The organism is Streptomyces sp. NPDC085866 (assembly GCF_044541035.1).
Lineage (GTDB): Bacteria > Actinomycetota > Actinomycetes > Streptomycetales > Streptomycetaceae > Streptomyces.
The window spans coordinates 403,201-460,871 of sequence record NZ_JBITSQ010000006.1; the positions used below are offsets into that span (position 1 = coordinate 403,201).

The following is a 57,671-nucleotide window of genomic DNA, read 5'->3' on the forward strand; positions in this document are numbered from 1 at the left end:
CCGTCGCCGCCGGCGGCCGCCTGTTCGCCTTCGGCGCCGGACACTCCTCCCTGGCCGCCCAGGACGTCGTATACCGCGCCGGCGGACTCGCCCTGATGAACCTGCTCGCCGTTCCCGGAGTCGTCGGCGTCGACGTCACCCCGGCCACCCTCGGCTCCGCCCTGGAACGCGTCGACGGACTCGCGAGCGCCGTCCTGGACTCCTCCCCGCTCCGCGCCGGCGACGCCCTCGTGGTCATCTCCCTGTCCGGCCGCAACGCCCTGCCCGTCGAGATGGCCCAGCGCGCCCGCGCCCTCGGCGTGCAGGTCATCGGCGTCACCTCCGTGGCCTACGCCACACAGACCACGTCCCAGCACAGCTCCGGCACCTTCCTCAAGGACCACTGCGACATCGTCCTGGACTCGAAGATCGCCGTCGGAGACGCCGAACTCACCCTCGACACCATCCCGGCCCCCTTCGCCCCCGCCTCCACCGTGGTCACCGCCGCCCTGATGCAGGCCGTCGTGGCCACCACGGCCGCCACCCTCGCCGACCGCGGCATCGAACCCCCGCTGCTGCGCTCTGGCAACGTCGACGGCGGCCACGACTGGAACAGGCGCGTCATGACGGAGTACGGGGACCGGATCTTCTACCGGCACTGAGCACCGCCCACTGCCCCCTGTACCGGCACCGGGCACCGGCTACTGCTCCGCCGGCTTCACCCGCACCGCCTCCGCCAGATCCAGCGCCGCCGCGATCCGTACGGCCACGTCCTCCGCGTAGGCCGCGTCCGCACGCTCGAAACGGCTGCGGCCGGCCCCACGCAGGAACGTGACCACGCCCAGCGTGCGCCCTCTGCTGCGCAGCACCACGCACAGCGCGTGCACCGCGTCCTCGGGCCACTGCCGAGCCAGCGCCCACTCGCGCGCCCGCTCGGCCGGAATCGACCCGGCATCCGCACGCACGGTCCCGGCCCGCTCGACACAGGTCAACGCCGGATGCCCCTCCTCGTACCGCAGCGGCAGCCCGGCCGCCCCCGAGAGCAGACTCGGCCCCGGTGCACCCGCGGGCGTGGCCGCGAGCCGCACCAGCCGTACCGGAACCGCCTCGTCCCCCTCCGCGCGCGGGGCACCCGCCACCCGGTCGAGCAGCGCATGGTCGGCGAAACCGGCGAGCGCGAAATCGAGATGGACGGTGGCCGCCTCTGCCGGGTCCTCGCACTCGGCCGCGGCACGGGCCGCCCGGTGCAGCTGATTGCTGCGGAACCGCAGCAGGGCCGACTCCTGCTCGCCCTGCTTGGCCTCCGTGACGTCCTGGAACAGCCAGCCGACACCGAGCGGCACGGGCTCCTCCGCGAGCGGCGAGGCCAACCGTACGAACCCACTGCGCCAGCAGCGCCGCTTCTCGCCCTCCGGCACCCGCACGGTCACCCACATCTCGGCGGGCGCGGGCGGCGCGCCCTCGGCCAGGACATGGGTCAGCGCGCTCTCCAGTTCCTCCACGCCCTGCGCCAGCAACTCGCCCAGCGGCCGCCCGAGCGCGGACGTCCGCCCGATACCGAGCGCGCGAGCCGCATGCGCGTTGACGACAGCGGGCCGCAGATCGGCGTCGACCAGCACCACGCCCCAGGACGCGTCCTCGAACAGCGCCTCGCTCAACGCGATGGACCGCTCCAGATCGATCTGCGCGTGCACCTCGCTGAACGCGCAGTACAGACCCGCCGGCTTCCCGTCCGGCCCCCGGACGGCAGCGGACTGAGTCCGCACGAGAACCCGCCCGCCGTCCTTCGTGACCAGGGCGAACTCATGAACCTGCCGGCCAGGCGCGTGCATGGCCGACATCAGACGCGCCTGCACGTCCTCGGCGTCCGCGCTGCGCACCGCCCAGCCGGCGAACCCGTGCCGCCCGACCGCCTCCGCCGCGGTCCAGCCCAGGATCCGCTCGGCCTCCCGGTTCCAGTGCGTGACCACCCCGTCCGCGTCGAAGGCACACAGCGCCGCGTCCATGCCGTCCAACAGCGCGGCGAGCAGATCGGAACCCCCGGAGTCATCCGGCCCGTCGGGCCCGTCATGGCTCTGCGGACCATCCCGCTCGGGCTCGTCCGGCCCCAGCTCGTCGGTGGTCCCACTCCGCCGGGAAGCACTCACCTGGACCCCCTGGAGGCTGCGTCGGCGCACCTGCGGCGCTCGGTTCGCTCACTGGCCTTCATTCAACTGGAACGTGACGCAGCCCACATCCTGTTCCCGCAGATTGAAGGAATCAATGCCCGGCACCGGGCTCCGGCTCCAGCCGCAGATCGACCCACTCGTCGGTCTCCCCGTCCAGCACGTACCGGTCGGTCTCCACGAACCCGTGCCGCTCGGCGAACCGCAGCCCGTCCTCGTTCACGGCCAGCACACACGTCTCGACCCCCGCCGCACCCAGCACGCGCGCGCGGGCGAGCCCGTTCTCGTACAGCGCCGTGCCGAAGCCACGCCGCCGGAACTCGGGCAGCACACGCGCGATGACCGTCGCGACGCCCTCCTCCCCGGCCGGTGGCCGCACGGTGGAACACCCGACGAGCACGTCACCCAGATACGCGTTCTCCAGCCGGTACCGGTCACGGCGCGCCCGGGCGTCGTCCAGGGACATGGCGGCGGGCGGCACGATGACGTTGTGGACGTGGCGCCATTGTTCGAGCTCGCGGTCGTCGGACACGGGCTCGATTCGAAGATCGGTCATGCACGGAACCGTAGGAGGGGGAACAGGGCAGCGTCCATCGCGAAAGAGTCCGACGCGAAAAAAACAGTTGAGTCCCGCCCGACCGCTTCTTAGTGTGTGCGGTACATGAGAAGGGAGGTGGTTCGGCAGATGTATGAGAACCGGACGCGTGAGGTGGCTGCGGGCTAGCGGCCCGTCACCACACCGAGTGCGGTGCCGGACCAGCACGTGACAGACGCGTGCAGCCGGCCCAATCCCAGCAGTCACCCGACCCGCGAGCTCGCCGGTACGTCCGGCCGGCCCCCGCCGTCAGGCGGAGGACCAGAGCTCGCGGGTCGTCTGCGTTCTGCGGGGCCGGACGGGGCCTCAGTGGGCGATGTCCGCGTACCCCTCGATCTCCTGCGGGCTGCGCGCCGCAGGGCCGACATACCGGGCGGACGGCCGTACGAGCCGACCGGTCCGCTTCTGCTCCAGGATGTGCGCCGACCAGCCGGCGGTCCGCGCGCACGTGAACATCGACGTGAACATGTGCGCCGGCACCTCCGCGAAGTCCAGCATGATCGCGGCCCAGAACTCGACGTTGGTGGCCAGCACCCGGTCCGGCCGGCGGTTGTGCAGCTCCTCCAGGGCCGCCTTCTCCAGCGCCTCCGCGATCTCGAAGCGCGGCGCGCCCAGTTCCTTGGCGGTACGGCGCAGCACGCGCGCGCGGGGGTCCTCGGCCCGGTACACCCGGTGGCCGAAGCCCATCAGCCGCTCTCCGCGGTCCAGGGCCTGCTTGACGTAGGCCTCGGCGTCACCCGTCCGCTCGATCTCCTCGATCATGCCGAGCACCCGGGAGGGGGCGCCGCCGTGCAGCGGTCCGGACATGGCGCCGACCGCCCCCGAGAGGGCCGCGGCGACGTCCGCGCCGGTCGAGGCGATGACGCGCGCGGTGAAGGTGGAGGCGTTCATGCCGTGTTCGGCGGCGGACGTCCAGTAGGCGTCGACGGCCGCGACGTGCTTGGGGTCCGGCTCGCCACGCCAGCGGATCATGAAGCGCTCGACGACCGAGTGCGCCCTGTCGATCTCTCGCTGCGGCACCATCGGCAGGCCCTGCCCGCGCGCGGACTGGGCGACGTACGACAGCGCCATGACGGCGGCGCGCGCGAGGTCGTCGCGGGCCTGGTCGGCGTCGATGTCGAGGAGGGGTTTCAGGCCCCAGACCGGGGCGAGCATGGCCAGCGCGGACTGTACGTCCACACGGATGTCACCGGAGTGGACCGGGATCGGGAACGGCTCGGCGGGCGGCAGTCCCGGGTTGAAGGCGCCGTCGACCAGCAGCCCCCACACGTTCCCGAAGGAGACGTGACCGACCAGGTCCTCGATGTCGACGCCGCGGTAGCGCAGGGCGCCGCCCTCCTTGTCGGGTTCGGCGATCTCCGTCTCGAACGCGACGACTCCTTCGAGCCCGGGTACGAAATCGGACATCAGGCGGCTCCTCGTGAAAGTGTCGGCGGCGGTCACCCCGGTGATGCCCCGATCAGCCGGTGGTCACCCAACCGCAAGGGGAACCAGCACGATAACCCCGGGTGCCATAGTTGGGGAGCCCACACGACACTGAGTGCCACGCGCGTTCGATACGGCAGGATGACCGGGTGACCGACAGCGACCTCAGCCCCGACCCCCTCGTCGATCCCGCCGCCATGCGCAAGCAGTACCGGGCCGCGGGCCTCGACGAGAAGGATCTCGCCGCGCACCCCATGGACCAGTTCTCCCGCTGGTTCGAGGACGCAGCCCGGGCCGCCCTGCACGGGACGCTGTACGAGCCCAACGCGATGGTGGTCTCCACGGCGGACGCGGCGGGCCGGCCCAGTTCCCGCACGGTCCTGATGAAGGGGTACGACACCGACGGCTTCGTCTTCTACACGAACTACGACTCCCGCAAGGCGCGGGAGCTGGCCGACAACCCGTACGTCTCGTTGCTCTTTCCGTGGCATCCGATCGCCCGCCAGGTGATCGTCACGGGTGTCGCGCGCCGCACCGGTCGGGACGAGACCGAGGCGTACTTCCGTACCCGCCCGCACGGCTCGCAGCTGGGTGCCTGGGCCAGTGTGCAGTCCTCGGTGATCCCGTCCCGGGACGAGCTGGACGCCACGTACGAGGAGTTGGGCGCGCGCTACCCGGAGGGGGAGCAGGTGCCGGTTCCGCCGCACTGGGGCGGGTTCCGGATCGCGCCGGAGACGGTCGAGTTCTGGCAGGGGCGCGAGAGTCGGCTGCACGACCGGCTGCGGTATGTGGCTCGGCCGGACGGGGCGTGGGATGTGGAGCGGCTCAGCCCCTGACGCTCCCGGGTGCGGCGCGCGTGAGCGTCAGGGGAGTTGATCACGCCGGAGTCAGAAGGCTCCCGTGGTGCCGTTCCGCCACCAGCGGATGCGCCCTCAGCTTGCCCTTCAGTTCGTTGTAGCCGTACTCGGCGAACAGGGGGTTGGCCGGGTCGGTGGTGATGCCGGGGGCCGTCGACGCGTGGGGGAAGGGCAGGGGCTCGACCCTGGCGTCCAGGCGGGGGTTGTAGAAGAACGGGACCGAGAAGCGTTCCGTTGCTCCGGGTGGGCTGATCACTCGGTGGTTGGTGGCGATCAGGTAGCCGTTGGTGGCCACCTCCAGGAGTTCGCCGAGGTTGACGACGAAGGCGCCCTCGAGTGGGGGTACGTCGTGGAAGAGGCCGTCCTCGCGATGGACCTGGAGGCCGCCGACCGTGTCCTGCAGGAGCAGGGTGAGGAAGCCGTAGTCCTTGTGGGCTCCGACGCCCTGCTCGGTGCCGTCGCCCGCGCTGCCGGGGTAGCGGACGAGCTTGAGGTGCGGGTGGGCGTGGTCGCCGAAGATCGGGTCGTAGAAGTCGGCGGGGGCGCCGATGGCGGTGAGGAGTTCGTGCAGGAGGCGCTGGGCCACCCCGCTCAGCTTGTCGATCCAGGTCAGGGCCGCCGTGCGCAGGGCGGGGAGGGCGGTCGGCCACTGGTTGGGGCCCTGCAGCCACCAGTACGGGGGCTCGCCGGGGCCGGGGACGTGGGCGGGTCGTTCGGCGCCTATGTCGAGCTGATCGCGCCAGTCGCGGGCGCCGCCGGTGCGCTCGTCGCCGGTGCGGGTGTAGCCGCGGAAGTGCGGGGAGTTGACGTTGTCGAGGGCGAGCCGGTCGGCCTCGGGGAGGTCGAAGAAGGCGCGCATGGCGGTGAGCAGGGCGTCGGTCTCGGCCCGGGTCACGCCGTGTCCGACGAGCTGGAAGAAGCCGACGTCGTGGGCGGCGCTGTGCAGCTGGGCGTGGAGGAGGGCGCGGGCCTGGGGGCCGCGGTCGGCGGCGGACAGGTCGATGATCGGGAGCTGGTCGTACGACGGGGTCGTCGCGGAATGCGTCGTCATGGGAGCGTCCACAGGGTGTGTGGGCCACGGGCAGGGCCGCCGAGGGTAGGGCGGCGCCCGGAATGCCGTAAAGAGGAAGAAAAAGGGGCTGGGTCAGGCAGAAGGCCGACAGCCCATGCTCGTGACGCGCACGTAGTCCACGTGGCGACGGCGAACGAGCATCGGAAGCATGGGCCCAAGAGTAACGCGCTCCCGCCGTAAGCCCCTCAGCCCGGTGTCTCCTCAGCCCAGGGATTCCTCCAGCAGCAGCGCCCACTGGGCGACGACGCGCTCACGGCGGGCGGTGTCGTCGGTGAGGAGGTTGGCGAGGCCCAGGCCGCGGGCCATGTCGAGCAGACCCTGGACGGTCTCCCGGACGCCGGGGCGGGACTCGTCGGCGCCGAGCAGGTCGACGGCGATGCGGTGGGTCTCGCGGCCCACGCGGGCCTCCAGCTCGGTCACGCGCGGGCGCAGCTGCTCCTCGTCGCAGGCGGCGACCCACAGGTGGAGGGCGGCGCGGAAGAGGGGGCCGGTGTAGAGGTCGACGAGGGCGAAGACGACGGCGCGGCGGTCTGCGGCGCCGTCCGGGAAGAGCGCGCGCAGGGCGGTGGAGCGTTCTTCGGCCACGTACTCGACGGCGGCCGTGAACAGGTCCTCGCGGGTCGGGAAGTGGTGTTGGGCGGCGCCCCGGGAGACGCCGGCGCGTTCGGCGACGACGGCGACGGTGGAGCCTGCCCAGCCGTGCTCGGCCAGGCAGGCCACGGCGGCCTCCAGGAGCCGCTGCCGGGTGGCCCGGCTGCGGTCCTGCTTGGGTACGCGGTCGCGTTCCGCCGTACTCACACCACCCATGCCGCATCCCGTCTTTCCAGGAAGGCCGTCATCCCCTCCCGGGCATGGGCGGTGGAGAACAGCCGGGCCGAGAGCGCGGTCAGCTGGGCCGCGTCCCGGTCGAACGTCTCCAGCACCCTAGCCGTGAGCAGCTGTTTCGTCTCGGCCAGGGCCTGCGGGGAGGAGCGGCGCAGACCGTCCAGGACGGGGGCGAGGGCTTCGTCGACGTCGTCGGCGGTGGTGGTGAGCAGGCCCAGGCGTACCGCCTCGGCGGGGGCGAAGCGTTCGCCGGTGAGGTAGTAGCGGGCGAGGGCACGGGGGTCGGTGCGCGGGATCACCGGGAGGGAGATCACCGCGGGGGCGACACCGATGCGGACCTCCGTGAAGGCGAAGGTGGCCTCGGTGGCGGCGGCGGCGATGTCGCAGGCGGCGAGGAGGCCGAGGCCGCCCGCGCGAACGTGTCCGGTGATCCGGGCGAGCACGGGTTTGGGCAGCTCCACGATCTGCCGGAGCAGGCCTACCAGTGCGTCCGGGTCGGGCGGGTTGCGCAGGTCGGCGCCGGCACAGAAGGTGGTGCCGGTGTGGGTGAGGACGACCGCCCGGACGTCCGGGTCCTTGCCGCAGTCGGTCAGGGCCTCGGCGAGTTCGGCGACGAGGGGGGCCGAGAGGGCGTTGCGGGTGTCGGTCGAGTCCAGGCTGAGGGTTTCGACGCCGCGCGTGCGCGTGCGTCCGATCAGTGCGCTCACGTGTGCTCCCTGAGCTGTCGGCGCAGGATCTTCCCGGAGGCCGCGCGGGGGACGGTGTCGATGAAGGTGATCCGGCGGACGCGTTTGTAGGGGGCGACGCGTTCGGCGACGTAGAGCATGATCTCGTTCTCGCTGAGGTCGGCGGCGGTGGGCTGGCGGACGACGAAGGCGTGCGGGATCTCGTTGCCGTCCTCGTTGTAGGCGCCGACGACGGCGGCGTCGGCGATGCCGGGGTGGGTGAGCAGGAGGGCCTCCAGTTCGGCGGGGGCCACCTGGAAGCCCTTGTACTTGATGAGTTCCTTGACGCGGTCGACGACGAAGAGCCAGCCGTCGTCGTCGACGTGCCCGATGTCGCCGGTGTGCACCCAGCCGTCGGCGTCGATCATGTCGGCGGTGGCGTCGGGGCGGCCGAGGTAGCCCTTCATCACCTGCGGGCCGCGGATGAGGATCTCGCCGGGTTCGCCGGGGCCGAGGTCCTTGCCGGGGTCGTCCAGGGAGACGATCCGCATCCCGGTGCCGGCGATGAGCTTGCCGACGGTGCCGGGAGGCGCTTGGTGCAGGGCGTCGAGCGGGACGACGTGGGTGCCGGGCGACAGTTCGGTCATGCCGTAGGCCTGGCCGATCGGGGGCAGGCCGAGGCGTTCGGCGCAGGCGACGGCGAGGGCGGCGTCCAGGGGGGCGGCGGCGCTGATGACGTACTTCAGGGACGAGAGGTCGTAGCGGGCGACCGCCGGGTGCTTGGCGAGGGCGAGGACGATCGGCGGGGCCACGTACAGGCCGGTGATGCGGTGGTTCTCGATGGCGGCGAGGAAGGTCTCGAGGTCGAAGCGGGGCAGGACGACGACCGTGGCGCCCTTGCGCAGGGGCGCGTTCATCAGGGCGGTGAGGCCGTAGATGTGGAAGAACGGCAGCACGGCGAGGATGCGGTCGCCGGGTCCGGTCGGGACGGGGGGTTCCAGCTGGGCGAGGTTGGTGGCGATCTGCCGGTGGGTGAGCATCACGCCCTTGGGGACCCCGGTGGTGCCGGAGGAGTACGGCAGCGCGGCGACGTCCTCGGCCGGGTCGAAGTCGATCTCCGGTTCGGGTGCGGCGGAGGCGAGCATGTCGATGAGCGAGCGGTGTCCGGGTGCGTTGTCGCACACGAATATCTCCCGTATGCCGCCCGCGAGTTCGGCGGCCCGGCGGGCGGACTCCAGCAGCGGGGAGACGGTGATGATCCAGCGGGCGCCGCTGTCGTCGAGCTGTTTGGCGAACTCCTCGGGTGTGGCGAGGGGGTGCACGGTGGTGACGGAGGCGCCCGCGCGCGTGGCCGCGTAGAAGGCGGTCGGGAAGGCGATCGTGTTGGGGCTGTGCAGGGCGAGGACGTCGCCCTTGCGTACGCCGGCGTCGGCGAGCGCGGCGGCCAGCCGCCGGTGGAACCGGTTCACTTGCTCGTACGTGAGGGTGGTGCCGTCCGTGCCGTCGACGAGGGCCGGCTGGTCGCCGAAGTCGGCGGCGTGGCCCAGGACGGCCTCGTGGATGGGGAGTTCTACGGGCGGGACGTCTGCGTACTCGCTGCGGAACACGGTTCCTCCAAGCGGCTGCTGCGGCTGCGGCCTAGTACGACTTGGGCAGGCCCAGGGTCTGGTGGGAGACGTAGTTGAGAATCATCTCCCGGCTCACTGGAGCAATACGAGCCACGCGCGCGGCCGTTATCAACGAGGCGAGTCCGAATTCGCGCGTGAGGCCGTTCCCGCCGAGGGTGTGCACGGCCTGGTCGACGGCCTTCACGCAGGCCTCCCCGGCGGCGTACTTGGCCATGTTGGCGGCCTCGCCCGCGCCGATGTCGTCGCCGGCGTCGTACAGATGGGCCGCCTTCTGCATCATCAGCCGGGCCAGTTCCAGGTCGATGTGCGCCTGCGCCAGGGGGTGGGCGATCGCCTGGTGGGCGCCGATGGGGGCCTTCCAGACGGTACGGTCGCGGGCGTACTCGATCGCCTTGGAGAGCGCGTAACGGCCCATGCCGATCGCGAAGGCGGCGGTCATGATGCGCTCGGGGTTGAGTCCGGCGAACAGCTGGAGCAGGCCGGCGTCCTCGTCGCCGACGAGCGCGTCGGCGGGGAGCCGTACGTCGTCCAGGACCAGCTCGAACTGCTTCTCGGCGGCGCTCAGCTCCATGTCGATGGGGTGCTTCTGGAAGCCCTCGGCGTCCGTCGGGACGATGAACAGGCAGGGCTTGAGTCGTCCGGTGCGGGCGTCCTCGGTGCGGCCGACGATGAGGACCGCGTCGGCCATGTCGACGCCGGAGATGAAGACCTTCCGGCCGGTGAGGAGCCAGTCGGTGCCGTCCCGGCGGGCGGTGGTGGTGATGCGGTGGCTGTTGGAGCCGGCGTCGGGTTCGGTGATGCCGAAGGCCATGAGGCGGGTGCCGTCGGCGAGTCCGGGCAGCCAGGTGCGCTTCTGTTCCTCCGTGCCGAAGCGGGAGATCACTGTGCCGCAGATGGCGGGTGAGACCACGAGCATGAGCAGCGGGGAGCCCGCCGCGCCCAGCTCTTCCAGGACGATGGAGAGTTCCGTGATGCCGCCACCCCCACCACCGCGTTCCTCCGGGAGGTTGACACCGAGGTAGCCCAGCTTGCCTGCCTCGGACCAGAGTTCGGTGAGGGGTTTGCCCTCGGCGACGGTGCGGGTGAGGTAGTCGCGGCCGTAGCGCTTGCCGAGGGCGGCGACGGCGGACCGGAGGGCCTTGTGCTCTTCGGACTCGATGACGGGAGTCATGGGGCTCCTAAGAAGACGTTTCCTGTACGACGGCGAGCAACATGCCCGGCTCCACCTGCTGGCCGGCCTTGGCGTGCAGGGCGCTGAGCGTTCCGGTGACGGGCGCGGCGATCTGGTGCTGCATCTTCATCGCCTCCAGCCAGATCAGGGGCTGGCCCGCCTGTACGGTCGCGCCCTCCGACAGGCCCTCGGCGATGCGTACGACCGTGCCGGGCATCGGAGCCAGCAGGGAGCCGGGGGCGAGCTGGGCGGTGGGATCGGGGAAGCGGGGCAGGGCGGTGAGGCGGGACCCGTTGACGTACACCTGGTCGCCGTAGCGTGTGACGTCGAACTTGCGCTGTACGCCGTCCACTTCGAGTACGACTCTGCGCGCGTCGGCGTGTGCGACCCGCACTCCCTCGGCCGCGAGGCCGTCCCTGGTGTGCCGGTAGTGGACCTCGTGCTCCTCGCCCGCCATCTCGTACCGCTTGGCCTGCGGCTGGGACGCCACGTTGCGCCAGCCGCCGAAGCGGGAGCGGCCGTGGGCGTCGGCGAGGGCCGCGGCGAGGGGGGCGTACGGGTCGGGTGCGGGCTCGGTCAGGTCGGTGAGGTGGCGGTCGTAGAAGCCGGTGTCCATGCGGGCGCTCACGAATTCGGCGTGGCGCAGGGAGCGCACCAGCAGGTCCCTGTTGGTGACCGGGCCGTGGAGTGCGGCCCGCTCCAGCGCGCCCGCGAGTCTGCGGATCGCCTCCGCGCGTGTGGGGGCGTGCGCGACGACCTTGGCGAGCATCGGGTCGTAGTGGACGCCGATGGTGTCGCCGTCGGTGTAGCCCGTGTCGAGCCGGACACCGGCGGGTACGGCGAGGTGGTGCAGGGTGCCGGTCTGCGGGGCCCAGTCGCGGGCGGGGTCCTCGGCGTACAGGCGGGCTTCGACGGCGTGGCCCTGCGCGCGGGGCGGTTCGGCGGGGAGGGGGTGGCCCTCGGCGACGCGAAGCTGTTCGGCGACCAGGTCGAGGCCGAAGACCGCCTCCGTGACGGGGTGTTCGACCTGGAGGCGGGTGTTCATCTCCAGGAAGTGGGCCCTGCCGTCGGCGACCAGGAACTCGACCGTTCCGGCGCCCACGTAGGACACCGAACGGGCCGCGCGCACGGCCAGCGCGTACAGCTCCTCGGTGAGTCGGGAGGCCAGACCCGGTGCCGGGGCCTCCTCGATCACCTTCTGGTGGCGGCGCTGCAGGGAGCAGTCGCGGGTGCCGAGCGTCCAGACGGTGCCGTGGGTGTCGGCGAGGATCTGCACCTCGACGTGGCGGCCGTCCTCGACGTACGGCTCGACGAAGACCTCGCCGTCACCGAAGGCGCTCGCGGCCTCGGCGTGCGCGCCCTCCAGTGCGGACTGCAGCTCCTCCAGACGGCGCACGATCCGCATCCCGCGCCCCCCGCCGCCGGCGGCCGCCTTCACGAGCACCGGCAGGTCGGCCTCGGTGACCTCGCCGAGGGGCGCGATCCCCATCAGCTCCTTGGCGCGCGTCTTGGACGCCATCGCCTCGATCGCCTCCGGCGGCGGCCCGATCCAGACCAGGCCGGCATCGAGGACGGCACGGGCGAACTCGGGGTTCTCGGAGAGGAAGCCGTACCCGGGGTGCACGGCGTCCGCGCCGGCGGCCAGTGCCGCCTTCACGATCAGGTCGCCGCGCAGATACGTCTCGGCGGGCGTCGCCCCCGGCAGCCGTACCGCCGCGTCGGCCACGCGCGCGTGCAGCGCGTTCTCGTCGGCGTCCGAGTGCACGGCGACCGTCCGGATTCCCAGCTCACCGCAGGTGCGGAAGATCCGGCAGGCGATCTCGCCCCGGTTGGCGACCAGCAGAGTCGAAATCATGAGCCTCACATCCGGAAGACGCCGAAGCCGCCGCGCGCGCCCTCGTAGGGGGCGGTGTGGATCGCGGACAGGCACAGGCCGAGGACGGTGCGGGTGTCGCGCGGGTCGATGACGCCGTCGTCGTACAACCGCCCGGACAGGAACATCGGCAGCGACTCGGACTCGATCTGCTGCTCCACCATGGCGCGCAGGGCCGCGTCCGCGTCCTCGTCGTACGGCTGCCCCTTCGCGGCCGCCGACTGCCGGGCGACGATCGACAGCACGCCCGCGAGCTGCTGCGGACCCATGACGGCCGACTTGGCGCTGGGCCAGGCGAACAGGAAGCGTGGGTCGTAGGCCCGCCCGCACATGCCGTAGTGGCCGGCGCCGTACGACGCGCCCATCAGCACCGACAGATGCGGGACCCTGCTGTTGCTGACCGCGTTGATCATCATGGCGCCGTGTTTGATGATCCCGCCCTGCTCGTACTCCCTGCCGACCATGTAGCCGGTGGTGTTGTGCAGGAACAGGAGCGGGATGTCGCGCTGGTTGGCGAGCTGGATGAACTGGGCGGCCTTCTGCGACTCCTCGCTGAACAGGACGCCCTGGGCGTTCGCCAGGATGCCGACCGGATAGCCGTGCAGGCTTGCCCAGCCGGTCGCGAGGCTCGTCCCGTACAGCGGTTTGAACTCGTCGAAGTCGGAGGCGTCGACCAGGCGGGCGATGACCTCGCGCGGGTCGAAGGGGATCTTCAGGTCGCCGGGGACGATGCCGAGCAGTTCGTCCTCGTCGTACTTGGGAGGGGCCGCCGGGCCCGGATCGCCGTGCGCCTTGCGGTGGTTGAGGCGGGCGACGACCCGGCGGGCCTGGCGCAGGGCGTCCTGCTCGTCCACGGCGAAGTAGTCGGCGAGGCCCGACACGCGCGCGTGCATCTCGGCACCGCCGAGCGACTCGTCGTCGCTCTCCTCACCGGTCGCCATCTTCACCAGCGGCGGCCCGCCGAGGAACACCTTCGCCCGCTCCTTGACCATGATCACGTGGTCGGACATGCCGGGGACGTACGCCCCGCCCGCGGTGGAGTTGCCGAAGACGACGGCGACGGTCGGGATGCCGGCGGCGGACAGCCGGGTCAGGTCCCGGAAGATGGCGCCGCCCGGAATGAAGATCTCCTTCTGGGACGGCAGATCGGCTCCCCCGGACTCCACCAGGCTGATGCAGGGCAGCCGGTTGGCGAGCGCGATGTCGTTGGCGCGCAGGGCCTTCTTCAGGCTCCAGGGGTTGCTGGCGCCGCCGCGCACGGTCGGGTCGTTGGCGGTGATCAGGCACTCCACGCCCTCGACCACGCCGATCCCGGTGACCAGGGAGGCGCCGACCGTGTAGTCGCTGCCCCAGGCGGCCAGCGGGGACAGCTCCAGGAAGGGCGTGTCCGGGTCGAGGAGCAGCTCGATGCGTTCGCGGGCGAGCAGCTTGCCCCGCTTCCGGTGCCGCTGGACGTACTTCTCACCGCCGCCCGCGAGCGCCTTGGCGTGCTCGGATTCCAGGTCGGCGAGCTTGGCGAGCATGGCCTCGCGGTTGGCCTGGTAGTCGGGGTGCTGGGTGTCCAGGGCCGTCTCGAGAACGGTCACAACAGGGCCTCCGGGATGTCCAGGTGGCGGGAGCGCAGCCATTCGCCGAGAGCCTTGGCCTGCGGGTCGAAGCGGTGCTGGGCGGCGACGCCGGCACCGAGGATGCCGGTCACGACGAAGTTGAGGGCGTGCAGGTTCGGGAGCACGTGCCGGGTGACGGGCAGCTCCCGGCTCTCGGGGATCAGCTGCCGGAACCTGTCCACGGTCAGCTCGTGGACGAGCCACCGCCAGGCCTCCTCCGACCTCGCCCACACCCCCACGTTGGCGTTCCCGCCCTTGTCCCCGCTGCGCGCCCCGGCGACCAGACCGAGAGGGGCGCGGCGGACGGGCCCGGGCGGAAGCTGCTCCGGGAGCGGCGGTTGAGGCAGGTCGTCGGTTACGAGGGTGTCCTGGGCCGGTGTCACAGCCACCCGGTGCCCGTCATAGAGGACCGCCACATGGTCGACGGCACCATGGGGGACGTACACATCCTCGAAGACCCCATAAGGTGCGCCCTTTCCGGGTGGCGCCAGCACATGGAACCCGGGGTAGCTGGCCAGCGCCAGCTCGATGGCGGCTCCGCTCAGCGCGCGCCCGACGACCTGCTGGTCCGGGTCCCGTACGACGAGCCGCAGCAGGGCGCTGGCCGTCTCCTCGGTGTCCGCGTCGGCCCGGTCGGTGCGGACGAGATCCCAACGGACCTCCATGGGCGGCGACTTGGCGAGGGCGTCACCCAGCTGCTCCCGCACAAGATCCGCCTTGGCCTCGATGTCGAGCCCGGTGAGCACGAAGACGACCTCGTTGCGGAAGCCGCCGAACCGGTTGAGCCCGGCCTTGAGCGTCGGCGGGGGCGCCTCCCCGCGCACACCCTCGATCCGTACCCGGTCCGGCCCGTCCTGGCTCAGCCGTACGGTGTCCAGCCGGGCGGTGACGTCGGGGCCGAGGTACCGCGCGCCGCCGGTCTCGTAGAGCAGCTGCGCGGTGACCGTGCCGACGTCCACGAAGCCGCCGGTGCCGGGGTGCTTGGTGACGACACTGCTGCCGTCCGCGTGGATCTCGGCGAGCGGAAAGCCGGGCCGGCGTGCGTCACCCTCGCGGAAGAAGGAGTAGTTCCCGCCGGTCGCCTGTGTCCCGCACTCCAGCACATGCCCGGCGACGACGGCCCCGGCGAGGCGGTCGTACTCCCCCGGCCGCCAGCCGAAGTGGGCGGCGGCGGGCCCGGTGACGAGCGCCGCGTCGGTCACCCGCCCGGTGATCACGATGTCGGCACCGGCCCGCAGGCACTCGGCGATCCCGAAGCCGCCGAGGTAGGCATGGGCGGCGAGGACGCCGGGATACGCGGCGGTCAGGTCATCACCCTCGACGTGGGCCACCCGTACGGGGATGCCGAGCCGGTCGGCCAACTGCCGCACGGCGGCGGCGAGTCCGGCCGGATTCAGACCGCCCGCGTTGGTGACGATCCGCACCCCGCGCTCGTGGACGAGGCCGAGGCAGTCCTCCAGCTGCCGCAGGAAGGTACGGGCGTACCCGGCGGCCGGGTCCTTCAGCCGGTCCCGGCCGAGGATCAGCATGGTCAGCTCGGCGAGATAGTCGCCGGTGAGGACGTCGACCTCGCCGCCGGTGAGCATCTCGCGCAGGGCGTCCGCGCGGTCGCCGTAGAAACCGGAGAAGTTGCCGATGCGCAACGGGTTCACCGGCTGCCCTCCTTCGGCGGGCGTCCGGTGCCGGGCGGGCCCGCGAAGGCCTGCGCGATGTCGAGCCAGCGGTCGGCGTCCGAGCCCTCGGCATGCAGGTCGAGGTCGGCTCGGTTCGCGCGCTGGGTGACCAGGAGGCAGAAGTCGAGGGCGGGGCCGGTGACGCGTTGCGGGGCGTCTTCGGGTCCGAAGGTCCACAGGGCGCCGGAGGGCGCGGTCAGTTCGACACGGAACTCCTCGGCCGGCGGGGTCAGTCCGTGCACACCGCAGGCGAAGTCACGGGTCCGCACCCCGAGCCGGGCCACATGCCGGAGCCGGTCGGACGGTGGGCGCATCACACCCAGGGCGTCGGCGACGTCCAGTGCGTGGGCCCAGGTCTCCATGAGCCGGGCGGTGGCCATGGAGGCGGCAGACATGGGTGGGCCGTACCAGGGGAAACGGGCGCCGGGCGGCGCGGCCCGCAGGGCCTGGTCGAGGGCGGCGCGCCCCTCGCGCCACGTCGACAGCAGCTCTGCGGTCGGGAGCCGAGCGCCCTCGTCCGCCCCTTCGTCGACGAACGAGTCGGGGCGGGTGAGCGCCTTCTCGACCAGAGTCTGGAAGGCGTCGGCGTCGGTGACGGCCAGCAGCGCCGAGCGGTCGGTCCAGGCGAGGTGCGCGATCTGGTGGGCGACGGTCCAGCCGGGGGCGGGAGTGGGAAGACCCCAGTGTTGGGGGCTCAACTCAGCCACTAGCAGGTCGAGTTCATCGCTCTCGGCACGCAGGTCGTCGATGACGGGCGTCGGGTCGGCCATGGCTGGGAGCATGGCAGCGGCACGAGAAACAATCAAGCGTGCTTGCATGAATTTGTTTCCGCGGCTCGAGGCCCGGCAACTCACACGGGGGTGCCTCCGAGTGGTTACGAGTGGTACAGCACCCTGACCACCATCGTCTCGGGCGGCAGGGCGTCGAGGTAGGCGTTGAACTCCCGGCGGTAGTCCGGTCCGCCGTACTCGACCCATCGGCCGTCCAGCGTAAGCAGTCCGGGGGTGGGCAGCACGTCCGCCGCGCAGTCCGCCGAGTACGCCTCCCTGTCGGGGCCGAAGTGGCGGATCGGGTCGTAAGGGAACCGATCTGCCAGCTCCGGGTCCTCGGTGATGGCCCGGATCAGCGGCTGGGAGGCGTACTCGGCCCGGGCGCGCTGCTCGGGGTAGCCCACCGGGTCGAGGTAGGCCCGGTCGAGGTAGTGGCCGGCGGGCAGGGCCGGGGGGTGGCCGGCGGCGAACCGCACCCAGTCGTCCCATCGCCGGGCTGCCTCGTGCGCGGCCGCCTGCCGGTCGGTGTCGAGGTTGAGGAGGGCCCGGGGGCCGCCGTGACAGCGGTCGCGGGGCAGGTCCTCGGACGCTGTCTTCCATTCGTCGACCCGGACCAGCCGGGGGTCACCCTCGTGACCGGGGAGAACCGCGAAGGGGCAGTTGGAGCCGGAGATGAACCAGTAGTCCCACTCGCCCACCCAGTCGGGGTGCGGGATGTCCTCACGGTCGTAGCAGTAGGGCGCCATGGCCTCCCCGATCGCCCGGCGCAGGGCGTCGGGGTCGGCGGGATCGCCGGGCGGCGGGATGCACACGGTGATGCGCTGTTTGGCCATGATCCCTGTCTACCGCAGGGCGGTGATTCCGAGAATCTTGTATCCGTGCGCATATGAATCACTACCCTCGGTGAGGGAGGTGATTGGTGTGCGAAGCCGCGAACTCGACCCGGGTGCGTCACCGTTGGACTACTACGGCTACGAGCTGCGCCGGGCGAGAGAGGCAGCGGGGCTGACACTGGCGCAACTCGGCTCGATCTCTGCACGGGGTCGCTGATCGGGCAGATCGAGACGGCGGCGAGGGTTCCGCAACGGGAGTTTTCCGAGCGGGTGGATGCGGCGCTGGGGACGGATGGGTTGTTCTCGCGGCTGGTGGGGATGGTTCTACGGAGCCAGTTGCCGAGTTGGTTTCAGCCGTATGCGGAGATGGAGGCGAAAGCGGCGAGCATCTCCACCTATCAGGCCCAAGTGGTGTACGGCCTCCTCCAAACCCCCGAGTACGCACGCGCGGTACTGGAAGCAGGCTGGGTGGCCGGGCTTGACGGGCAAGTGGCGGCCCGATTGGAGCGACAGAGGATCCTCGCACTTGAGCAGCCGCCGCTGGTGTGGGTGGTGTTGGACGAGGTCGTTCTGCACAGGCCGTTCGGCGGCCGTGGGGTCATGCGGGAGCAGCTCACGCACCTGTTGAAGTTCCAAGGCCGACGGGAGATCCGTGTGCAGGTGCTGCCGCTTGGAGTGGGCCAACACCCCGCCACGGCAGGCGGGTTCACTGTGATGCGCTTTGACGGTCACGCCGACATCTGTTCCTCCGAGAATTACGACTCGGGGTTCACCACAGCCAATCCGAGCGTCGTCAAGGACTGTGCGCATCGTTACGATCATCTTCAGGCCGCGGCCCTCTCCATCGAGGACTCGGCGAAGCTGATTACCCGCGTACGGGAGGAACGCTATGCGGAAGAGGCGGAACCTGAACGGAGCGCGGTGGCGTAAGTCGTCGTACAGCGGGGGCACCGGCGGCGAATGCGTCGAGTGCGCCCCACTCGGCGGAGCCGCCTGGCGTAAGTCCTCGTACAGCGGCGACACGGGCGGCCAGTGCATCGAGGTCGCCGATCTCACCCCCTGCACGGCCGTCCGGGACTCCAAGAACCCCCAGAGCCCAGCTCTCGTGTTCCCGGCCCGTGCCTGGTCGGCGTTCCTGGAGTCGGTGAAGGGCTGACCAGCGGCGAAGATCTCTTCGTTCAGGTCTCACTTCCCGTGGCCCGCTCCCAGGCGTCACGGACCACCGCGGGGATGCGGCCCCGGAGGGGAACGTCGTAGCCGTTGGCCCTGGCCCATGCGCGGATGTCGTCGGGGTTGGCGGGCGGACGGACGCGAGGCATGGGCGCCACTCCTTCGCTCGGAACGGAAGCCGTGAAGCCGATGCCTCCCTGAAGGAGGTCCTTCGGGAACATGGGTACGGCCGTCTCTCCGCTCAGGACGGCCACGAGGAACGCCGTCAGCGTGCCGGCGAAGGTGAACCAGCGAGGCCCTCGAGCCTCGTTGACGGCGATCTGCCAGGCATCCGGTGAGTCCGGCGGAGCGCTGGCCCAGAAGAGATACTCGCCGTTGTCGGTTACCCCCATGGGAGACAGGCGCTGCGGGTCGTACGGCACGGGATGCGTCCCCTGCTCGCAGTCCTTCTGAAGCTGTTCCCGGATACAGGCAGGCATGGGACCGGTGAGGTCGACGTACTGGGTGTATCCGAGTGGATGGTAGATGTGGATGAAATCGGCGAAGCGACCGGGACCGTAGACGGACGCAAGTCGCTTGTAGTCCGCGGGGAGTGGCATGCCGAGTCGGGCCTCCGCCGCAGCCCAGTCGACGGAAGGGGGCGCAGTCGGCGGCGGGCAGAGTCGGACGAGGTCGTCGATGGAGGAGGTCATTCGATACCCAGTCTGCGTCGGTTCTGCTGTGCGACATGATCTCTCGTCCAGCCGTCCCGGCAGGGCGTAGCCCCAGTCAACCGCCTTCCTGCACAGGCCCGTCAGACTTCGCACGCGGTCCTGCGGTGGCTTCGGAAAACCACGCGCATGGCGGGCCGTCGCCGCAGTACCGTCGGCCGGTGCTCGATGAAGACGGTTACTTCGGAGAAGCGGTCGCGGCGCGGTACGACGAGTCGTCCGCGGAGATGTTCGACCCGGAGGTCGTGGACCCGGCCGTCGACTTCCTGGCGGAGCTGACAGGTGAGGGCGGCCGGGCCCTGGAACTCGGCATCGGCACCGGACGCATCGCGCTGCCGCTGGCCCGGCGCGGGATCGAGGTGCACGGCATCGACCTGTCCCGGGCGATGGTGGAGCGGCTGCGGGACAAGCCGGGCGGTGAGGCGATCGGGGTGACGATCGGGGACTTCGCGACGACACGGGTGGACGGGAGCTTCTCCGTCGCCTACCTGGTCTTCAACACGATCATGAACCTGACGTCACAGGACGCTCAGGTGGACTGCTTCCGCAACGCGGCGAACCATCTCGAGCCCGGCGGCTGCTTCGTCGTCGAGGTCGTGGTGCCCGACCTGCGCCGGCTGCCGCCCGGGCAGAACGCGGTGCCGTTCCGCGTGGAGGAGGGACGGCTGGGCTTCGACCTGTACGACGTGGCGACGCAGTCGATGAGCTCGCACCATGTGCGGGTGGCGGACGGCCACGCCACGTACCTGTCCGTTCCGTTCCGGTACGTGTGGCCGGCGGAGCTGGACCTGATGGCCCGGCTCGCGGGGCTGCGGCTGCGTGAGCGGTGGGACGGCTGGAGCAGGGAGCCGTTCACGAGCGAGAGCCGGCAGCACGTGTCGGTGTGGGAGAAGCCGGGCGACTGAACGCGGTGCCGGAGAAGCCGGGTGGCTGAGCCCGGCAGGGGAGAAGCCGCGCGACTGGACCCGACCCGCCCGGGAGCAGCCGGGCGACTGAGCCCGGCCGCGGAGTATGTGTCAGGCCTCCGGCGTCTGCGCCCGCACCTTCCCCCGCCCCACCTGAGTCCGCACCGCGCCGATGCTCGCCGCGATGACCAGGGCGATCGCTGCGGCCTCCGTGGCGGACAGGGCCTGGCCGAGGATCAGGAAGCCGGCCGTGGCCGCGATGGCCGGTTCCAGGCTCATCAGGATGGCGAAGGTGGAGGCGGGCAGGCGGCGCAGGGCCAGGAGTTCGAGGGTGTAGGGCAGCACCGAGGAGAGCAGGGCCACCGCAGAACCGAGGGCGACGGTGGTGGGGTCGAGGAGACGGGTGCCCGCCTCGACGATGCCCAGGGGCAGGAAGAGCAGGGCGGCCACGGCCATCGCGAGGGCCAGTCCGTCCGCCTGCGGGAAGCGGCGGCCCGTACGGGCGCTGAAGACGATATAGGCCGCCCACATGGCGCCGGCGCCCAGGGCGAAGGCGACACCGGTGGGGTCGAGGTCGCTGAAGCCTCCGCCGCCGAGCAGGAAGACGCCCGCGAGGGCGAGGCCCGCCCAGACCGCGTTGATCGCGCGGCGGGAGGCGAGGACGGACAGGGCGAGCGGGCCGAGGACTTCGAGGGTGACCGCGGGGCCCAGCGGGATGCGGGCGACCGCCTCGTAGAAGAGGCCGTTCATCGCGCCCATGGTGATGCCGAAGACGACCACCGTGCCCCAGTCGGTGCGCGAGTGGCCGCGCAGCCGGGGCCGGCAGACCACCAGAAGGACCACGGCCGCCGCGAGCAGCCGCAGGGTGACGACGCCGAGCGCGCCGGCCCTCGGCATCAGGGTCACCGCGAGCGCCCCGCCGAACTGGACCGAGATCCCGCCGGCCAGCACCAGCCCGACGGGTCCGAGCGAGCCGAGGCGGCGCGGGGCACCACCCGAGGGTGCGGGCGCTTGCTGCGTCGAGGGTGCGGTGGCGCTGGGGGTGCTCACGGGCGGTCCTGGGGGCTGGCTCGGATCAGATCGTGTTCATCTCGATGTACTACCGAGTCCAGGGTAATAGACCCCGTCAGGAGTGTGAACCCCTTATGTAGCTGTCCTGGATGCTGAGATGCGTGGCGGTCAGATGCCGGACCAGGTCTGCTCCTCGTCCCGGAACAGGGGGCGGCCGTCGGGGAAGGTCGTGGGCACCGGCATGTGGGCCTCCGGCAGGTAGGCCTCGGACATATGGGGCTCATACACGGGCGGCTGGGGCCAGACGGCGGCTTCGGCAGCGGCCGCGTTGTACGGGTCGTAGCCGTACGCCACATACCCCGGCACAGCCCCCTGTGCCGGCACCGGCACGGGGGGCTGTGCCTCCTCGAACAGCGGCAGTCGCAGCTCGGCCGTGTCCATCACCGCGTTGTTCTGCGAGCGGTGCAGCCGTGCGTAGGCCCCGCCCCGTGCGAGCAGTTCCTCGTGGCGACCCGTCTCGACGATGCGGCCGCGGTCCACGACGAGGATGCGGTCGGCGTCGGGGGCCAGGTTGAGGTCGTGGGTGATCATGATCGTCGTACGGCCGGTCATCAGGCGGCGCAGCGGCTTGACCACCCGGCGGGCGGCCATCGCGTCCAGGCCGGTGGTCGGCTCGTCCAGGACCAGGACCGGGGCGTCGCGCAGGATGGCGCGGGCGATGGTCAGGCGCTGGAGCTGGCCGCCGGACAGCCGGGCCGAGTTGGGGTCGACCTTGGTGTCGTAGCCGTCGGGGAGCCGGACGATGAAGTCGTGCGCGTCGGCCGCCCGCGCCGCCTCCTCGATCGCCTGGTCACTGGCGCCGGGCCGGCCACAGGCGATGTTGGCGCGGACCGTGTCGTGCAGCACCAGGGTCTCCTGCGGGAGGAGCGTCACGTACTCGCGCAGGCGGGCCAGCGGGAAGTCGCGCAGGGGTACGCCGTCCAGCAGGACCTCGCCGGCGTCCGGATCGTAGAAGCGGAGCAGGAGCTTGGAGACCGTGGACTTTCCGGCGCCGCTCGGGCCGGTGACGATCACCAGTTCGCCGGGGCTGACCGTGAAGGACAGGCCTTCGAGGGCCGTGCGGTCGGCGCCCGGGTAGCGGAAGGAGACGTCGCGGACCTCGATCGTGCCGTCCGGGCGGCCGGTCTCCGTGCCCCGCCGGGGGTCGGTGACCGCGGGCCGCACGTCCAGGATCTCGATCAGCCGCTCGGCACCCGCCGTGGCCGCGGTGACCGTGAGCCCGAGCTGGGCCAGGCCCCGCACGGGCGGGTAGAGGTAGCCGAGGAACGCGGCGAAGGCGAGCAGCTGGCCGAGGGTCATCCGGCCGGTGGAGATCTCCCAGGCGCCGATGCCGATCACGGCGAGCACACAGACCGTCTCGATGACCTGGACGAGCTGCTCGTAGGCCTCGTTGAGCCGGGTCGAGCGGACCGAGGCGCGGAACCAGGCGTTCGCCTCCTCGCCCAGCCGCCGGCGTTCGGCGTCCCGGCGGTCGTAGGCCTGGGTGAGCACGATGTTGCCGAGGGACTCCTCGACGACGGAGGTGATCGCGCCGTCGGCGACCCGGCCCTCGCGGGACACGTCCTTGATGGAGCCGGAGAAGCGGCGGGCGGCCAGCCAGAACAGGGGCGCGAGGACGAAGGTGGCGGCGGCCAGGTCCCAGCGCAGCCAGAACGCGGCGGCCGCGTAGAAGAGGGCGGAGAAGGCGGCCGAGGCGGCACCCACCAGGCCGGACACGACCATCGTCTCGATCGCCTCGACGTCACTGGTCAGCCGGGAGAGCAGATCGCCCTGGCGGTGGCGCTGGAAGAAGTGCGGGGGCAGCTGCTGGACATGGTCGAAGACGTGCTCGCGCAGCCGCATCACGAAGCGCTCGGTCGCCCACGCGGCAAGGGAGTTGCCCGCGTACGCGACCAGCGCGCCGACCACGGCGACGCCCAGCCACTTGACGGCCGGGCTCCAGAACGCGGTCAGCGAACCCTTCTGCAGGGCGTGGTCGGTGAGGTCGCCGAAGAGCAGGATGGCCTCGGTCTCGGCGAGCGCGGCGAGCACCGTGCACACCCAGACGAGAAGCAGCCATTTCCTGAGCCCTTTTGTCAGCGGCCAGAAACGGCGGAACGCCGTCCGGGCAGGAATGACAGGCGTTTCGTACTCGAATTCTTCGCTCTCGTCAGTCACTGGAATTCCTTCCCGAATCACCTTCCCGAATGAAGACGAAAAGGGGCCGACGGTGCACCATCGACCCCTTTCGACTCAGCGTCGGATCACTGATCCCGGCCGGGCAGCGGCTTGGGAGCGTGCTTCTTGGGCCTCGGCTTCGGCGGCGGCGGGAGCTGCTTCGACTTGGGCTTCGGGGGCAGCGGGGCAAGCTTCTTGAAGCTCATTCCGACTCCTAGTGATTCGCAGTTCTATGGTCCGGGAATTCCGCGTCCGGAACCCGATGTCGAAGAACCTACACGCCGCCCGCGCCACCGAACGGCAAAAATGGTAAAGGAGCGCTGTGAGTACCTGGGAGTACCTTGGTGATTCCTGAGGAGCACCCCCGAACCTGAGAATTCTCTTATGAACCCTGTGCAGCAGCCGGTTGAGCGGGAAGTCCCACTCCCCCACGTACTCGTCATACGGACTGGGCTCCTTCGAGGTTGCCTGGTTCCGCCAGCCCACGAACCCGCCGCTACGAAACCTCGGAGGCTTGCCTGCCGTCCCTCGGCCCGAACGCCGTCAGCGCCTCCGCGTCCGTCACACGGGAGTTCAGGTAGAAGTCGGCCCACTCGGCGATCGCCGGGTACGCGCACCCGGCGGTGAGCCGGGCCACCGCCCCCGGTATGTCGTACGACGTCACGCGCAGGTCGGCTCCGGGGCCCAGGAGGCACCAGTGGGCGCCGGGACGCCCGTACGGCATGCCGATGCTGCCCGGGTTGACCACCAGACGGCCGTGGGCCAGGCGGACGTACGGCATGTGGGTGTGACCGCAGACGACCGTGCCGATGCCGGGGTCGAGGCCGGAGAGGACCTCGGCCCAGCGCTCAAGGCGGGAGTCCACCAGCACCACCTCCTCGTCGTCACGCGGAGTGGCATGGCAGAACAGCACCTTGCCCAGGCCGCGGACGCGCAGGGTGAGGGTTCTGGGCAGCGCGGCCAGGAAGTCCACCTGGTCCTCGCGGAGCGCCTGCGCCGCGAACGGGCCGATCGGATCCGGGATCTCCGTGCGCTCACCCCGCCGGTACTCCACCAGCTCCCGGTCCGCGTTCCCGCCGACCCACAGGACCCGGTCGCCCAGCGACCGCAGCAGGTCCAGCACCTCGGCCGGCTGCGGGCCCGCCGTGATGTCGCCGGTGAGGACGATCCGGTCGGCGGCGGCCACTTCGGGCTCCGCCAGGACGGCCTCCAGGGCGGGGAGTACCCCGTGGATGTCCGAGAGGACTGCCAGCCGGCCGTGTTCCTCGGTCACTCCTCACCCCCCGTTTCCTTCTCCAGGCCCTCCGCCAGCACCTCCGCCAGGTGCCGCCCCCGCACCCCGGCCAGCTGCTCCAACTGCGTACGGCACGAGAAGCCGTCCGCCAGGATCACCGTGCCCTGCGGCGCTTCCCGTACCGCCGGCAGCAGCTGCTCGTCCGCGCACGCCTTCGACACCTCGAAGTGTCCTTTCTCGAAGCCGAAGTTGCCCGCGAGTCCGCAGCAGCCGCCGCTCAGCTCGCCGGTCAGGCCCGCGGACTCGCGCAGACGGCGGTCGGCGGTGTCGCCGAGGACCGCGTGCTGGTGGCAGTGGGTCTGGCCGGCGACCGGGCGGTCGACGGCGGGCGGGGTCCAGTCGGGGGCGTGGCGTTCGAGTGCCTCGGCGAAGGTGAGGATCGATGACGCCAGCCGAGGGGCGCGTGGGTCGTCGTGCAGGAGTTCGGGGAGGTCGCCGCGGAGGGCCGCCGCACAGCTCGGTTCCAGGACGACGACCGGGGCGCCCCTGCGCAGCACCGGTTCCATCAGGTCCAGCGTGCGGCGCAGCACCGCGCGGGCGCGGTCGAGCTGGCCGGTCGAGACGTAGGTCAGGCCGCAGCAGACCCCGCCGCCGAGGGGGCGGGACGGTGGCAGGACCACCCTGAGGCCGGCGGCCTCCAGCACCCGGACGGCCGCCTGTCCGACCGAGGGCGAGAGGTGCTCGGTGAACGTGTCGGGCCACAGGACGACCAGGTCTCCCGCGGTGCGCCGCTTCCGCCGTCGCCACCAGTGGGTGAACGGCTCCTTCGCGATCCTCGGGATCCGCCGTTCCGGTGCGATTCCGCCCAGGCGTTTCCCCGCCCGGGCCAACGTCCCTACGGACGCGAGTGTGTTGAGCAGCGGGGCCGTGCGGGTTCGTGCCACCCAGCGCAGCCATACCGGCAGCCGGCCCATCGTGTAGTGGGCGGCGGGGCGGCGCCGGCCCTCGTAGTGGTGGTGCAGGAACTCCGCCTTGTAGGTGGCCATGTCGACGCCCACCGGGCAGTCCGAGCGGCAGCCCTTGCAGGACAGGCACAGGTCCAGGGCATCCCGGACCTCTGGGGAGCGCCAGCCCGTCGTGATCAGTTCGCCCGCGAGCATCTCGTGCAGCAGCCGGGCCCGCCCGCGGGTGGAGTGCTCCTCCTCTCCGGTCGCCCGGAAGGAGGGGCACATCACGGCGGGTCCGGCGGCCGTGGTCGTACGGCACTTGGCGACGCCGACGCAGCGGCGGACGGCCGCCCTGAAGTCGCCGCCGTCGGCCGGGTAGCCGAAGGCCACGTCCACCGGGCGGCGGGGCAGGACGGAGAACCGGAGGTTGGTGTCGAGCGGGGCCGGGCGGACCAGCATGCCGGGGTTGAGGAGGTCGTCGGGGTCCCAGATCGCCTTGGCCCGCTCGAAGAGCCGTACCGTCTCCTCGCCGTACATCCGCGGCAGCAGCTCCGCGCGGGCCTGGCCGTCGCCGTGCTCCCCGGACAGCGAGCCGCCGTGGGCGACGACCAGGTCGGCCAGTTCCTCGGAGAAGCGCCGGAAGCGGCCGACGCCCGCCTCGGTGAGCAGGTCGAAGTCGATGCGGACGTGGATGCAGCCGTCGCCGAAGTGGCCGTACGGAGTGCCGCGCAGGCCGTGGGTGGCGAGCAGGGCGCGGAAGTCCCTGAGGTAGGGGCCGAGCCGGGCGGGCGGTACCGCGCAGTCCTCCCAGCCGGGCCAGGCCTCTCTGCCGTCGGGCATGCGGGTCGCCGTGCCGCTCGCGTCCTCGCGGATGCGCCACAGGGTCCGTTGGGCCGCTGCGTCCGTCACCACCAGGGAGTCGACGACGTCGGCCGCACGGACGATCGCCTCTGCACGCGCGCGTGCCTCGGCCGGTGTCTCCCCGCCGGTCTCCACGAAGAGCCAGGCGCCGCCCTTGGGCAGCCCGGCCGGCGAGCGCACCAGGTCGGCCGCCATGCCCTCCACCGTGAGCGGGCCGAGAGTCAGGAGTCCGGCGGCGGCCTCTGCGGCGCCGGACTCGTCGCCGTACGCCAGCACCGCGAGGGCCCGTGCGCGTGGGGCCTCGACCAGCCCTACGACCGCCTCGGTGACGATGCCGAGGGTGCCCTCGGAGCCGCAGAAGGAGCGGGCGACATCGGCGCCCTTCTCGGGGAGCAGGGCGTCCAGGGCGTATCCGGAGATGCGGCGGGGCAGGTCGGGGAAGCCGGTGCGCAGGCGGGCCAGGTCGCCCTCCACCAGGGCGCGCAAACCGTCCGGCGCTCCGGTCCAGTCCCGGCCCGGCCGCAGCCGCCGGCCGCGCGCGGTGATGACGGACAGCTCCCGGACGCTGTCCGCGGTCGTCCCCCAGGCGACCGAGTGGGAGCCGCAGGAGTTGTTGCCGATCATTCCGCCGAGCGTGCAGCGGCTGTGTGTGGACGGGTCGGGGCCGAAGCGCAGGCCGTGCGGGGCGGCGGCCTCCTGGAGGCGGTCGAGGACCAGGCCCGGCTGGACCACGGCCGTGCGCGTGGCCGGGTCCAGCTCCAGCAGGCCGTTCATGTGCCGGGTGAAGTCCAGCACCACGCCCGCGCCGGTCGCCTGCCCCGCGATCGACGTGCCCCCGCCGCGCGCCACCACCGGCACTCCGCGTGCCCGGCACACCTCCAGCACCGCCGCCACGTCCTCGGCGTCCCGCGGGGCCACCACCCCCGCCGGGACCCGCCGGTAGTTGGACGCGTCCATGGTCACGAGCGCCCGGGCGGTGGCATCGAAGCCGACCTCACCCCGGACGACCCCACGCAGCTCCGCCTCGAGGCCCGAGAGATCCGTCATGCGTCCAGGATGCATCCGATCACGCACAGTCACCGCGACTTTTCCACAGCCCCGCAGGTTTCGTCGTACAACCTCACAAGTCCACAGTTCAGCGATCTTGTCTCATCGGACGGACACGGTTCCGTCCCGTTTCGCGTGGGCGATACCCTCCGACTCGTGGCCGACATCCAGATTCCCGCTGACATCAAGCCCGCCGACGGACGCTTCGGCGCGGGCCCCTCCAAGGTGCGTACCGAGGCCCTCGAGGCGCTCGCCGCCACCGGAAGCTCTCTGCTCGGCACCTCCCACCGCCAGGCCCCGGTCAAGAACCTGGTGGGCCAGGTCCGCGAAGGCATCAGCTCCCTGTTCTCCCTCCCCGACGGCTACGAGGTCGTCCTGGGCAACGGCGGGTCCACCGCCTTCTGGGACATCGCCACCCACGGACTGATCGAGAACAAGTCCCAGCACCTCAGCTTCGGCGAGTTCTCCTCCAAGTTCGCCAAGGCCGCGGGGCTCGCTCCCTGGCTGGCCGAGCCCACCGTCATCGCCACCGACCCGGGCACCCACCCCGAGGCGCAGGCCGAGGCGGGCGTCGACGTGTACGCCTACACCCACAACGAGACCTCCACCGGTGTCGCCATGCCGATCAAGCGCGTGGCCGGCGCCGACGAGGGCTCGCTCGTCCTCGTGGACGCCACCTCCGGCGCGGGCGGCCTCCCGGTCGACATCGCCGAGACGGACGTCTACTACTTCGCCCCGCAGAAGTCCTTCGCCTCCGACGGCGGCCTGTGGATCGGCGTCTTCTCCCCGGCCGCGATCGAGCGCGCCGAGCGCGTCCACGCCTCCGGCCGCCACGTCCCGGAGTTCTTCTCGCTCCCCACGGCGATCGACAACTCCCGCAAGAACCAGACGTACAACACCCCGGCCCTGGCCACCCTCTTCCTGCTCAACCAGCAGCTGGAGTGGCTCAACGGCCAGGGCGGCCTGGCCTTCTCCACCGCCCGCACGAAGGACTCCTCGACCCGCCTCTACACCTGGGCGGAGGAGTCCAAGTACGCCACCCCGTTCGTCTCGGACCCGGCCAAGCGCTCGCAGGTCATCGGCACGATCGACTTCTCCGACGAGATCGACGCGGCCGCCGTCGCCAAGGTGCTGCGCGCCAACGGCATCGTGGACACCGAGCCGTACCGCAAGCTCGGCCGCAACCAGCTGCGCATCGCGATGTTCCCGGCGATCGACCCGGCGGACGTCGAGGCGCTGACGAAGTGCATCGACTACGTGATCGAGAAGCTCTGACCTTCTTCCTGCGTACGTCCACGAGGGGCGCCCCGGGTCTGCCGGGGCGCCCCTCGTCGTACGACGGCCGAGGCCGCCTACGACTTCCCGGCCCGGCCCGTCATGAGTGCGGACGCTCGACGGACAGGCGGCCGGAGTCACAGATGGTGAACAGGTGTGCCGGAGCCATGGGCAGCTGCCCGTCGCCGTGGTCGAGGTGGCTGTTGTCCCACTCCTGGGGGACAGGCTCGCTGTCGATGGCGTCGACGGGCAGCATGACCAGCGCGGTCGTACCACCAGTGCCGGAAGGGCGCAGCTGGATGCGGACGCCGTGGCGATGCGACAGCCGACCGGCCACGAACAGACCCATGCGGTGGGCGACCGACACGTCCATGGAGGGCGGCGAGGCGAGCCGCTCGTTGATCTCGGCCAAGTCCTCGGCGGTGATACCGAGACCGGAGTCATGGATCTCGATCAGCACGCGGCCGTCGGGCAGTGCGTAACCGGTGACCTTGACCCTGGTCTGCGGCGAGGAGAAGGACGTCGCGTTCTCCAGCAGCTCGGCGAGCAGGTGAACCAGGTCGGTGACCACACGGCCGGCGATCTCGACGGTGGGCACGGCGGTCAGCTCGATGCGCTCGTACTGCTCCACCTCGGACGCGGCGGCGCGGAGCACGTCGACCACCGGGACCGGCCGGGTCCAGCGGCGGCCGGGCTCTTCACCGGCGAGAACGAGGAGGTTCTCGCAGTTGCGGCGCATCCGGGTGGCCAGGTGGTCCAGTTTGAACAGCGACTCCAGCCGGTCCGGGTCGGCCTCGCGGGACTCCAGCTCGGCGAGGAGAGACAGCTGGCCTTCGACGAGCCCCTGGGAGCGATGCGAGAGGTTGATGAACATCGCGTTGATGTTGCTCCGAAGGAGGGCCTCGTCAACGGCCAGTTGCGCGGCCTCCTTCAACTGGCGCAGCGCGGCAGATCTCCTGAGCACCGAGGGCCGGACCTTCGTGGCTCTGAGCGTTGCCTCCTGCAGCAACTCGTCGGCCTGGGTCTTGGCCACCTCCAACTGGGTCGCGGCCTCCCGGGCGGCTGCCAGGCGTACCTGTTCGGCTTCCAGATGAACGCGCTCCAGGTCCGCAAGACGGTGCTCGGCCACCTCGGCCGCCTTGGCCAGGCGCAGCCGCTCCTCCCGCGCCTGCCGCTCCAGCTCCGCTCGTTCAGCGGCCTCCTGCGCCACGGCCAGTTCGGCCTCCAGCTCCCGGCAACGCGTCCGCGCGGTGTCCCGTTCCCGCTCGGCCTCCACGAGCGCCCTCTCCAGACGAGCGACCTTGTCCCGCAGACGCACGCACGCCTCCGCCAGCTCCTCCTTGCGCATCCGGTGCCGTTCCAGGTCCGCCCGTAACGAACCCCGCTCCTGCTGCTCCGCCGCCTCCAGCTGACGGAGCTGGGACTCCAGTGCCCACAGCTGCTGCTTCTGCCCCTTCGCGTCCTTCCTCAGCTCCCGGATCTCCAGCTGCGCCTCCTCCTCACGCAGCACGGCGTCCTCCAGCCGGTCGCTGGCCATCTGCTCCCGGTACCGGGCCGGGTCCTCGGCCAGCAACGCGTCTCGATGCAGCCGGTACATCAGGCCCTGCAGCCCCTCGCTGACCTCCTTGCCGTGAGCCTTGCAGGCCGACTTCATCAACCCGTCGAGAAAGTGCTTCTCCGGGATTCGCTCCCCGCTCAGATAGCGCGAGACGGTGGAGACACCGATGTGGTGATAGACCGCGAACTGCCGCTGCGACTTACCCGAGCCCTTCAGCAGGCGGCGCAACGCCTCGGCCAGCTCCCGCACTTCAGGACGCAGGTCTCCCGACAGCGGCTTGAAACCCTCCGCGTCACCGAAGGCCGCATCGCCGAACGCTGCGTCGTCGAAGGCCGCTTCATCGCGGTCATCGTCCCCCACCACCGTCTCCTCTCCCCGGACGCATCCGGGACCTATCCACCGGAAAACGACAGGCCACCTGGCCCTCACGTCATGTCAACGACGACAACCGGTCTCGGTCAGTGCGTCCGACCGGCCAGTACGCCTAATCGATAAGGGAGTTGAAGAACGCCACGGCGGCCGCGAAAGCGGTCGCGCCCACCATGACCGACTTCGCTTCACCGCCACCGTCGGCACGGGCGGTCAGCACTCCTGCTCCCACACCGACGAGAACACCCAGCAACAGAATCAGCGCCGAGCGCATGGTCAGCAGTGATCGATTCACTTGAGCCCTCCTGGATACGGCGGCACTTCGTATCGCGAGGGAACGAGAGCACCGAAGCCGGCGTACGGCCCTCTCAGTGTGCCGAGACGGGAGGGTGTTCCCGGCCGGGAACAGGGTGTTCCCATGCAGGTGGGAACACATATGGAGGGGCGCCCGGCGGCGGCACCGGGCGCCCCTCGGTCATGCGGCCGTCAGGCCGCCGTACAGGACAGCGAAGGCACCGCACCGCCACCCGGCGCACCCCCGAAGCCGAAGCCCGTCGAACCACCCGCCGGCACACTGCCGTTGTGAGAGGCGTTCACAGCCGTGACGCCCGCCCCGCTCTGCGTGTACGTGGCGTTCCACATGGAGGTGATCTGCTGTGAACCGCTCCACGTCCACGTCACCTTCCAGGAGGAGATCGCGGTCGTCCCGGTGTTCCTCACCGTCACCTCGGCGTTGAACCCGCTGCCCCAGTCACTGCTGACGGCATAGGCGGCGCTGCAACTCGCCGGCGTGCCCCCGCCCCCGCCTCCGCTGCCCCCGCCCGTACCCGGGAACAACGGCGCCTTGATGCTCGCCAGATACCCGTCCTTCACCGTGTCCACGGTCGTCCAGTCGTCCTTCAGGATCCCGCCCGTGTCACCGGAGTCCGGGTTCCATGACCAGAAGGTCCACTGGAAGCCGTCCGCGCCGTACGCAGACGTCGGCCGCAGATAACTCACCAGCGCCGCCAGCCACTTCTGGTCCACGGTGGACTGCAGGGTCGTGCCGAACTCGCCCACCCACACAGGGGCGATGTTCTGCTTGAAGATGTAGCCCCAGTACCTGTCCCAGATGCCGGGCATGTTGGCCGGGAAGGACGGATCGCTGAACCAGCTCTGCTGGGCGACGCTGGTGGCGTAGTCGTGCGCGGAGTACACCACCCGGTTGGCCACGCTCAGCTGCACCGGGTACTGCGCGACCCCCATCAGGTTGCCGCCCCACCAGCCGGAGACGCCGTTGTACGACTGCACTCCCTCGACGAAGACCAGCAGGTCCGGGTTGACGGACAGAACGGCGTTCCCGGCGCGCTGGGCGGCGAGGCGCCAGTCGGTGGCCTGGTCGCCACAACCCCAACAGGCGGGATCGTGCGGCTCGTTGTGCAGGTCGATGCCGATGACGGTGTCCTGGCCCTGGTAGCGGGCGGCCAGTGCCTTCAGGTCGGCGATCCACGTCGACTCGGGGACGGACGCGGTGTACCAGAGCGCGGACTGACCGCCGGAGTCGGGCCGGTGCCGGTCCAGAATGACCTTCAGGCCGTCCTGGCCGGCGTACGCCACGATCCGGTCCATGACCTGGAGAGACGTCAACCCCTGGAGGTCGGCGTTCTTGCCGCCGGAGAAGTCGATGCTGTCGGGCGTCGTGCCGCTCTTGAGGATGTCGTCGCTGTAGGGCAGCCGGAGGGTGTTGTAGCCCAGCGACTTCATCTGGTCGATCATGCTCTTGTAGTCGCGCGACCAGAGACCGTGCACCACGTGGTTGCCGGTCTCGAAGCCGAACCAGTTGATCCCGGCGATACGCACCGGCTGTCCGGCCGCGTCCAGGATCTGCCGGCCGCTGGTATGCCAGTAACCGGCTCCGGGGGTGGTGGCCGCGTGCGCCGGGTGCACACCGGCCAGGGGCAGGAGGAGCGCGGCGGCGGCAGCACACAGCGCTCTTCGCAAGCTGCGGAACATGTGCCTGGTTCCTCTCGGGGAGGCGCGGCCCCGGAACAGAATGGGAGCGCTCCCATACACCGCGCACCTCCAGAGAACCGACACCCCACACGCGCGTCAAGACATCCGGCGCCCGCCGGTTCAACTCCTGCGCCGCAACCGCCGCAACCCGAACAGGGCGGCCGCGCCCACGACCACGACGACGGCGCCGACCTTGATGCTCCCGCTGTTGCCGGCGCCGGTCCCGCCGACACCGTCGGAGGCGGAACTCCCACTGCCGGACGGCTCCTTGCTCGCCGCCCCGGCCGGCGCGTCCTGCGCCTCCACCGAACTGTCGGCCCCCTCGCTGCCGTACATCAGCTTGGCGCCGTCGGCGGAGTACGAGACGGACTCCCCCTGCCCCTGCAGGGGTACGTCGAGCCGCCCCTCCCGCTTGATCTTCCCGCCGTTCCAGTCGTAGTAGATGCCGCCGAAGTACCCCCGGACGGCGAGCTGTCGGCCGTTCGGCGAGAAGGCGGCATCGGTGGCCCACAGGTCGACGGCGGCGACCGGCTTGAAGATGTTCGCGCCGGTGGTGGAGAGCTGCGCGGGCCCCTCGTAGAGATGCCCGCCGTTCTCCTTCTTGTCGATGATGTAGACCCGCCCGGTCCTGGGGTGCACGACCAGCGATTCGGCGTTCCTCGCCCCGTCGGAGTACTTCACGACGTACTGCGTGGCCCGGACCGTCTGGTCCTTGAGCACCTTCGGCTCGGGCAGCCGGTAGATCCAGATGTACGGCCACTTGCCGTCGAGGTTGTCGCCGATGTCGCCGACGTAGATCTGGTTGTCCGGCCCGATGGAGATGGCCTCGACATCGCGCGGGGAGCCGACACCGCGCAGGGTCACCGTGGCGACGGTCTTCCCGGTCGCGCTGTCCACGGCGTAGATGTACGGCCCGTCGTCGCTGTCGTTGTGCGTCCAGTAGATGCCGGGGTGCAGGTGAGAGGCGGCCAGGCCGCTGGACTCGGTGATCCGGGGGTCCTTGATGGTGAACCCCTGATCACCGGTACTGTCACCTTCGGCGGCGGAAGCGGGCAGCGCGCAGGCACCCGCGAGCAGGACCCCGGCGAGCAGGGCGAACGGTCGGCGCATGACACCAAGCCTGCCATCCCCTCCGGGGGTTCAGGGGGCGTGGTGGGCCTCACACTCCACACGCTGCCGTGATCGTCCATTATGAGCGGATGCTTAGGTTCATGCCCGTGGGCGACTCCATGACGATCGGGAGCGCGGGCGAGCACACGTGGCGTTACCGGCTGTGGCGACACCTGTGCGAGTCGTACGGCGGCCCGTTCACCTTCGTCGGCCCGCGCGAGGAGCTGTACGACAAGACGGCCGAGGCACCGACGTCGTACGCGTACGCCGAACCCGAGTTCCCGCGCACCCATCTGGCCGGCTGGGGCGAGGGCTGGCTGCACATGGCTCCGCTGATCGGGGACGCGGCACGGGAGCACCAGCCCGATGTGCTGCTGGTCTCCCTCGGCCTGATCGACCTGGGCTTCTACACGAACGCCGAGCAGACGGCGGAGAACGTACGGGCCTTCGTCGCGAGCGCCCGTGCGGCCCGCCCGCGCATCCGCATGGTGCTGCTGCCGGTGATCCCGAACATCCGGGCCTCGGCGGACGCGCCCTTCGCCGAGCAGGTGGACCGGTTCAACATCCTGCTCGCCAAGGCGGTCGCCGACCTGGACGAGCCCCGGTCGCCGATCCTGCTGGCCTCGCCGCCGGAGTCGTACGACATCCACGCCGACACGTACGACGGGACGCATCCCAACGCGAGCGGGGAGCACCGGATCGCGGGGGCGTTCGCGGGCGCGATGTGGGAGGCATGGGGAATCGGACAGGCGTACGCGGCCGGAACAGATTGACCTGATTCCGGCGTCTCCCGGTCACCGTGCGTATCGTTGAAGTGCGCGGCTGCACCTGTCCGTGGGGCAGCCGGGGAGGAGCGCCACGATGACCGTCCTTGAAGACAGGATCGAGATGGCCGAGGAGAGCGGCGAGCTGACTCTGGACGACTTGTTCGAGTCGCTTGAGCGGACCACCCCCGAGGGATACAAGGTCGACATCGTCGAGGGGGCCATTTTCATGTCGCCGCAGCGGGACACCCACTGGGAGATCATCCTGGACATCGTCGAGCAGTTGCGCACCAAGTACCCGCGCAAGCGCGTCAAGTCGGACGTCCGCATCGACTACCCGGGCCACCTCAACGGCTTCTGCTCCGACGTCACTCTCGTGGCCGAAGGCGCCGAGAAGACGCCCGGGGGCCTCTGGCGCTGTGCCGACGTCGAGTTCGTCGCAGAGGTCATCTCGAAGGGCACGGCACACAACGACTACGGCCCCAAGAAGACGGCCTACGCCACTGCCGAGGTTCCCGTCTACCTCATCACCGATCCCTACCAGGGCAAGTGCCACCTCTACAGCCAGCCGAAGGACGGTGAGTACATCAGCGAACTGACGGTCGCCTTCGGAGCAGAGATCGACATGACCACCACCGACCTGGGCCTCACCCTCAAAACCGACGACTTCCCCCGCGACTAGAGCCCAAGTCGCTTGCATAGAGCGCACTCCAAGTCGTTGGCTGGTTACCCATGAAGTACACGCAGCTAGGACGCACGGGACTCAAGGTCAGCCGACTCGTCCTCGGCACCATGAACTTCGGCCCGCAGACCGACGAAGCCGACAGTCACGCGATCATGGACGCGGCGCTGGACGCGGGCATCAACTTCTTCGACACCGCCAATGTGTACGGCTGGGGCGAGAACAAGGGCCGTACCGAGCAGATCATCGGCAACTGGTTCGCCAAGGGCGGGGACCGGCGCGACAAGGTCGTGCTGGCCACCAAGGTGTACGGCAACATGGCCGCCGACGGGGACGCCTGGCCCAACCACGACAAGCTGTCCGCCCTCAACATCCGGCGGGCCGTCGACGCCAGTCTGAAGCGGCTGCAGACCGACCACATCGATGTCTACCAGTTCCACCACATCGACCGCCGGACCCCCTTCGAGGAGATCTGGCAGGCGATCGACGTGCTCGTGCAGCAGGGCAAGATCCTGTACGTCGGCTCCTCCAACTTCCCCGGCTACAAGATCGCCCAGGCCAACGAGATCGCCGCCCGGCGCGGCGGCACCATCGGACTGGTCAGCGAGCAGTGCCTGTACAACCTCGCCGAGCGGCGCGCCGAGATGGAGGTCATCCCGGCCGCGCAGGAGTACGGCCTCGGGGTCATCCCGTGGTCGCCGCTGCACGGCGGTCTGCTCGGCGGTGTGATCAAGAAGGAGGCGCAGGGCGGACGCCGTTCCTCCGGCCGGGCCGCCGACTCGCTCGCCAACACCAGCATCCGCGCGCAGATCCAGTCGTACGAGGACCTGCTCGACAAGCACGGTGTGGAGCCCGGCGAGACCGCCCTGGCCTGGCTGCTCACCCGGCCCGGCGTGACCGGCCCGATCGTCGGCCCGCGCACGCCGCAGCAGCTGGAGTCGGCCCTGCGGGCCGTGGAGCTGGAGCTGAGCGAGGAACTGCTGGCGGGTCTGGACGAGATCTTCCCGGGTCCGGGGCCGTCCCCGGAGGCCTTCGCCTGGTAGCCGTGGCCGTACGCCGCAGTCGGCGGTACGGCCGAGCGGCGGCGGTCTACTTCCCGACCGCCGCCGACACGGCCACCACCACGAACATCAGCACAAGCACACCGGCCATGATCCGGTTCCGGGTTTTCGGGTCCACGTACCCGAGCCTAACCGGCCCCGCCGAGCGCCCAGCGGGCGACCGTCTCGTAGCGGGGCTGTTCCCCGGGCACCCCGGACCGCGGCAGGTTGCTGCGCACCAGAGCCAGCTCGGCCACGGTCCAGGTGCGGCTCGCGAAGTCGCGCAGGCTCTCGACGTACGGCCGTACGTCCACCGCGTCCCGGCTGCGGGCCACCGTCAGGTGGGCCTTGTAGCGGCGGTGCTCCCCCATCGGCACCCCGGCCTTCCGTGCCGCCGCCTCCGCGCGGTCGGCCAGCAGGCGCAGGGTCTCCAGATCGCCGGACGCGCCCGCCCACAGGGCCCGTCCATGGCCGAACTGGCCGCCGCCGGCCAGCGCCAGCGGGAAGGGCTCCGTGCGGTGGGCCGCGCGCTCCAGCCGGTCCGAGAGGTCCGGTACGAGTTCGTCGTCGACCTCGCCGTAGAAGGCGAGGGTGAAGTGCCAGCCGGGGCGGCCGGTCCAGCGCAGTCCGTCGGCGCCGGGCAGCGCACGCAACACGGCGACCTCGGCGGCGAGTTCGTGCGTCACGTCCTCCGGGGGCAGCACGGCGGCGAAGAGTCTCATGACGTCACCCTCCCAGGGAACGGATCACCGGGCCAGGCGGCTGACTCGACGCCCCTTGGACGGGCATGATCAGGCGCATGGAGAAGAACGGGAAGATCAGCATCAGAGAAGGCGGGCCTGACGACATCCCCGTGATCCTCGGCATGTTCGACAGTGCCGTGGAGTGGCTGGTGACCCAGGGGCGCACCCAGCAGTGGGGCACGACGCCCTGGTCGGAGAACCCGAGGGCGGTGGCCATGATCACCCGCTACGTCAACGAGGGCGCCCCGTACATCGCCGAGTACGACGGTGTCCCGGCGGCCACGCTCACCCTCACCGATGCGCCCGCCGAGTATCTGCAGCCCGCCGACGAGCCCGAGCGCTACATCCACACCTTCGCCTCGGACCGCCGTTTCAAGGGCCGGGGCGTCGGTGCCGCCCTGCTCGCCCACGCGGCCGAGGAGACCCGCCGGGCCGGGGTCTCGCTGCTGCGGGTGGACTGCTACGCGGGCGGCGACCGCAAGCTGGTCTCCTTCTACGAGCGCAACGGCTTCGTGCCGACCGAGTCCTTCAGCGTCGCCATGCTCGACGCGGACGACTGGCCGGGGCAGGTGCTGGCCCGGAGGGTCCTGTAGGGGCCCTCCGGGGGCGGGGAGTCCTCAGGCCGCCGTCGCCAGCTGCTCGCGCTCTCTCGGCACGAACCGCACCCGCGGGTGGCCGTGGTGCCAGCCCACGGCCAGGCGCAGCCCGCCGATGCGGGCGAGGACCAGTCCGACGGTGGCGGCCGCGGCGGCGGAGATGACGCCGCCGAGGACGAAGCCGACGCGGGGGCCGTAGGTGTCGGTGATCCAGCCGACGACCGGCGCGCCCAGCGGCGTACCGCCCATGAACACCATCATGAACAGGGCCATCACCCGGCCGCGCATGGCCGGGTCGGTGGCCATCTGCACGGCCGTGTTCGCGGTGACGTTGACCGTCAGGCCGAAGCCGCCGATCGGGACCATGAGCAGCGCGAAGAGCCAGTACGACGGGGCCAGCGCGGCCACGGTCTCCAGCGCGCCGAAGGCCACAGCGGCGGCGATCAGGACGCGCAGCCGGGCCGTGCCGCGGCGGGCCGCCAGCAGGGCGCCGCCCAGCGAGCCGACGGCCATCAGCGTGTTGAAGAGGCTGTAGGCGCCGGCACCGGCGTGGAAGACGTCGTCGGCGTAGGCCGACAGCCACACCGGGAAGTTGAACCCGAAGGTGCCGATGAAGCCGACGAGGACGATCGGCCAGATCAGCTCCGGGCGCTTCGCCACGTAACGCAGGCCCTCGCGCAGCTGGCCCTTGCCTCTCGGCGCCCGCTCGACCACGTGCAGCTCTCGGGCGCGCATCAGCAGCAGACCGGCGATGGGGGCGACGAAGGACAGGCCGTTGAAGAGGAACGCCCAGCCGGTGCCCACACCGGTGATCATCAGGCCGGCGACGGCCGGGCCGACCAGCCGGGCGGACTGGAAGTTCGCGGAGTTCAGGCTGACCGCGTTCTGCAGCTGCTCGGGGCCGACCATCTCGGAGACGAAGGACTGCCGGGCCGGGTTGTCGAGCACCGTGGCGAGGCCGACGGCGAAGGCGGCGACGTAGACGTGCCAGACCTGGACGTGGCCGGTGAGGGTGAGCGCGGCGAGCGCGAGACCCGTGACGGCCATGGAGGTCTGGGTGACGAGCAGCGTGGGGCGCTTGGGCAGGCGGTCGACCAGGACGCCGCCGTAGAGCCCGAACAGCAGCATCGGCAGGAACTGCAGGGCCGTCGTGATGCCGACGGCCGCGGAGGAACCGGTGAGGCTGAGCACGAGCCAGTCCTGGGCGATGCGCTGCATCCAGGTGCCCGTGTTGGAGACGACCTGGCCGACGAAGAACAGGCGGTAGTTCCTGATCCTCAGCGAGCTGAACATCGAGGATCTGCCAGGGCCAGGGGTGGTAGGGGTGGTCGGTGCGGGGGCGGAAGGTGCTCCGGATCCCGTACTCAAAAGGGTTCGCCTCCTTTTTGACTGCTCGTTCGCCTACGGGGCGCGCCCCTCCGGCTCACTCGCGGAGCGATACGTCCTTACAGATGTGCGAGCTTCTCCAGCACGGGGGCGGCGGCACGCAGTTTGGCCCACTCGTCCTCGTCGAGGCCCTCGACCAGGCCGGCCAGGAACGCGTTGCGCTTGCGGCGGCTCTCCTCGAGCATCGCCTCGGCCTGCTCGGTCTGGGTGACGACCTTCTGGCGCCGGTCCTCGGGGTGCGGCTCCAGCCGGACCAGCCCCTTGGCTTCGAGCAGCGCGACGATGCGGGTCATCGACGGCGGCTGGACGTGCTCCTTGCGGGCCAGCTCGCCCGGCGTGGCCGAGCCGCAGCGGGCCAGGGTGCCGAGCACCGACATCTCGGTGGGGCTCAGCGACTCGTCGACCCGCTGGTGCTTGAGCCGACGGGACAGTCGCATCACGGCGGAGCGGAGAGCGTTCACGGCGGCAGCGTCGTCGCCATGGGTAAGGTCCGGCATGTTCTTTAGGGTAACTCATTACTCTCGCTAAAGACCACCGCAACACGCCCGAACGCCCGTGACGCCCGCCACTCAACCGTCCGATCACTCATACGAGTGAGCTACTTCCGGAAAGTGACGCACCGGGCCGCTCGCTATGGCGACCCTCGTACATATGGGGACCAGTGTGCTCAGCCTGCGCATGGACGGGGAGCTGCTCGAGAGGCTCCGGCATCACGCGGCCAGAAGAGGAATGAGCGTGCAGGACTATGTGGTCCGCACGCTCATCCGGGACGACTTCGACGAGCGGTTCCAGGCCGCCGTCGAGGAGACGGAGAAGTTCTACGGGGTCACCTGACCCCGGGTGATCAGGTCAGGCCCAGGGCCGGCATCAGGTAGTAGAAGAGGAAGACGGCCGAGACCACGTACATCGGCACCGGGACGTCCTTCGCGCGGCCGGCCGCCAGGCGCAGCACCACGAAGCTGATGAAGCCCATGCCGATGCCGTTGGTGATCGAGTAGGTGAACGGCATCATCAGCATGGTCACGAAGGCCGGGATCGCGATCGTGTAGTCGGCCCAGTCGATCTCCTTGACGGAGTTCGACAGGATCAGGAAGCCCACCGCGATCAGCGCCGGCGTGGCCGCCTGGGACGGGACCATCGTGGCGACCGGGGTGAGGAACAGGGCCACCGCGAAGAGGGAGCCCGTGACGACGTTCGCGAGACCCGTGCGCGCGCCCTCGCCGACGCCCGCCGTGGACTCCACGAACGCGGTGGTCGCCGAGGAGGAACTGGCGCCGCCCGCCGCGACCGCGAGGCCGTCGACGAAGAGGACCTTGTTGATGCCCGGCATGTAGCCCTGGGCGTCGGTCAGCTTGGCCTCGTCGCTGACGCCCATGATCGTGCCCATGGCGTCGAAGAAGCAGGACAGCAGGACCGTGAAGACGAAGAGGACGCCGGTCAGCACGCCGACCTTGGAGAAACCGCCGAACAGGCTGAACTGGCCGATCAGGCCGAAGTCGGGGGTGGACACCGGGTTGCCCGGCCACTTCGGGACCGTCAGACCCCAGGTCGTCACGTGCGCGACCGAGTTGATGATCAGCGCGAGGACGGTCATGCCGACGATGGAGATCAGGATCGCGCCCGGCACCTTGCGCACGATGAGGGCGAAGGTGAGCAGCGCGCCCAGGATGAAGACCAGCACCGGCCAGCCGTTGAGGTGACCGTTGCTGCCGAGCTGGAGCGGCACGGTGGTCTGGGCGACGTCCGGGATACGGGTGACGAAACCGGCGTCGACCAGGCCGATCAGCATGATGAACAGGCCGATACCGATGGAGATCGCCTTGCGCAGGCCGAACGGCACGGCGTTCATCACGCGCTCGCGCAGACCCGTGGCGACCAGCAGCATGACCACGAAACCGGCCAGCACGACCATGCCCATGGCGTCCGGCCAGGACATCCGGGGCGCCAGCTGGAGCGCGACGACGGAGTTCACACCGAGACCGGCGGCGAGCGCGATCGGGACGTTGCCGATGACACCCATGAGGAGGGTGGAGAACGCCGCCGTCAGGGCGGTCGCCGTGACCAGCTGGCCGTTGTCCAGGTGGTGCCCGTACATGTCCTTCGCGCTGCCAAGGATGATCGGGTTCAGCACGATGATGTACGCCATCGCGAAGAAGGTGGCGAGTCCGCCGCGGATCTCGCGGGCGACGGAGCTACCGCGCTCGGAGATGCGGAAGTAGCGGTCGAGGGCGCCGAAGGCGGGGGTGCCCCCCGGCTGTTCGGGGGCGGGGACCTTGGCGGGTGCCGAGGTGGACATGCGAGACCTCATCACCTACGGGGTTCCCCCGAGCCCCGTTGGAGTTTCATACGAGCAGAAATGGACAAAGACAAACGGTTTCAGTATGAACGTATGAGTCTCACATCGCCATCTCCGCGCGTAGACAGTTCAGTCTCGGCATCGCCTCGTAAGCTGTGCCCCATGGCTAAGTGGACCCCCAAGCACGAGGCGCCGGAGCCCCTGGAGGGCCCCGTGGTCGCCACCATCACCGGCGGCACGATCGTGTGGTTCGTCCTCTTCCTGGTCCAGCTCCCCTTCTACGGCTGGTTCGCCGACCACGACCACACCTGGTGGCTGTGGACCTGCCTGACCGGCGGCGGGCTGGGCCTCATCGGCATCTGGTACGTCCGCAAGCGCGACGCGGCGATCAAACGGGACGCGGCCCTGAAGGCGGCGGCCACGGCGGAGTAGCCGGCGACCCGGCTCTACAACCAGCGCACGACTCGGGTCCTCCCCAGGTCGGAACTTCCCCCACTCGGCAGGTGAACGCGCAAAACCGCACGTACCGTCGAATGCATGACCCATATCGACGCGGGCGCCGAAGTCGACCCCGTGCCCCCGGCGTCCCCGCCGGGCGCATCCTCGGCCGGCCTGACCGGCGCCCAGGTCGCGGAGCGCGTCACGCGCGGGCAGGTCAACGACGTGCCGGTGCGCAGCAGCCGCTCCCTGGGCGAGATCGTCCGGGCGAACGTCTTCACCCGGTTCAACGCGATCATCGGCGTGCTGTGGCTGATCATGCTGTTCGTCGCACCGATCCAGGACAGCCTCTTCGGCTTCGTCATCCTCGCCAACACCGGGATCGGCATCGTCCAGGAGTGGCGGGCCAAGCAGACCCTGGACTCGCTCGCCGTGATCGGCGAGGCCCGGCCGACCGTGCGCCGCGACGGAACCGCCACCGAGGTGGCCACGAACGAGATCGTCCTGGACGACCTCATAGAGATAGGTCCGGGCGACAAGATCGTCGTGGACGGACTGTGTGCCGAGGCCGACGGTCTTGAGATCGACGAGTCGCTGCTCACCGGTGAGGCCGACCCGGTCGTCAAACACCCCGGCGACAAGGTGATGTCCGGCAGTTTCGTGGTGGCGGGCGGCGGCGCCTTCACCGCGACCAAGGTGGGCCGGGACGCGTACGCGGCCCAGCTCGCCGAGGAGGCCTCCCGCTTCACCCTCGTCCACTCCGAGCTGCGCTCCGGCATCTCCACGATCCTCAAGTACGTGACGTGGATGATGATCCCGGCCGCGATCGGGCTCGTCGTCACCCAGCTGGTCGTCAAGAACAACGGCCTGAAGGACGCGGTCGCCCGCACGGTCGGCGGCATCGTCCCGATGGTCCCGGAGGGGCTGGTGCTGCTCACCTCCGTGGCCTTCGCCATCGGGGTCATCCGGCTCGGCCGGAAACAGTGCCTGGTGCAGGAGCTGCCCGCCATCGAGGGCCTCGCCCGCGTCGACACCGTCTGCCTGGACAAGACCGGCACCCTGACCGAGGGCGGCATGGACGTGACCGAGCTGAGGCCCCTCGACGGCTACGACGACACGTACGTACGCAAGGTCCTCGGCGCCCTCGGTGAGTCCGACCCGCGCCCCAACGCCTCCCTGCAGGCGATCATCGACGCCTACCCGGACAGCGAGGAGTGGCGCTGCATCGAGTCGCTCCCGTTCTCCTCCGCCCGCAAGTACAGCGGAGCCGCCTTCAGCGAGGGCGACGGCGAGGCCAGCACCTGGCTGTTGGGCGCCCCCGACGTGCTGCTCGGCCAGGGCGACCCGGCCCTGGGCGAGACCGAGCGCCTCAACGAGCAGGGCCTGCGGGTCCTGCTGCTCGCGCGCGCCACCCGCGACCTGGACGACCCCGAGCCGGCCCGGGGCGCCCGCCCCACCGCCCTCGTGGTGCTGGAGCAGCGGCTGCGGCCCGACGCCGCCGACACCCTGCGCTACTTCGCGGACCAGAACGTCCGCGCCAAGGTCATCTCCGGCGACAACGCGGTGTCCGTCGGCGCGGTCGCCGCCAAGCTGGGCCTGTCCGGTACGACGGTGGACGCGCGCCGGATGCCGGCCGACCCGCGGGGCATGGCCACGGCGCTGGACGAGGGGACCGTGTTCGGCCGGGTCACCCCGCAGCAGAAGCGGGACATGGTCGGCGCGCTCCAGTCGCACGGGCACACGGTCGCGATGACCGGCGACGGCGTGAACGACGTCCTCGCACTCAAGGACGCCGACATCGGCGTCTCGATGGGCTCGGGTTCGGAGGCGACCCGGGCGGTCGCGCAGATCGTCCTGCTGAACAACAGCTTCTCGACGCTGCCGTCGGTGGTGGCCGAGGGCCGCCGCGTCATCGGCAACATCACCCGCGTGGCGTCACTGTTCCTGGTCAAGACGGTCTACTCGGTGCTGCTCGCGGTGCTGGTGGTGTGCTGGCAGGTCGAGTACCCCTTCCTGCCCCGCCACCTGACCCTGCTCTCCACCCTCACCATCGGCATCCCGGCCTTCTTCCTGGCCCTGGCCCCCAACAAGGAGCGGGCCCGCCCCCACTTCGTCCGCAGAGTCATGCGGTACTCGGTTCCCGGCGGGGTGGTGGCCGGAGCGGCGACCTTCGTGACGTACCTGATCGCCCGCCACTACTACACCGGCCCGGGCTCCCTGGACGCGGAGACCAGCGCGGCGACCCTGACCCTGTTCCTGATCTCCATGTGGGTCCTGGCGATCATCGCCCGCCCCTACACCTGGTGGCGCGTCGCCCTGGTGGCCTCGATGGGCGTGGCGTTCCTCTTCGTGCTCGTCGTCCCGGCCCTGCAGAGCTTCTTCGCCCTGAAGCTGGTGGGCGTGGCGATGCCGTGGACGGCTGTCGCGGTGGCGGTGGTGGCGGCGGCCGCCCTGGAGTTCCTGTGGAAATGGGTCGACCGCCGCTTTCCCGCGTGAGCGTCAGACCGTGGGCCACATGCTCTTGCCGGGGGCCAGTCCGCCCTTGCCGTTGCCGGCGAACCAGCTCAGCTCTCCGTTGACCTCCATGTAGGCGATGTCGTCCTTGCCGTCGCCGTTGAAGTCGCCGGCCAGCAGGGGACGGAAGCTCGTCCAGTCCTTGCCCGACCACATCGAGCGGGCCTTGTCGAAGGTGCCGTCGGCCTTGCCCGGGTAGAGGCTCAGGGACCCGTCCGAGGCGGCAGCGGCGATGTCGTCCCGGCCGTCGCCGTTGAAGTCACCGGTCGCGATGTGCTCCTTCTTCCAGGTCTTGTCCGGCCACATCGACTTCTTCTGGTTGACCAGGTTGCCGTCGGCGTCCCTCTTGTAGGTGTAGAGGGAGCCGTCGGGCCACTGGAAGATCGGGGTGTCGTGGCCCGGGGTGGCGCTGTGCAGGACGGCGGCCGGCAACGGCTCCTTCCAGGCGGCGTCCGTCCAGAGCTTCTTCCTGGTCCACACGGGCAGCGGCACACGCTTCTGGCCCATGAACAGGTCACCGCTGTCCGAGACGGTGATCATCTCGAGTCCCGCCGTCTCCTCGAAGTCACCCGCGAGGATCACCCCCGTTCCCGGGCGGCCGAGGGCGCCCAGGTAGGTGCCGAACTCCAGCGTGCCGTCGGGGCGGCTGTAGAAGACCTGGATCGAGTCGTTCGCCATCAGGGCCACGACGTCCGAGCGGCCGTCGCCGTTGAAGTCGGCGGTCGACATGGCGTCCTTGATGTACTTCTGCCGGTTGACCATGCGCACGCGCTGAACCCAGTCCGCGATGTCGTCCACGCGGGTGGCGACGGCCCCGGTGCGGGTCTCGTCGGAGTTGAGGCAGCCGCCGCCCCAGGACGCGGTGACCACGGCGGTCAGGTTGCCGCGCGCGTTGAGCACCGGGCCGCCGGCGTCTCCGGCGCACAGGGCGCCGCCGGAGGTGGGCGAGATCGCCAGCGTCGTGGCGGCGACGGAGTCCACGCCGAACGCACCGGTGTGTGCCTTGCCCGGAGCCCACTCGGTCTTGGTACGGCCGTAGCCGACGGCCCTGAGCTGGTCGCCCTGGGCCGGTGCCGTCGAGTCGAGCTTGGCCGCGGCGATGTCCGGGAACGGACCGTCCAGCCGGTCCTCGATGCTCGGGTCGTCGATGCGCGCCATGACCAGGTCACGGTCGGGGTGCGGGACCAGCTGCAGCACCGTCAGCTTCTCCGGTGCCGTGGCGGGCCGGTTGCCGTCGGCGGTGACCACGGTCGGGAACTGCGGCTTGCCCGCCGGGATCTTCGTGGCGTGCTGGGGGTCGGCCGCGAAGCAGCTGGCCGAGGTGAGCACCCACTGGGGGTCGACCAGGGTGCCGGAGCAGGCGCGTTCGTTGTCCTTGCCGAAGGCGATGTGCAGCTTCACGGTGAACTGGTCGGCGTCGGTCGCGACCTGGTCACCGACGACGGACTGGGCCGGCGCCGCGCCCATGAGTCCGGCCGCGAGACCGGCCGCCAGGACCCCGGCGGTCCACGCCGTGCGCTTCCCGCGCGAACGGGGGTGTGTCACGTTTCCTCGCATCACAAGACGTGCTCTGCAGACGCAGAGGCCATTCGGGTCCGTGCGGGGTGTCACGCACGGACGGGGAGGTCGGCGGATCAGCCGGTCACGCGGAGTTCGACCAGCACCGACCTGGCGCCGCCGACGGTGCCCTCGCCGACGGACTCGAAGCCGCCCTGGGGCACGTTGACCGTCGTGGTCCTGCCGTCGGCGGTGAGGTCGGCGCTGACCGGATGGTCGGCGGCCTCCACCGCGAAGACACGCGGCAGTTCGAGCGTGAGGCGGCCGGTCTTGGCCGTGGCCCGGAAGCAGTACGTGCCCTGACGGCCGACCGAGTCGTCCTTGACGGTGAGCACGCGGATCTGCTGGGCGGCCTGGTCGCAGTCGGCGAGCAGGATGTGGCCGTCGCCCTTCTTCAGCTTGATCCCCTTCTCGGCCAGGATGCGGTCGGCCCCGGGATACCCGTAGTCCTCGACCGCGACAGGCGGAGTCGACGGGGACGGAGCCGGGGGCGGGTCATCGGCCGAGGCCACAGAAACGCCCGCGAGTGTGGCGACTCCGGCCACGAATACGGACACCGCTATTTTTCGGGCATGGAAAAGCACTGAGGAGTCCCTTCAGGAAGGAATTCTCGAAAGAGAAATGACCTCAATTGCAGGCATGCCGACAGCACTGGAGACGTCGCAAAATAACCCCCGCAATTAAAAGAAATGGGGCAGAAGAGGGCCCCGGCAAGAGACACTGCTGGTCAGGCAGCGGCAAAGACAGGCCATAGGTTAGTCAAAGATCAGCCACACGTCAACGCGCAACCTTCACACCTTCACCAACCAACTCCCATGAGCCATGAGCCAGTTGCCACCATAAAGCCACAAAGAGGGCATCCTGTCGACCGGTGCTCCGCCGCACGGATTCAGGGGGGAAATCCGATTCGATTTGCAAAGATGATGGGCGCTACGCTGCCTTCTCCATTATTCGGCGACTCGCATTCGGGGGCGTCGCCGATCACCGAGACAGGTGTTCAGTGAATCGAAGAACTGACCAGCTCGATAGCGCCGGAAAAGCGGCGCGTCTGATACGCCGAACGGCATTCACCCTGCTCCCCCTGGCCCTCACCGCCGGCCTGCTGGGCGCGGCGCCCGCCGCGGGAGCCGCGCCGGCCGGGGGGAGCGTCCAGGCCGCTGCACAGGCGCAGACCACCGCCGAACAGCGCGGTCTGGTCGTCGACTACTGGGAGGAGGGCGGCCCCGGCGTCAAGGCGGCCGCCGAGGCGGCACTCACCGGCAGCGACGCCGACGTCCGGGCCTTCCTGGCCGCGGTCGGCGACCTCTCCTTCCAGGACGAACGGGTCAGCGCCGCCCAACTCGCCTCCGTCGGGGGCCCGGAGCTGCTGACCGCCGCCCGCCAGGCACTCGCCGGAACACCGGACCAGCTGCACGAGTTCCTGGACGACGGCTGGGAAGACCCCATGGAGCAGGACAACCGCGTCCGGGTCGCCCAGATCATCGACACCTCCGGCCCCAACGTGCAGAGCGCCGGCCGGGCCGCGCTCGCCGGCAGCGCCGAGGACGTCCGGAAGTTCCTCACCGAAGGCCGGCAGACCCAGCAGGAGGAGGACGAGCGGGTCCAGCTCGTCCAGATCGTCAGCGTGGGCGGCACCAACGTGAAGGCCGCCGGGCGCCTCGCGCTGAGCGGCAGCGCCGCGGACATCCGCGAGTTCCTGCAGGTCGGCCAGTTCGTCGCCCGGGACAAGGACGAGGAGCACGCCTCGGTCGCCGAACTCGCCGATCAGGCGAAGGAAGCGGGCCGGCAGGCCGCCAAGGAGACCGCGGCCGCCAAGACCGAGTCTTCCAAGGCGGTCAAGGCCGCCGAGCTGGCCAAGGACGCCGCCCTGGAGGCCCAGGCGGAGGCCAAGGCCGCCAAGGACGACACGGACCGGGCCGCGCGCGCCGCCAAGCGGGCCGCCACGGCCGCGTCCGAGGCCGCGGCCGCCGCACAGCGGGCGATCGACGCGGCCAACGCCGCGAACAACTCGGCGCGCGTCGCGGCCAACGCGGCCGCGCAGGCGGCCGCCGCGGCGGCCGGTGCCTCGCAGGCCGCCGCCCGGGCGCGCAACTCCGCCGCCGACGCCGCGGTCGACGCCAAGAAGGCGGACGCGGCGCGCAAGGCGGCCGAGGACGCCGACAAGGCCGCCAAGGGGGCCGAGCTGGCCGCCGACGCCGCCGACCAGGCGGCCAAGGCAGCCGACGCGGCCGGGGACGCCGCCCACTCCGCGGCCGGCGCGGGCGCCAACGCCAAGGCCGCCGCCGACGCGGCCGCGGAGGCCGGCAACTACGCGGGCCAGTCGAGCGCCGAAGCCGCCGAGGCGCGCTCCGCCGCGGCCGCCGCGAGGCGCCACGCCGGTGAGGCCAACCGTGCCGCCGGCGAGGCCGAGTCACTGGCGCGCAAGGCGGGCAAGGCCGCCCGCGAATCCCGGGACGCCGCGACGTCCGCGGCCACCCACGCCCGGAACGCCGGCAAGGCGGCCCGGGAAGCGGCCGAGCACGCCGGCGAGTCCGCGAAGGCCGCCACCAAGTCCACGGAACACGCCAACGCCGCGACCGAGGCCGCCAACGCGGCCACCGCCGCCGTGACCAAGGCCCAGGAGATCTACACCCTCGCCCGCCAGGTCGAGGCCGAGGAACTGCAGGGCCGCACCAACGCCGGCATCGAACGCGCCCGGGACGACAAGGAGCAGGACGACGCCCGTACGGCCGCGCAGGCCGCGCTGGAGAAGGCCGCCAAGGACCGGCAGGCCGAGCGGGACCGCCTGGTCGCCGAGGCGGCGGGGCCCGACGCCGACCTCGCCGCCGTCGCCAGGCAGGGCCGCGCCCTGGCCGTGCGCGTGATGAAGGGCGGCACGGCCTGGGGACGCGGCGCGGCCGAGGCCGCGCTCGGCGGAACCGACGAGGTCGTCGTCGACTACCTGCGCAACGGCTGGAAGACCGCCGAGCAGCAGGATCAGCGGTCCTACGTGGAGCGCCTCGCCGAGGAGAGCGAGAACAAGGCGGTACGGGACGCGGCCGAGACCGCTCTCGACGGTGACGCCGCCACCATCAGCGAGTTCGTGGACAACGGCCAGTACCAGGTGGCCGCCGAGGCCATGCGCGTCGCCGTCGCCCAGGTGCTCGACGGTGCCGGTCCCGTGCTCACCGACGCGGGTCGCAAGGCCCTCGCCACCGGGGACCCGAAGAAGTTCAGCGAGTTCCTGCTCACCACGCAGCACACCGCGCGGACACAGGACGAGCGGGTCCGGGCGGCGCAGCTGGTCGACAGCGGCACCCCCGAGGTGAAGTCCGCCGCGCGGATCGCCCTGGAGGGCTCACCGCAGGCCCTGCACGCCTTCATCGTCTCCGGCCAGTACAAGGCGCTGCGCAAGGACTACCTGTCCGCCACCCACGTGGCCCAGGTGCAGAAGCTGATCGCGGACGCGGCGAAGGTCGCCGCCACCGCACGGCAGAACGCCGCCACGGCCCAGAAGGTGGCCGCGACCGCCCGCAAGGCGGCCGCCGAGGCCAACGACTGGGCGAAGAAGGCGAACGCGGCCTACGCCGACGCGCAGGAGTACGCCAAGAAGGCCGACCAGTACGCCAAGGACGCCGAGACGTCCGCGGCGCAGGCCGCCGCCTCCGCCAAGACGGCCCGCGATGCCGCGAACCGCGCCGATCGCGATGCTGCCGACGCGGCCAGGTCGGCGGCGGACGCCACGCTCTCCTCGGAGGCCGCCCAGGCGGCCGCGTCGAACGCCTCGTACTACGCCGACCAGGCGTGGAAGTCCGCGGTTGCGGCGGGCAAGGACGCCGACGCCGCGATGAAGGCGGCCACCGACGCGTTCAAGGTCTCCGTGCAGAAGTACCGCGAAGAGGCGGAGGCACGGCGCAAGGCGGCCGTGGAGGCCAAGGAGAAGGCCAAGAACGACGCCGGGGCGCGCGCCCGTGAGCTGTACCGCTGCGGGCAGGCGATCGTCCCCTGCGACCCGGTGGACTTCGCCCGCTGGTGCCAGCACCAGGAGATCTACTGCGACATCCTGGCGCACGGCAAAGAGTTCGGCGACGCCATGGAGCAGCTGTGGAGCGTGGAGAAGGAGCTGCTGGGCCTCGGCCAGTACGAGGACTGCATGGAGAAGAAGGACTTCGACTCCTGCAGCGGTCTCGTGGTGGACGCCCTGCTCAAGAGCAAGTTCAAGGTCCTGGACCGGGCCTTCGAGGAACTGAGGCTGCTGAAGCGCGGCTGCAAGCTGGTCTCCAAGGCCTCCTTCGCCCGCCCCGCCTCGTTCCGGACCCAGGCACGGGCCGCCGCCGGGAGCAACCCCGTCAAGTGCCTGGAGGGCCTGAAGGACCACGACGTCTACGACCCCGTCTCCGGGAACCGCATCACCGACATCGACCTCTTCGAGAACGGTGTGATGTGGGAGCTGAAGACGGCGATCTACGCTGACGACAAGTGGCTCGACGACAAGGTCAACAAGAAGCTCGCCGCCTATCTCAGGTGCCGCGAGCTGCTCCCCGGCTACGAGAGCGCGCCCATCGGGTTCCGCTTCACCAGGTCGGGGATGGACCCGCGGTTCCGGACGGCCCTGCAGGAGCGGTTCAAGGAGCTCAGGCAGAAGTACCCGGACCTCGACCTCAGACTGGAGATCGCAGATTGAGTTACCCCTTCGAGTACGGCGACGAGACGCTCTGGGAAGCGGGGTACCACGGCGGGCAGCTGTACCACGCCCTCGCCCAGGGGGCGGCCGGATTCCTCGGTGTGCCGTCGGGGCTGACGCCCACCCCGCAGGGGAGCTGCGCGGTGGACGGCGAGGTGTTCCAGATCTTCGTGCAGCGCTTGTACGAGCTGTACGCCTCCGGTTCCAACGAGGTCCTGCGGGAACTGGGGCACGGCCTGCTCGTCACCTCGCTCGTCCTGCTGGACCGGACGGGCGGACGGATCGCCGTACGGCCCGAGGACACGGCGGCCCTCGATGAGGCGAGGGCGGCTCTCGCCCGGACCATGGCGTCGTAGGAGCCGGACGACCACCACGTGACCGGGGGCCGCCATGCAGGCGGCCCCCGGTCTCATGTGTGCGGCGAAGGGTTACTTCACGTCGACGTAGTCACCCGTGGCGCTGACCGCCGGGGTCGTCGAGGTGCCCGCGAAGCTGAAGCGCCAGTAACCGTCGTAGTTCGCGGTGGTGGTGGTCTTCAGGTTGCCGGAGGAGTCCGTGTACACCGTCTTGACGGTGGTGTACGTGCTCGTGCCCGCCTTGCGGAACTGCAGCTTGACCGGCTGGTTGGTGTAGCCGTGGTACAGGTTGTCGTCCCAGTTGGCGCGGGACAGCTTGCCCGTCACCGTGAGGGTCTTGCCCTTGGCGACCGGCTCCGGGCCGGCGTTCACCGTGAGCTTGGAGTAGCGCTGCACCAGGGTGCTGCCCAGGCCGCTCTTGTCGTTGTAGCCGACCTTGCTCAGGTCGGGGTTTTCCTGGTCCTGCCCGTTGAAGGCGACCGCCTCGGCCGCCACGCCCCAGGTGCCGGCGTCCGCGCTCTTCGGGTCGGGGTCGGTCGGGTAGATGTCGACCGTGCCGGTGCAGGTGGCGGTGGTCGCCGTGGTGGGCGTGCAGGTCGCCGGGTTGTCGCCGTACAGCTCGGGGGACGAGTCGCTGTAGGTGCCCTTGTAGAGGAAGGCGTCCGTGTAGAAGTCGCTCGCGGTGATGTCCACGTCCGCGCCGTGCGTCAGCGTGTACGAGTACGTCGTGCTGACCTTGTTGGTCGTACCGACCTTGATCGCCTTGGCGATCGTGACGTTCGAGAAACTCACGTTCAGCGTGTACGGGGTCCCGCTGGTCGGAGCGGCCTGCGCGGCCGGCACGGCGAGAGCGGAGAGGGCCAGGGCGCCGGAGACGGCGGCCACGGTGGCACGAATGCGCATGTGCGTTCCCCTGGAGGGAGAAGTGATCTTGGAGTCGGTTGACTCAAGCGATCAGATCCGTGAGGGGTGCAGTTGGTTGTACGTCAAGAGCGGCTCCCGGCCAGATTTTGGCCTCGCATTGCCAGCCCGTGACACAAGTGAGAGGAAACGTTCCGGCTCCGGAAGCCTTGGGCGTCCGGAGCCGGAACGGGGCGTGCGCGACCGTGCTACTGCACGTCGACGAAGTCACCCGTGGCGTTGACCGCCGGGGTGGTCGTGGTGCCCGCGAAGGCGAAGCGGTAGTAGCCGTCGACCGACGCGGTGGTCGTCGTCTTCAGGTCGCCCGTGGAGTTGGACTTGATGGTCTTCAGCGTGGTGTAGGTGCTGGAGCCCTTCTTGCGGAACTGCAGCTTCACCGACTGGTCGGTGTAGCCGTGGTACTTGTGGTCCTCCCAGTTGGCCCGGGACAACTTGCCCGCGACCGTGATGGTCCTGCCCTTCTTCACCGGCTCCGGGGCCGCGTTGACCGTCAGCCTGGAGTAGCGCTGGACCAGCGTGGTGCCGAGGGAGCCCTGGTCGGCGTAACCGACCTTGGTGACATCGAAGTCGGCGCTGCTCGGGTCCTGGCCGTTGAGCGCGATGGCCAGAGCCGCACCGTGCCAGGTGCCGGCGTCGGAGTTGAACAGCTCGTCGTCACCCGGGTAGACGTCGATGAGGCCCGTGCAGGTCTCGGTGGTCGACGAGGTGGGGGCGCAGGTGGCCGGCTTGTCGCCCAACAGCGAGTTGTCCGGCTTGTCGTAGGAGCCCTTGTAGATGTAGGGCCCGGTGAGGAAGTCGTCGGCGGTGACGTCGACGTCGGCGCCGTGGGTCAGCGTGTAGGTGACCGTGGTGGAGACGTGGTTGGTCGTACCGACCTTGACGGCCTTGGCGATCTTGAAGTCGGAGAAGGTGACGTCCATCGCGTACGGGGCGCCGTCGGCCGCGGTGGAGGCGCTGAACGCGGTCTTGTCCGACGTGGCGGCGTGCGCCGCCCGGAGGACCTTCGCGGCCTCCGCACGATAGGACGAACCGGCGTCGGCGGCCTGCGCGGCAGGCATGGCGAAGGCGGAGAGAGCCATGGCGCCGGAGACGGCGGCCACGGTGGCACGAATGCGCATGCGATCCCCTACGGAGAGTCGGGTCCGGCGGCGGTCGCACCGCGCGGGTGCAACCTCCACCGGACCCAATTGATCTTGGGAGCCTGCTGGCTCACCTGACCAGATCCGCGACGCACGGGAATGGTTGTACAGGATTTAATGATTTCGTGAGAGGTCGCGGGAGGTTCAGTCGAACCACCGGTCCCGCGCCAGCTCCTCCGTCCGCGACGGGTCCTCCAGCAGGGCCGCCACCTCGAAGCGGCGCGGCCACTGACCCGCCGCCCAGGCGAGGCCCGCGGCGACACCCTCCAGGGTGGCCGCGTGCAGGACGCCGTCGCCGGTCACCCGCCAGTCGATCTCCACGCCGTCCACGACCAGTTCCTCGTGCTCGACGTAGGTGCCGGGCGTGCGCGGCCCGAGCAGCACCCGGACCGGGTCCGGTACGTCGTGCTCGGTGCCCTCGGAGGTCACCTCGCCGGTGACGGACTCGCTCAGCCGCCGCACCTGGAACAGCTCGGCCAGCTCGGCGGCCCGGGACGGACGGACCGGCAGCAGCGGGACACCGGAGGTGAAGGGCAGCAGGTCGGGCGAGTCGACCACGACCGCGTCGGCCGCGTCCACCACCGTCACCCGCCCGCCGGTCACGGCCCGCAGCTCGTCCGGCAGGGTCACCTGCTCCGGATCCAGCTCGGCCAAGGCGCCGTACAGAGCGTGCAGTTGGGCCGCGGTGACCGTTCGCTCCGGGTCGGCGAGGCGGTCCAGCAGTTCGGCGGCGCCGCCGGGCTCGTCCAGCAGTGCGGCCACGGAGGTCCGCACGCCCAGTGCGCGCAGCACCTGCTCGTCGTCGAAGCCGGTCGCGTCGGCCTCGTCGTACAGGCCGCGCAGCAGCGGGTCGCCGCCGGCCGCGAGCAGACCGGCGGGCCGGCGCCCGTCGAGGACGGGGTGCCCGCGCAGCCACCACGCCGTGTACGGGCGTACGACCTCGTGGGTGCCGTCGGGCAGCAGGATCCGCACCGGCTGCGTGAGGGCGTCGCGCAGCGGCGGCCGGGCAAGCAGGGAGAGGGCCTCGGGCCAATGGTCGTCGTCGACCAGGTCGAGGTCCCGGACGGCGACGAGTTCGGTGGCGACCGGGGGCACCGGGCTGTCGGGGAAGCGGTCGAGGATGTCCTCGCACCACACGTCGACGGCGTCCAGCAGGCCCGCGTCGTCCGGCTCGGCGAAGTCGCCCTCCCGGGGCTCCAGTTCGTCCGGGTCGAGGACCACGTCCGTGGCGCGCACCAGCGCGAAGTCCGCGAGGACACCGCAGGCGGTGAGGGGCTGTTCGCCCCACCTCGCCGCCAACTCGGCTTCCACTGATGCCAGTTCGTCCTCGCGGATCACGCGGGCGAAGGGGCTGCCGGGGAAGACGAGTTCGCCTGCCGGGGCGAGTTCGCCGTCCTCGTCGGGCAGCGCGAGGGCACCCAGCCAGGGCTCGTCACCGGGCTCGAGCCCCGCGTCGCGCACCAGGGCGAGGACGGTGTCGGCCAGCTCCTCGGCGTCGGGAGCGTCCTCCTCCCACAGCGCCCCGCCCTCGTCGTCCAGGGAGTTCGCCACGGCGGCCCGCACCTGCGGGGTGGTCAGCACCGCGCGCGGGGACGCGGGCAGCGCGCCCAGCTTCTCCAGCAGCGGGTGCGCGGCGTCCTCGTGGGCGACCTTGAGCCCCAGCCGGCCGAGGATGTCCGGGTCGAGGGGCGCGGTGTCCGGGGCGGGGAGCAGGACCTGCCGGGGCCCGATGGTCGTACGGCCGTCCGCGAGGGGCACCGGGAGTCCCGAGAGCCGGTCGGGGTCGACCCCGGCGAGGCTGTCGTAGAGCCGCCACCACCACTCGGGGTCCTTCTCCAGACCGGCGAGCCGGTCGATGGCGTCGGCGAGCGGGAGCCGGGCGACCCCGAGGGTGCGCAGCTCGACGCGGCGCTCGAGGCCCGCGGGAAGGAGCGTCGGCAGCACCTCCGCGAGGACCCGTACGGTGTCCGCCCCGGCGCCCTCCACCACCTCGGCGTCCCGCGGCCGCAGCGCCTCCGGAAGCTCGTCGTCACTCTTGGAGTCGACGGCCGGAGGCAGGAACGCGGTGCGCGGCAGCCGCTCCAGGACCGCCTGCCGCAGCGCGCCGTCCAGCTCGCCCTTGCCCAGCGGACCGGGCACGAGGTCGATCACACCCTCCGTCACCGGCCGCCACTCGGCGAGCAGTTCGGCGTAGGAGTCCGCCGCGCGCTGCACCAGGAAGTCGGTCAGCGGGCCGGGGGCCGCGTGCCGGCGGGTGGTGTCCAGCGGGAACGAGGCGATGAGCAGGGCGGGGACGCCGAGGGGCTCGTCGCTGGGGGTGGGGGCGTGTACGACCGGGGTGGTGCGCGGCCGGACCGGGCGGCCGTCGGCGTCCGTCGGCACGGCCCAGGTCACCGACCAGTGCGGGCGCAGGCGCTCCTCCACCGGACGGTCGGCGAGCAGGTCCGGGGTGAGCGGCCCGTGCGCGGAGACGGTGCGCCAGCTGGTGGCCCCCTCCCGCGAGTCCTCCACGACGGTGACGGCGCCCTCGGTACGGCGGCGCAGGGTGCGCGGGGCACCCCCGTCGACCTCCACCACCACTTCCTGAAGCCCGGGCAGGGCGAGGAGCAGGGCGTCGTCGACGGCCTCGAGGAGGCGTTCGGCCAGGTCGGCGGCGGCGGTGTCCCGCAGGGGCAGGATGACCGCGGTGTCGTACGGCTCCGGGGCGGAGCCCTCGGCGGCGAACGGGAGGCGGAGGAGCGGGACATGTCCGTCGCGGCGGCGGATCTCGTCACCGAGGCCGGGGCTGTGCCGGGCCGTGTCGGCGGCCAGCTCGCGCGCCTCGGCCAGGGCCCAGCGGACACCGCCGTGCCGGCCGACGATCGCGGGCTCGTCGGTGACGGAGAGTACGGCGGCGAAGCCGACACCGAACCGGCCGACGGCGCCGTGGGTGTCCTGCGCGTCGCGCTTGGCGGAAGCCCGCAGGGTGGACAGCGACTCGACACCGGTCGCGTCCAGGGGGGCGCCGGTGTTCGCCGCGACCAGGACGCCGTCGCGGAGGGTGAGACGCAGCCGGCCCGGTGTCCGCGCGCGGGCGGCGGCATCGGCGGCGTTCTGGGCCAGCTCCACCACGAGCCGGTCCCGGTAGCCGCCGAGGACCAGGTCCTCCTCGGCGTTGGCGTCCTCACGGAACCGGGCGGGGCTGGTGGCCCAGGCGTCGAGCACACCGCGGCGCAGACGGGCGGTGCCGAAGGGGTCGGCGCCCTCGGCCGCCGGCCGCACGAACTTGCTCACGTTCACTCTCCTCGTCGACGTGAGGACGAAGGTACAGCGAGTGCGGCAGGGAGACCGAAGGCACAGGTCAGGACCCGGAGACGGACGAAAGGGGCGCCGGGACCGCTTCGACTACGAGTGGCCGAGTTCCGCCGTCTCCTCGTCGCCCGCCTCCGGGACCGAGCCCGAGTCGCGGGCCGGGCGGAGCGGGAAGACGTCGACCTTCATCTCGTCGATCACCGGAGCAGGGGGCTGGGGCGGCTTCGGCATGACCGCCGCCTCCGAGTGGCCGCCGCAGCCGTACGCCAGCGAGACCACACGGCCGTCTGCCGGGGAGAACTCGTTCGCGCAGACACCGAAGGCCTGGCCCAGGGAGCCGCCGATCGGGCTGAGGAAGCCGCAGGTCAGACAGGTCGCCGGGGCCGCCTGGGCCATCGGGGTCTTGGGGCCGAAGCCCTCCTCCCAGCGGTCGGCCGCGGTGTGCAGGCCGTAGCGGGACAGGACGCGGGCGCGGCGCAGGCCCAGCTCCTGGGCCACCGAGGCGATCGAGCCACGGGTGGGGACCGTCGGCTGGGTGGCGGGCGTGCCGGGCGTCACGTCGGCGTCCTCGGCATCCGCCAGTTCGACCATCTCGTCCGACACCACGGAGTTCGGCGGGGGCTGCTCCTCGCCCGTGTAGCCGGGCTCCAGGCGGAGGTCCTCCTGGTCGGTCGGGAGCAGGTCGCCGGGGCCGAGGTCACCCGGGCGCAGGCGCTCGCTCCACGGGACCCACTCGGGGGCGAGCAGGGCGTCGGGACCGGGGAGGAGGACCACCTCGTCCAGGGTCACGATCTTCGCGCGGGAGGCACGGGCCACCGTCGCCGCCCAGCGCCAGCCGCGGTAGCCCAGTTCCTTGCACTCGAAGAAGTGCGTGACGACCCGGTCACCCTCCGACACCAGGCCCACGTGCTCACCGACAACTCCGGGCGCGGCTGCCTCCTCGGCGGCGGCGCGGGCCAGGTCCACGGCCTCGGCGCACAGACGGTCGGGGGTGCGGCTTCGCGTTGTCGCTGCGCTCACAGGTATCGCTTCTCTCCTACGCCGTCTGCAATGAGTGCGGCTGCCTCCGGCGGTCAGGCGGACGGAGCGGACCGGGGGACCGCATCGACGTCTGCATCCGACGCGCACTCGGGCGCACCTCTGCCATCCATTCTGCGTTATGGCTGAGATACGCACGCTACCCCGTTGTCGGTGGTCGGGGACAGTCCGCCGCTTCGCGGCGATGTTTCCCGCCCGCCCACCCGTCTCGCTCGGCTGCGAAGTGACCGCGGCATCACAGCTCGCTCGGCTGCGAAGTCGCCCCCGGCGTCACGCCTCGACCGGCCACGCAGTCGCCCCCACTTTCCGCCTCACCCGGCCCCGAAGCCACTCCCCCCGCTCCGTCTCGCTCAGCTGCGACGCAACCCCCGCGTCACACCCCGACCGGCTGCCGCAGCCGCCCCCACCTTCCACCTCACCCGACCCCGAAACCGCCCCCCGCTCCGTCTCGCTCAGCTGCGACACAACCCCCACGTCACACCCCGACCGGCCCGCGAAGCCGCCCTGGCATCCCGCCTCGGTTCGCCGCGAAGTGCCCCCGACATCCCGCGTCGCCCCACCACCAAACCGCCCCGCCACCCCACTTCGCCCCACCACCAAACCGCCCCGCCACCCCACTTCGCCCCACCACCAAACCGCCCCGCCACCCCACTTCGCCCCACTGCGAAACCGCCGCTGCGCCCGACTCGCTTGGGTTCAAACC

At 70.9% G+C, this 57,671-nt stretch carries 46 protein-coding genes and 1 pseudogene (1 of these 47 running past the window's edge); 15 read left to right on the forward strand and 32 right to left on the reverse strand.

The window, feature by feature from the left end; translation table 11 throughout:
- On the forward strand, nt 1-641 hold the 3' portion of the coding sequence (locus ACIF83_RS17535; RefSeq protein WP_399727691.1) for an SIS domain-containing protein. The gene continues 115 nt to the left of window position 1, outside the view; the window shows 641 of its 756 coding nt (coding positions 116-756); the start codon falls outside the window, past its left edge; it ends in the stop codon at nt 639-641.
- 39 nt (nt 642-680) lie between these two features.
- Here ACIF83_RS17535 and ACIF83_RS17540 read toward each other — a convergent pair whose 3' ends face one another.
- From ACIF83_RS17540 to ACIF83_RS17550, 3 genes are all read right to left on the reverse strand, one after another.
- Complete coding sequence (locus ACIF83_RS17540) at nt 681-2,126, reverse strand: PAS domain-containing protein (RefSeq protein ID WP_393472215.1); 1,446 nt, start codon at nt 2,124-2,126, stop codon at nt 681-683.
- Nucleotides 2,127-2,238: 112 nt separating this feature from the next.
- Entirely contained in the window at nt 2,239-2,700 is a 462-nt protein-coding gene (locus ACIF83_RS17545; RefSeq protein ID WP_399727695.1) for a GNAT family N-acetyltransferase, read from the reverse strand.
- A 345-nt stretch (nt 2,701-3,045) separates the two neighbouring features.
- Nucleotides 3,046-4,146, reverse strand: coding sequence for a citrate synthase 2 (locus ACIF83_RS17550; protein WP_393472219.1), 1,101 nt, complete (start codon nt 4,144-4,146; stop codon nt 3,046-3,048).
- Nucleotides 4,147-4,313: 167 nt separating this feature from the next.
- Between ACIF83_RS17550 and pdxH the strand changes: the two genes are divergently transcribed.
- On the forward strand, nt 4,314-5,000 hold the full coding sequence (pdxH, locus tag ACIF83_RS17555; RefSeq protein ID WP_399727699.1) for a pyridoxamine 5'-phosphate oxidase: 687 nt from the start codon (nt 4,314-4,316) through the stop codon (nt 4,998-5,000).
- Between the two features lie 40 nt (nt 5,001-5,040).
- On the opposite strand, the gene ACIF83_RS17560 is transcribed toward pdxH, so the two are convergent.
- The 10 genes from ACIF83_RS17560 to ACIF83_RS17605 all read right to left on the reverse strand — a co-directional run bounded on the left by ACIF83_RS17560 (nt 5,041) and on the right by ACIF83_RS17605 (nt 17,138).
- Entirely contained in the window at nt 5,041-6,072 is a 1,032-nt protein-coding gene (locus ACIF83_RS17560; RefSeq protein ID WP_393472224.1) for an isopenicillin N synthase family dioxygenase, read from the reverse strand.
- Between the two features lie 222 nt (nt 6,073-6,294).
- On the reverse strand, nt 6,295-6,900 hold the full coding sequence (locus ACIF83_RS17565) for a TetR/AcrR family transcriptional regulator (protein ID WP_393472226.1): 606 nt from the start codon (nt 6,898-6,900) through the stop codon (nt 6,295-6,297).
- Nucleotides 6,888-7,625 (reverse strand): enoyl-CoA hydratase family protein, encoded by a 738-nt coding sequence (locus ACIF83_RS17570; protein WP_399727703.1) that lies wholly within the window; start codon nt 7,623-7,625, stop codon nt 6,888-6,890. Before ACIF83_RS17570 ends, ACIF83_RS17565 begins: the two co-directional genes overlap by 13 nt.
- Nucleotides 7,622-9,190, reverse strand: coding sequence for a 4-coumarate--CoA ligase family protein (locus ACIF83_RS17575; RefSeq protein WP_393472231.1), 1,569 nt, complete (start codon nt 9,188-9,190; stop codon nt 7,622-7,624). The genes ACIF83_RS17570 and ACIF83_RS17575 overlap by 4 nt, the downstream gene beginning before the upstream one ends.
- A 31-nt stretch (nt 9,191-9,221) precedes the next feature.
- Nucleotides 9,222-10,382: an acyl-CoA dehydrogenase family protein gene (locus ACIF83_RS17580; protein WP_399727706.1), complete on the reverse strand. Its 1,161-nt coding sequence runs from the start codon at nt 10,380-10,382 to the stop codon at nt 9,222-9,224.
- A 7-nt stretch (nt 10,383-10,389) separates the two neighbouring features.
- Entirely contained in the window at nt 10,390-12,237 is a 1,848-nt protein-coding gene (locus tag ACIF83_RS17585; protein WP_399727709.1) for a biotin carboxylase N-terminal domain-containing protein, read from the reverse strand.
- Nucleotides 12,238-12,242: 5 nt separating this feature from the next.
- On the reverse strand, nt 12,243-13,841 hold the full coding sequence (locus tag ACIF83_RS17590) for an acyl-CoA carboxylase subunit beta (RefSeq protein WP_399727712.1): 1,599 nt from the start codon (nt 13,839-13,841) through the stop codon (nt 12,243-12,245).
- Entirely contained in the window at nt 13,838-15,514 is a 1,677-nt protein-coding gene (locus ACIF83_RS17595) for an acyclic terpene utilization AtuA family protein (RefSeq protein WP_399727715.1), read from the reverse strand. Before ACIF83_RS17595 ends, ACIF83_RS17590 begins: the two co-directional genes overlap by 4 nt.
- Nucleotides 15,511-16,305: a TIGR03084 family metal-binding protein gene (locus ACIF83_RS17600; RefSeq protein WP_399727718.1), complete on the reverse strand. Its 795-nt coding sequence runs from the start codon at nt 16,303-16,305 to the stop codon at nt 15,511-15,513. The genes ACIF83_RS17595 and ACIF83_RS17600 overlap by 4 nt, the downstream gene beginning before the upstream one ends.
- 104 nt (nt 16,306-16,409) lie before the next feature.
- Nucleotides 16,410-17,138 carry a hypothetical protein gene (locus tag ACIF83_RS17605; protein ID WP_399727721.1) on the reverse strand — a complete coding sequence of 243 codons (729 nt, stop codon included), beginning with the start codon at nt 17,136-17,138 and terminating at the stop codon, nt 16,410-16,412.
- An 88-nt stretch (nt 17,139-17,226) separates the two neighbouring features.
- On the opposite strand from ACIF83_RS17605, the pseudogene ACIF83_RS17610 reads away from it, so the two are divergent.
- A pseudogene (locus tag ACIF83_RS17610) lies at nt 17,227-18,068 on the forward strand (helix-turn-helix domain-containing protein).
- Nucleotides 18,028-18,294, forward strand: coding sequence for a DUF397 domain-containing protein (locus ACIF83_RS17615; RefSeq protein WP_393472251.1), 267 nt, complete (start codon nt 18,028-18,030; stop codon nt 18,292-18,294). Before ACIF83_RS17610 ends, ACIF83_RS17615 begins: the two are co-directional and overlap by 41 nt.
- Nucleotides 18,295-18,316: 22 nt before the next feature.
- On the opposite strand, the gene ACIF83_RS17620 is transcribed toward ACIF83_RS17615, so the two are convergent.
- Entirely contained in the window at nt 18,317-19,000 is a 684-nt protein-coding gene (locus tag ACIF83_RS17620) for a histone-like nucleoid-structuring protein Lsr2 (protein ID WP_399727724.1), read from the reverse strand.
- A gap of 179 nt (nt 19,001-19,179) precedes the next feature.
- Here ACIF83_RS17620 and ACIF83_RS17625 point away from each other — a divergent pair, with 179 nt between their 5' ends.
- Nucleotides 19,180-19,923, forward strand: coding sequence for a class I SAM-dependent DNA methyltransferase (locus ACIF83_RS17625; protein WP_399727727.1), 744 nt, complete (start codon nt 19,180-19,182; stop codon nt 19,921-19,923).
- Nucleotides 19,924-20,034: 111 nt separating this feature from the next.
- On the opposite strand, the gene ACIF83_RS17630 is transcribed toward ACIF83_RS17625, so the two are convergent.
- The 4 genes from ACIF83_RS17630 to ACIF83_RS17645 form a co-directional block, all read right to left on the reverse strand.
- The gene (locus ACIF83_RS17630; protein ID WP_398139156.1) at nt 20,035-20,973 is read right to left on the reverse strand and encodes an EamA family transporter; all 939 of its coding nucleotides are present in this window, start codon (nt 20,971-20,973) and stop codon (nt 20,035-20,037) included.
- A gap of 129 nt (nt 20,974-21,102) precedes the next feature.
- A complete protein-coding gene (locus tag ACIF83_RS17635) occupies nt 21,103-23,151 on the reverse strand; it encodes an ABC transporter ATP-binding protein (protein ID WP_393472263.1) in 2,049 nt (682 codons plus the stop codon).
- A gap of 496 nt (nt 23,152-23,647) precedes the next feature.
- Nucleotides 23,648-24,424: a metallophosphoesterase family protein gene (locus ACIF83_RS17640; RefSeq protein WP_399727731.1), complete on the reverse strand. Its 777-nt coding sequence runs from the start codon at nt 24,422-24,424 to the stop codon at nt 23,648-23,650.
- Nucleotides 24,421-27,240: an FAD-binding and (Fe-S)-binding domain-containing protein gene (locus ACIF83_RS17645; protein WP_399727734.1), complete on the reverse strand. Its 2,820-nt coding sequence runs from the start codon at nt 27,238-27,240 to the stop codon at nt 24,421-24,423. Before ACIF83_RS17645 ends, ACIF83_RS17640 begins: the two co-directional genes overlap by 4 nt.
- Before the next feature lie 156 nt (nt 27,241-27,396).
- Between ACIF83_RS17645 and serC the strand changes: the two genes are divergently transcribed.
- Complete coding sequence (gene serC / locus ACIF83_RS17650) at nt 27,397-28,515, forward strand: phosphoserine transaminase (protein WP_393472272.1); 1,119 nt, start codon at nt 27,397-27,399, stop codon at nt 28,513-28,515.
- Between the two features lie 100 nt (nt 28,516-28,615).
- Here serC and ACIF83_RS17655 read toward each other — a convergent pair whose 3' ends face one another.
- The 4 genes from ACIF83_RS17655 to ACIF83_RS17670 all read right to left on the reverse strand — a co-directional run bounded on the left by ACIF83_RS17655 (nt 28,616) and on the right by ACIF83_RS17670 (nt 33,544).
- Nucleotides 28,616-30,433 carry an ATP-binding protein gene (locus ACIF83_RS17655; protein ID WP_399727737.1) on the reverse strand — a complete coding sequence of 606 codons (1,818 nt, stop codon included), beginning with the start codon at nt 30,431-30,433 and terminating at the stop codon, nt 28,616-28,618.
- Between the two features lie 124 nt (nt 30,434-30,557).
- A complete protein-coding gene (locus ACIF83_RS17660; RefSeq protein WP_393472277.1) occupies nt 30,558-30,737 on the reverse strand; it encodes a hypothetical protein in 180 nt (59 codons plus the stop codon).
- A gap of 191 nt (nt 30,738-30,928) precedes the next feature.
- A complete protein-coding gene (locus ACIF83_RS17665; protein WP_393472279.1) occupies nt 30,929-32,434 on the reverse strand; it encodes a cellulase family glycosylhydrolase in 1,506 nt (501 codons plus the stop codon).
- A 120-nt stretch (nt 32,435-32,554) separates the two neighbouring features.
- Nucleotides 32,555-33,544 carry a WD40 repeat domain-containing protein gene (locus ACIF83_RS17670; RefSeq protein WP_399727740.1) on the reverse strand — a complete coding sequence of 330 codons (990 nt, stop codon included), beginning with the start codon at nt 33,542-33,544 and terminating at the stop codon, nt 32,555-32,557.
- 89 nt (nt 33,545-33,633) lie between these two features.
- Here ACIF83_RS17670 and ACIF83_RS17675 point away from each other — a divergent pair, with 89 nt between their 5' ends.
- The 3 genes from ACIF83_RS17675 (at nt 33,634) to ACIF83_RS17685 (ending at nt 36,033) form a co-directional block, all read left to right on the forward strand.
- On the forward strand, nt 33,634-34,317 hold the full coding sequence (locus ACIF83_RS17675; protein WP_399727743.1) for an SGNH/GDSL hydrolase family protein: 684 nt from the start codon (nt 33,634-33,636) through the stop codon (nt 34,315-34,317).
- Between the two features lie 88 nt (nt 34,318-34,405).
- A complete protein-coding gene (locus ACIF83_RS17680; RefSeq protein WP_399727746.1) occupies nt 34,406-34,990 on the forward strand; it encodes a Uma2 family endonuclease in 585 nt (194 codons plus the stop codon).
- Between the two features lie 50 nt (nt 34,991-35,040).
- Nucleotides 35,041-36,033 (forward strand): aldo/keto reductase, encoded by a 993-nt coding sequence (locus tag ACIF83_RS17685; protein ID WP_393472289.1) that lies wholly within the window; start codon nt 35,041-35,043, stop codon nt 36,031-36,033.
- Between the two features lie 146 nt (nt 36,034-36,179).
- On the opposite strand, the gene thpR is transcribed toward ACIF83_RS17685, so the two are convergent.
- Nucleotides 36,180-36,752 carry an RNA 2',3'-cyclic phosphodiesterase gene (gene thpR / locus ACIF83_RS17690; RefSeq protein WP_145876125.1) on the reverse strand — a complete coding sequence of 191 codons (573 nt, stop codon included), beginning with the start codon at nt 36,750-36,752 and terminating at the stop codon, nt 36,180-36,182.
- A gap of 77 nt (nt 36,753-36,829) precedes the next feature.
- Here thpR and ACIF83_RS17695 point away from each other — a divergent pair, with 77 nt between their 5' ends.
- On the forward strand, nt 36,830-37,366 hold the full coding sequence (locus tag ACIF83_RS17695; RefSeq protein ID WP_393472292.1) for a GNAT family N-acetyltransferase: 537 nt from the start codon (nt 36,830-36,832) through the stop codon (nt 37,364-37,366).
- Between the two features lie 24 nt (nt 37,367-37,390).
- On the opposite strand, the gene ACIF83_RS17700 is transcribed toward ACIF83_RS17695, so the two are convergent.
- On the reverse strand, nt 37,391-38,737 hold the full coding sequence (locus tag ACIF83_RS17700) for an MFS transporter (protein ID WP_393472295.1): 1,347 nt from the start codon (nt 38,735-38,737) through the stop codon (nt 37,391-37,393).
- Nucleotides 38,738-38,814: 77 nt separating this feature from the next.
- Entirely contained in the window at nt 38,815-39,252 is a 438-nt protein-coding gene (locus ACIF83_RS17705; RefSeq protein ID WP_055708584.1) for a MarR family winged helix-turn-helix transcriptional regulator, read from the reverse strand.
- A 154-nt stretch (nt 39,253-39,406) separates the two neighbouring features.
- On the opposite strand from ACIF83_RS17705, the gene ACIF83_RS17710 reads away from it, so the two are divergent.
- Nucleotides 39,407-39,589, forward strand: coding sequence for a ribbon-helix-helix protein, CopG family (locus tag ACIF83_RS17710; RefSeq protein ID WP_103810025.1), 183 nt, complete (start codon nt 39,407-39,409; stop codon nt 39,587-39,589).
- Nucleotides 39,590-39,599: 10 nt separating this feature from the next.
- Here the strand turns inward: ACIF83_RS17710 and ACIF83_RS17715 are convergent, their stop codons facing one another.
- Nucleotides 39,600-41,051: an NCS2 family permease gene (locus ACIF83_RS17715; protein WP_393472300.1), complete on the reverse strand. Its 1,452-nt coding sequence runs from the start codon at nt 41,049-41,051 to the stop codon at nt 39,600-39,602.
- A 162-nt stretch (nt 41,052-41,213) separates the two neighbouring features.
- On the opposite strand from ACIF83_RS17715, the gene ACIF83_RS17720 reads away from it, so the two are divergent.
- Nucleotides 41,214-41,483: a DUF2530 domain-containing protein gene (locus ACIF83_RS17720; protein ID WP_393472302.1), complete on the forward strand. Its 270-nt coding sequence runs from the start codon at nt 41,214-41,216 to the stop codon at nt 41,481-41,483.
- 105 nt (nt 41,484-41,588) lie between these two features.
- A complete protein-coding gene (locus ACIF83_RS17725; protein WP_393472305.1) occupies nt 41,589-43,985 on the forward strand; it encodes an HAD-IC family P-type ATPase in 2,397 nt (798 codons plus the stop codon).
- Between the two features lie 3 nt (nt 43,986-43,988).
- Here the strand turns inward: ACIF83_RS17725 and ACIF83_RS17730 are convergent, their stop codons facing one another.
- A complete protein-coding gene (locus ACIF83_RS17730) occupies nt 43,989-45,548 on the reverse strand; it encodes an FG-GAP-like repeat-containing protein (protein ID WP_393472307.1) in 1,560 nt (519 codons plus the stop codon).
- An 89-nt stretch (nt 45,549-45,637) separates the two neighbouring features.
- Nucleotides 45,638-46,117 (reverse strand): hypothetical protein, encoded by a 480-nt coding sequence (locus ACIF83_RS17735; RefSeq protein ID WP_398139146.1) that lies wholly within the window; start codon nt 46,115-46,117, stop codon nt 45,638-45,640.
- Nucleotides 46,118-46,560: 443 nt separating this feature from the next.
- Between ACIF83_RS17735 and ACIF83_RS17740 the strand changes: the two genes are divergently transcribed.
- Both ACIF83_RS17740 and ACIF83_RS17745 read left to right on the forward strand, forming a co-directional pair.
- Nucleotides 46,561-50,223 (forward strand): ALF repeat-containing protein, encoded by a 3,663-nt coding sequence (locus ACIF83_RS17740; RefSeq protein WP_399727755.1) that lies wholly within the window; start codon nt 46,561-46,563, stop codon nt 50,221-50,223.
- The gene (locus tag ACIF83_RS17745) at nt 50,220-50,579 is read left to right on the forward strand and encodes a DUF6086 family protein (RefSeq protein WP_393472315.1); all 360 of its coding nucleotides are present in this window, start codon (nt 50,220-50,222) and stop codon (nt 50,577-50,579) included. The genes ACIF83_RS17740 and ACIF83_RS17745 overlap by 4 nt, the downstream gene beginning before the upstream one ends.
- Nucleotides 50,580-50,651: 72 nt before the next feature.
- Here ACIF83_RS17745 and ACIF83_RS17750 read toward each other — a convergent pair whose 3' ends face one another.
- The 4 genes from ACIF83_RS17750 to ACIF83_RS17765 all read right to left on the reverse strand — a co-directional run bounded on the left by ACIF83_RS17750 (nt 50,652) and on the right by ACIF83_RS17765 (nt 56,950).
- Nucleotides 50,652-51,482, reverse strand: a complete 831-nt coding sequence (locus ACIF83_RS17750) for a hypothetical protein (protein ID WP_393472318.1) — start codon at nt 51,480-51,482, stop codon at nt 50,652-50,654.
- Nucleotides 51,483-51,688: 206 nt separating this feature from the next.
- Entirely contained in the window at nt 51,689-52,618 is a 930-nt protein-coding gene (locus ACIF83_RS17755; protein ID WP_393472321.1) for a hypothetical protein, read from the reverse strand.
- Nucleotides 52,619-52,783: 165 nt separating this feature from the next.
- On the reverse strand, nt 52,784-55,912 hold the full coding sequence (locus ACIF83_RS17760) for a sacsin N-terminal ATP-binding-like domain-containing protein (RefSeq protein ID WP_399727759.1): 3,129 nt from the start codon (nt 55,910-55,912) through the stop codon (nt 52,784-52,786).
- A gap of 111 nt (nt 55,913-56,023) precedes the next feature.
- A complete protein-coding gene (locus ACIF83_RS17765; protein ID WP_393472327.1) occupies nt 56,024-56,950 on the reverse strand; it encodes a DUF3027 domain-containing protein in 927 nt (308 codons plus the stop codon).
- Nucleotides 56,951-57,671 lie beyond the last annotated feature (721 nt).

Excerpts from the sequence above, each read along its gene's own strand:
- ACIF83_RS17545 (WP_399727695.1), bottom strand. The coding sequence starts at position 2,700 with ATGACCGATCTTCGAATCGAGCCCGTGTCCGACGACCGCGAGCTCGAA.
- ACIF83_RS17720 (WP_393472302.1), top strand. The coding sequence starts at position 41,214 with ATGGCTAAGTGGACCCCCAAGCACGAGGCGCCGGAGCCCCTGGAGGGC.
- ACIF83_RS17585 (WP_399727709.1), bottom strand. The coding sequence starts at position 12,237 with ATGATTTCGACTCTGCTGGTCGCCAACCGGGGCGAGATCGCCTGCCGG.
- ACIF83_RS17715 (WP_393472300.1), bottom strand. The coding sequence starts at position 41,051 with ATGTCCACCTCGGCACCCGCCAAGGTCCCCGCCCCCGAACAGCCGGGG.
- ACIF83_RS17565 (WP_393472226.1), bottom strand. The coding sequence starts at position 6,900 with ATGGGTGGTGTGAGTACGGCGGAACGCGACCGCGTACCCAAGCAGGAC.
- ACIF83_RS17620 (WP_399727724.1), bottom strand. The coding sequence starts at position 19,000 with ATGACCTCCTCCATCGACGACCTCGTCCGACTCTGCCCGCCGCCGACT.
- ACIF83_RS17710 (WP_103810025.1), top strand. The coding sequence starts at position 39,407 with ATGGGGACCAGTGTGCTCAGCCTGCGCATGGACGGGGAGCTGCTCGAG.
- ACIF83_RS17645 (WP_399727734.1), bottom strand. The coding sequence starts at position 27,240 with ATGACGGATCTCTCGGGCCTCGAGGCGGAGCTGCGTGGGGTCGTCCGG.
- ACIF83_RS17560 (WP_393472224.1), bottom strand. The coding sequence starts at position 6,072 with ATGACGACGCATTCCGCGACGACCCCGTCGTACGACCAGCTCCCGATC.
- ACIF83_RS17605 (WP_399727721.1), bottom strand. The coding sequence starts at position 17,138 with ATGGCCAAACAGCGCATCACCGTGTGCATCCCGCCGCCCGGCGATCCC.
- ACIF83_RS17725 (WP_393472305.1), top strand. The coding sequence starts at position 41,589 with ATGACCCATATCGACGCGGGCGCCGAAGTCGACCCCGTGCCCCCGGCG.
- ACIF83_RS17675 (WP_399727743.1), top strand. The coding sequence starts at position 33,634 with ATGCTTAGGTTCATGCCCGTGGGCGACTCCATGACGATCGGGAGCGCG.
- thpR (WP_145876125.1), bottom strand. The coding sequence starts at position 36,752 with ATGAGACTCTTCGCCGCCGTGCTGCCCCCGGAGGACGTGACGCACGAA.
- ACIF83_RS17685 (WP_393472289.1), top strand. The coding sequence starts at position 35,041 with ATGAAGTACACGCAGCTAGGACGCACGGGACTCAAGGTCAGCCGACTC.
- ACIF83_RS17615 (WP_393472251.1), top strand. The coding sequence starts at position 18,028 with ATGCGGAAGAGGCGGAACCTGAACGGAGCGCGGTGGCGTAAGTCGTCG.
- ACIF83_RS17670 (WP_399727740.1), bottom strand. The coding sequence starts at position 33,544 with ATGCGCCGACCGTTCGCCCTGCTCGCCGGGGTCCTGCTCGCGGGTGCC.
- ACIF83_RS17580 (WP_399727706.1), bottom strand. The coding sequence starts at position 10,382 with ATGACTCCCGTCATCGAGTCCGAAGAGCACAAGGCCCTCCGGTCCGCC.
- ACIF83_RS17550 (WP_393472219.1), bottom strand. The coding sequence starts at position 4,146 with ATGTCCGATTTCGTACCCGGGCTCGAAGGAGTCGTCGCGTTCGAGACG.
- ACIF83_RS17755 (WP_393472321.1), bottom strand. The coding sequence starts at position 52,618 with ATGCGCATTCGTGCCACCGTGGCCGCCGTCTCCGGCGCCATGGCTCTC.
- ACIF83_RS17695 (WP_393472292.1), top strand. The coding sequence starts at position 36,830 with ATGGAGAAGAACGGGAAGATCAGCATCAGAGAAGGCGGGCCTGACGAC.
- ACIF83_RS17665 (WP_393472279.1), bottom strand. The coding sequence starts at position 32,434 with ATGTTCCGCAGCTTGCGAAGAGCGCTGTGTGCTGCCGCCGCCGCGCTC.
- ACIF83_RS17680 (WP_399727746.1), top strand. The coding sequence starts at position 34,406 with ATGACCGTCCTTGAAGACAGGATCGAGATGGCCGAGGAGAGCGGCGAG.
- ACIF83_RS17600 (WP_399727718.1), bottom strand. The coding sequence starts at position 16,305 with ATGGCCGACCCGACGCCCGTCATCGACGACCTGCGTGCCGAGAGCGAT.
- ACIF83_RS17750 (WP_393472318.1), bottom strand. The coding sequence starts at position 51,482 with ATGCGCATTCGTGCCACCGTGGCCGCCGTCTCCGGCGCCCTGGCCCTC.
- ACIF83_RS17705 (WP_055708584.1), bottom strand. The coding sequence starts at position 39,252 with ATGCCGGACCTTACCCATGGCGACGACGCTGCCGCCGTGAACGCTCTC.